We start from the raw sequence: 56,425 nt of genomic DNA, 5'->3' as shown, positions 1-56,425 counted from the left end.
ATCCAGGGCACGAGTTCCAGGGCGTACGTGTCCGCGTCGATGCGGCGGTCCGCGAACTCGGGGCCGGTGGCCGCCATCTGGGCGGCGAGTCGCTGCAGCGGCTTCAGGCCACGCCGCACCAGCAGCACGCCCGTCAGCGACACCAGCATCGCGCCCAGCACGGCCACGCCCAGGAGGGTCAGGCCCAGGCGGCGCAGGAGCGCCTCGTCCTCGCGCACGTCCACGCCCAGCCACAGCGTCGCATCGGCGCCGAGTCCGGGCACGTCCTCGAGGTCGATCGGCGTCCAGCGCCACCGGGTCGACGGGTCCTCCGTCCGGGATGCGTAGAGCGTGCGCGCGCCGTCCCGCAGGACGACGGCGATGTCGTCGTGCGTGCGCAGGAAATCGTCCAGGCGGGGCGCGAGCGCGGGTGGCGCCGGATCGCCGCCGGATCGCGCCAGCAGGCGCACGACGCGCTCGGCATGGCGCTCGGACTCGCCACGCTGCTTGAGCTGGAAGTTCCAGGCCGTGAGGGCGTAGACGACGGCGCAGAGGGCGCTCAGACCGACGAGCGTCTGCAGGGCGAACCAGCGCGAGAGCGACGCCTGGATCGACGGCGGGGCCGACCCCGCCGTCACGGGCCGGGCTCCGCCCGGCGCTCCAGCACGTAGCCCATGCCGCGCACCGTGTGGAGCAGCCGGTCCGGGAACGGGTCGTCGATCTTGGCGCGCAGGCGCCGGATCGCGACCTCGACCACGTTGGTCTCGCTGTCGAAGTTCATCTCCCACACCTGCTCGGCCAGCAGCGTGCGCGACAGGATCTGGCCCTGGCGGCGCAGCAGCAGCATCAGGAGCGCGAACTCCTTGGCCGTCAGGTCCAGGCGCTGCCCGGCGCGCGTGGCCCGGCGGGTCGTCATGTCGAGCGTCAGGTCACCCAGGGCGTAGCGGGTGACCTCGCGCAACTCGCCGCGCCGCAGCAGGGCCTGCAGCCGCGCCAGCAGTTCGGAAAACGCGAAGGGCTTGGAGAGGTAGTCGTCGGCGCCGCTCTGCAGGCCGCGCACCCGGTCGGCCACCTCGTCGCGCGCGGTCAGCATGAGCACCGGCATCGTCCGGGCCTTGCGCACCGCCGCCAGGACGGCGAAGCCGTCGATGCCGGGCAGCATCACGTCCAGCACCAGCGCGTCGTAGGCGCCCTCCAGCGCCATGGTCAGGCCTTCCGTGCCGGTGCGCGCGAGGTCGACGGTGAAGCCGCTCTCGCTCAGGCCCTTGCGCAGGTAGTCGCCCAGCTTGGGCTCGTCCTCGACGACGAGGATCCTCATGGCGCGATGGCGCCGGACGATCGGCAGGAGGCGGAAGGCATGGGGTCGGGCTCGCGCGGTGGGGCTGCGGCGAGCGTACGCGCGTCGCGCGTCCGTGGCCGTCGCCGGGTCATCGCCGCATCGCGCGTGGCGCTCCGTGCCGGGATCGGGCGGGATGCCCGCCCTCGGGCGGGACCGGCGCGACGTCCGCCTCGCGCCGGTGCGCGAAGCGGTAGAGCACCGGCAGCACCAGCAGCGTCAGGGCGGTCGAGGACAGGATGCCGCCGATGACCACGGTGGCCAGCGGGCGCTGGACCTCCGCGCCGGTGCCCGTGGCGATGGCCATCGGCACGAAGCCGAGCGAGGCCACCAGCGCCGTCATGAGCACCGGCCGCAGGCGCGTCAGCGCGCCCTCGCGGATGGCCTGGTCCAGCGTGGCGCCGCCCTCGCGCAGGTGGCGCACGAAGGCGATCATCACCAGGCCGTTGAGGACCGCCACGCCCGACAGGGCGATGAAGCCGACGGCCGCCGTGATCGACAGCGGGATGTCGCGCAGCCACAGCGCCAGGATGCCGCCGGTGAGCGCGAACGGGATGCCGGTGAAGACGATCAGGCCGTCCTTCAGGTTGCCGAACATCGCGAACAGCAGCACGAACACCAGCCCCAGCGACACCGGCACCACGACCTGCAGGCGCTGCGTGGCCGACTGCAGGTTCTGGTACTGGCCGCCCCAGGTGGTCCAGTAGCCGGTGGGCACCTTCACCTGCCGGTCCAGCGCTGCCTGCGCTTCGGTGACGAACGAGCCCAGGTCGCGCCCGCGCACGTTGGCACTCACGACGATGCGCCGCTTGCCTTCTTCGCGGCTGACCTGGTTGGGGCCCGGCGCGAGCGACAGCGTGGCGACCTCGGACAGCGGAATGAAGCGCACCCGGTTGCCGCCACCGCCAGCGCCCTCGGCCGGCGCGACGCCGGCGACGGCGCCCGTGCCCGGGGAGGTGCCCGCGGCCGCGGCCGGCAGCGCGATCGGCAGGCGCTGGATGGCCTCCAGGTCGCCGCGCAGGCGCTCGGGCAGGCGCACCACGATGTCGAAGCGCCGGTCGCCCTCGAACAGCGTGCCCGCTTCCCGCCCGCCGACGGCCGTGGCGATGGTGTTCTGCACGTCGGCCATGTTCAGGCCGTAGCGGGTCGTTTTCTCGCGGTCGATGTTCACGGTCAGCATCGGCAGGCCGGTGGTCTGCTCGACGTTGACCTCGGAGGCACCGTCGATGGACTTCAGCACCCCTTCGATCTCGCGCGCCGTCTCGTGGAGGACGTCCATGTCGTCGCCGAACACCTTCACGGCCACGTCCGCCCGCACGCCGGAGACCAGTTCGTTGAAGCGCAGCTGGATCGGCTGGGAGAACTCGTAGGCGTTGCCCGGGATCCTTCCGACCTCGGCCTGGACGGCTTCCATCAATTCCCGGCGCGTCCGCCGGGGTTCGGGCCATTCGCCTTCGGGGTGGAGCATCACGTAGGCGTCGGAGATGTTCGGCGGCATCGGGTCGGAGGCGATCTCGGCCGTGCCGGTGCGGGCGAAGACGCGCTTGATCTCCGGGAACCTGGCCTTCAGCGTGCGTTCGAGCTGCTGCTGCATGGCCACGGACTGGGTCAGGCTGGTGCCGGGGATGCGCAATGCCTGCACGGCGAAGTCGCCCTCGTTCAGGCTGGGGATGAACTCGCTGCCCAGGCGCATGGCGAGCAGGCCCGAGAGCACGACCGCGATGACGGCGACGGTGGCGACCACGGCCTTGGCGCCCAGGGCGCGTTCGAGCAACGGCTCGTAGCCCTTCTTGGCCCACCGCATCAGCCGGTTCTCTTTTTCTGCCACCTTGTCACCGATGAACAGTGCCACGGCCGCCGGGATGAACGTGATCGACAGGATCATGGCGCCCAGGAGGGCGATCACCACCGTCATCGCCATCGGGTGGAACATCTTTCCCTCCACGCCGGCCAGCGCGAAGATCGGCAGGTAGACGACCATGATGATCAACTGCCCGAACAGCAGCGGGCGGCGCGCTTCCTGCGACGCGGCGAAGACCTCGTCGAAACGCTCCCCGAGCGTCAGCGGCCGACCACGACGGGCCTGCGCGTGCGCGAGCCGCCGCACGCAGTTCTCCACGATCACGACCGCGCCGTCCACGATGATCCCGAAGTCCAGCGCGCCCAGGCTCATCAGGTTCGCGCTCACCTTCTGGTTGACCATGCCGGTGAAGGTGAAGAGCATCGACAGCGGGATCACCAGGGCGGTGACGAATGCCGCACGCAGGTTCCCGAGGAACAGGAACAGCACCACGATCACGAGCACCGCGCCCTCGAGCAGGTTCTTCTTCACCGTGGCGATGGCCTTGTCCACCAGCACCGTGCGGTCGTACACCGTGATGGCCTCCACCCCGGCGGGCAGCGTGCGGTTGATCTCCGCCATCCGCCGGTCCACGGCCTGCGAGACGACGCGGCTGTTCTCCCCGATGAGCATGAACACCGTGCCCAGCACCACCTCGCGGCCGTTGTCGGTGGCCGCGCCGGTGCGCAGTTCCTGCCCGATGCCCACGGTGGCGACGTCGCGCACCCGCACCGGCGTGCCGCCGCTGTTCGACAGGATCACGCCGCGCAGGTCCTCCATGCCGCGGACCTGCCCGGGCGCGCGGATCAGGTACTGCTCGCCGCGCCGCTCGATGTAGCCGGCGCCGACGTTGGCGTTGTTGAGTTCCAGCGCCTTCACGACATCGGCCAGCGAGAGCCCGTAGGCCGAGAGTTTCTCGGGATCGGGCGCCACCAGGTACTGCTTCTCGTACCCACCGATCGAGTTGATCTCGGTCACGCCGGGGACGTTGCGCAGCTGCGGCTTGATGATCCAGTCCTGGATCTCGCGCAGGTCGGTCGAGGTGTACGGGGTTCCATCAGGCTTTTTGGCGCCGTCCTTGGCCTCCACCGTCCACAGGTAGATTTCCCCCAGGCCGGTGGAAATCGGCCCGGCCATGGGCTCGATGCCCGCAGGCAAAGCCGCCTTGGCCGACTGCAGGCGTTCGTTGACCAACTGCCGCGCGAAATAGACGTCCGTGCCGTCTTTAAAAACCACCGTCACCTGTGACAGCCCATAGCGCGAGAGCGAGCGCGTCTGCAGCAGGCCGGGCAGGCCCGACATCGCGGTCTCGATCGGAAACGTAACCCGCTGCTCCGTCTCCAAAGGGGAGTAGCCGGGTGCGCCGGTGTTGATCTGCACCTGCACGTTGGTGATGTCGGGCACGGCGTCGATGGGCAGCTTCTGGTAGCTGTAGATCCCCAAGGCGGCCATGGCGAAGACAGACAGCATGACCAGCCAGCGCTGATCGATGGCAAAGCGAATGATGCGTTCGAACATGCGTGCTTCCGCCTCAGTGGGTGTGCGTCGCGGAGCCCTTGCCCTGCTGCGCCTTGACGACGAAGCTGCCAGCGGCCGCGTAGTTCGCGCCGGGCTTCAGACCGCTCGTGACTTCCACGCGCTTGCCGTCGCTGCGCCCGAGCTGCACGGCCTGCGGCACGAAGCCGCCCTCGACCTTCAGAAAGACGACGGGTTTTTCAGCGAGCGTCTGGATGGCTGATGCAGCCACCGTCACGGGCGCATTCACCTCGTTGGCCACCACCTCGACCGTGACGAACAGGCCCGGGCGCCAGGCGTCCTGCGGGTTGGGCAAGACCACCCGCGCACGCGCCGTACGCGTCTGCTCGCCCAGCAGCGAGCCCACATAGGACACCCTGCCATCGGCCGTCGCGTCCGATGCGCCCGCGCGTACCACCACCCGCTCGCCCACGCGGACCTGGGACAGATCGCGCGCGGGCACGTTGAGCTCGGCCCACACGTTCGACAGGTCGGAGATGGTGAACACGGTCGTGTCCTCCCGCACGGCCTCGCCCAGGGCGACGTGCTTCTCGATGACGATGCCGTCGAAGGGTGCGCGCAGCTCCAGCCGGCCCAGCGAGCTGCCGCCGGTGGACGCACCCAGGGTCAGGAGCTTCTGCGTGGCGTTGGCCACCGAGATCTCGGCTTCACGCAAGGTCTGTTGTGCCTGCAGGACGTCCTGCTCTGGAGAGATCTTCTGCTCCCAGAGTGTCTTCTCGCGCTCGTAGGTGGTCCGCGCCAGGGCCTGGCGCTGCTGCGACCCTCGAAGTTCCGAGCGCAGTTCCGAAACCATGGCGCTGGAGACCACGGCCAGCACCTGGCCGCGCTTGACCTTCTGGCCCAGGTTGGCGCTCACGCTGTCCACCACGCCACCCACACGCGGCACGATGTGGGCCGTGCGGTCCTCGTTGAACCTGATCTCGCCGGGGAACTGCAGCGCGCTGCGGATGCTGGCGGGCCGGCTGGTCTCCAGGCTGATGCTGGCCGCCTGGATCTGGGTCTCGGTCATCTCGACCTTGCCTTCCATCTCGGCGAAGGTGAACAGGTAGGACTCCGTAGGCGTTTGCACGGCCACGGTGGCCTCGAAGACATGCGGCTCAGGCACGCCCTGGTCACTGGTCAGCACGCCGCCCTTGGGCGTGAGGTTGATTTCCTGCGTCTCGCCGTTCGGGCGTGTGAGCGACAAGGTGACCGCATTGCCTTCGAGCGGTGCGGGCTTGTCCTTGTTGTAGACCCAGGCCTTGTAGCGCGGGACGCCGCCCTCCTCGACCAGCAGCAGTTCCAGGCCGAAGTCACCCTCGGTGAAGCGCTGCCCACCGTTGGGACCCTTGGGCACTTCCTCCGCATGGCCGGCACCTTCTTCGCCATGACCGTGGCCATCGTCCTTGCCTTCGGATTTCGCAGTTTCGCTGTGCTCGGCATGCTCTTCGGCGCCCTCACCCGGCCTGGACGCCGCGCCGCCGCGCAGGATGAAGGCACCGGCGACGACGCCGAGCGCGATGAGGCAGGCGATGACGACGAGCTGCTTGCGGCTGGGTCGGCCGGCGGCCGTGGACCGTGGTTGAACCATGATGAGTCCTTCAGGGATTGGAGAGGGAAAGGCCGCTGGACAGGGCCGGATCGCCCAGCAAGCGGTCGATGTCGGTGACGGCGCGGTGCGCTTCGGCCAGTGCGCGCAGGTACTGGGCGCGCGCCAGCAGCAGGGTGCGCTGGGCGTCCAGGACGTCGAGGAAGGCGAACTTGCCCAGTTCGAAGCCGGTGGTCGCCGCGTTGAAGGCGGTCAGGGCGCCGGGCAGGATGTCGCGCTGCAGCGTGTCGACCTCGGCCAGCGCGCTGGCGTAGCGCTGGCGCGCCGTGGCGGCGTCCGAGCGCAGCTGCAGCGCCGTGGCGGCGGCCTGGTCCTCGGCCTGGTAGCGCCGGCTGATTGCAGCAGCGATGTTGCCGCGGTTGGTGTCGAAGATCGGCAGCGGGACCGAGATGCCGACGATGGCCTGGTTGCGCCCGAGCGTCTGGTCGCGCTGGCCACCCGCGGTCACGGTGATGTCGGGGATGCGTCGCGCACGTTCGACATTCGCCAGGGCAGCGAAGCGCTGCACCTGCAGTTGTGCCTCGCGGGTTGCCGGTGCGCCGGGCAAGCGGGCCTCGACGTCCTGGACGCTCGGCAAGCCGGGCATCGTCAACGCGTTGCCGTCGAGCGTCTGGTCCAGGGCCGGGCGGCCGAGCAACGTGCCCAGCTGTTGCCGTTGGGTCTGGAGTTCGCCTTGGGCCTGGACGAGCTCCAGGCGAACGCCGGCTTCGGCCACCCGGGCACGGGTTTCCTCCAGCGGCGAGACCTTGCCCGCGCGCACGCGGTTGCTCGCCGCCAGGCTGCCGCGCGCGGCGAGTTCGAGCGAACTCTGCGCGAGCGCGACGCGGTCCTGCGTGGTCAGGGTGACGAAGAAGGCCGCCGTGACGCTGGCGCGCAAGGCCACTTGCCGTGCTTCGAGCTGGACACGGGCCACATCGAGCGCGCGTTCGGCAGCCACGATGCGGGCAGCACGCTGGCCGCCGAGCTCGAAGGGCTGGCTCAGCAAGACCGTGTTGGTGCGGCTGTCGCGCCGGGGGTCCTCCATCTGCGCCGTCAAGGTCGGATTGGGCAACACACCCGCCTGGATGCGTTCGCCCTGGGCGGCTTCGATCTCGCGGCGCGCGACCTGGATCTCAGGGTTGTTGTCGAGCGCGGTGCGAATCGCACCGGCGAGCGTGAGTGGCGGCAAGGCCACCGACCCGGGCGCCACCGGGGGAGCCAAGGGAGCGGACAGCGGGAGCGAACCACCGGGCGGTGGCGCCATGGGCGCTGTGGTCCCCATGCCTTGGGGTTGGGCCAGCGCGTGGCTGCCCGCGAAGGCCGTCAACGCCAGGGCGAACGGCACGAAAAACCTGCACATCGAATTCTCCAGTCATAGGAACGAGACCAAGGAATCCGACGCGTTGTCTGTCAAACCATCATCTGCAAGGGTGTGGGGGTTGGAAGCAAACGCGTCGGCTCAAGCGGCGCGTGCCCATTTAGGGCGTTCGATGCTGGTGATTCGACTGCCTTCGAGGCGTGCGATGGCGACCGCCAGGACGACATGGCGCGCGGGCAGTTCGAACTGCGGCGCGGCAGGGGACGCGAGCTGGCCCGCCACCCCGTGGCAGTAGTGGCAGTCGCTGTGGTCCGAGGCCAAAGGCGTCTTGGACGCCTCTTTGTCCGGCTCGGACGGCGTGTGCTTGGCCTCGGGCGAAGCACCCTCATGCACATGGGCGTGATGCCCGACGTGAAACGAGATGGGGTTGCTCTCGTGCGCGCAGTACGGCGCGGCCGCCGCCCAGCTGAACTGGGCCGGCAGCAGCATCATCAGGACGATGAGGAACCAGCGGGTCATGAGGGGTCGGCGATCGGGGTCTCGGGCGGTGGCGGTGGCGCGGCGGCGGGACCCGTGGCCCTCGTGCCGGCCCCGGGGATGCTAGGCCCGAAAACACGCGGGATCGCGGACCGCGAGATTACATTTCTGTAATCCGGCGGCCCCCGGCGTCAATGCGCCTCGCCGCCGGTGCCGCTGCCGCCCGCGCGCGGCGAGCGCACCACCAGCAGGAGGGACGTCGCGCAGCACGCCATCGCCGCGAGCTGCAGGAGCCCCAGCGGCTCCGCGTGGACGACGGCACCGGTGGCCATGGCGACCATCGGAACCATCACGGTGGCGAGTCCCGAGACCGAGGCGGGCAGCATCCCGACGATCGAGAACCAGGCGATGTTGCCCAGGACCATGGGCACGATCGTGACGTAGCCGATCACGAGCAGCGTCGTCCAGGACGGCACGAAGGCCGCCCCGGTGCCCGTCGCCGCGGCCACCAGCGCGATGGGCACCCCGGCGATCAGCAGCTGCCACCCCGTGGAGACGATCGGCGAGATGCGCAGGGCGCCGCGCTGGAGGATGAGCGTGCCACCCGCCCATCCGAGTCCCGCGAGCAGGCCCAGCAGGAATCCCAGCGGCGCGGAGGCATAGGAATGGCGCGCCGCCCAGGCCAGGCAGCCCACCCCGCAGGCCGCCAGCGCCAGGCTGCCCAGCAGGCGCGCCGAAGGCCGCTCGCCGAACACCAGCCACGACACGAGGGTGGCCCACAGGGGCATGGTGAAGCCGAGCACGGCCGCCTGGCCCGAGGGGATGAGCACCGCCGCGTAGGTGCTGCCCACGTTCCAGACCACCAGGTAGACGAGGGCGGCCATGACCAGCGCGGGGCGCTGGGCCCGGGGCACGTGCAGCGACAGCCGCAGGCCGCGCGCGATGCCCAGCGACAGCAGGCCGGCGCCCAGGAGGCACGTCGAGCGGAAGGTCCAGACCGACACCTCCCTGACGGCGATCGGCAGCAGCACCCAGTTGGTTCCCCAGACGAGCGTCAGGACCACGACCCAGAGCAGCGCCCGGCGCAGGGGACGCGTGGGAGGATCGGGACGGTTCATGGCCGGCCCGGCCGGGCGGCGAGAAACGCCGCGAGCCGCGCGACGACCCGCTCGGGCTGCTCGCGGTGCGGCACGTGGCCGACGTCGCGCAGGACCTCGAAGCGCGCCGGTCCGCCGACGCCGTGGGCGATCGCCGCCGGGTGGCGGTCGCTGCCGTATTCGTCGCGTTCGCCGTGCAGCGCCAGGACCGGGCACGCCACGCGCGGCAGCACCGGCGCCAGCGACCAGTCGCCGAAGGCCGGGTCGAGCCAGCAACCGGTCCAGGCGTCGACGACCCAGGCCGCCTTCGGTCCGTGGTACCTGGCGAGCCGTTCGACCTCGGCGGGATCGTCGAACCGCGCCTTCGCGGCCTGGATGCCGGCGCGCGTCCGCGCCTCGACGAACGCCTGTGCCGACAGCGTCGCCAGCGCCTCGCAGGCGTGCGGCGCCGCCGCGGCGACGTGGCAGGCCATGCCTCCACCGACGCTGTGGCCCACGACGGCGAAGCGGTCGATGCCCAGGGCCGCGCGCACGACCGGGAAGTACCGGGTCGCTTCCTCGGCGATGAAATCGAGCGATGGCCGGGTGGTGCGCGCATCGGAACGTCCGAAGCCCGGGCGGTCGTAGGCGACGACCTGGCGTCCGGTCGCCGCGCTCAGGGCGGCGGGAAAATCCCGCCACAGGGCGACGCAGCCGAGCGAGTCGTGCAGCAGGACGACCGGGACGCCGGCCGCGGCCTCGCCGGCGGGCGACCATCGCCTGGCGAAGATCCGGCCCTCCGGGCCGTCGATCCAGCAATCCGACGCGGCGGTTTCCAATGTCCGGCTCCAGGCCACGGGGCCGGGCGACGCCCGGTCACGACCCGGACCGCATGGCGCCCTCCGGCCCGGATCGGGCTGGCGGGCGTCACCTGCGCAGTATTGCCGACGTCGCGCCGCGTGGCGCTGTGCGGCGTGGTTTACATCGACGCCAGGGCGGCGCGCAGCTCGGTCGTCAGCACTTCGGCCAGGCCGACGATGCCGACCGGGGTGGTGGGGTGCACGCCGTCGGCGTTGAGCCACGTGTCGCCGTTGCCGACGCCGGTGGGCGCACCCGTGCGGCCCTCGCCGGTCTGCCACGGACCGCGCAGGGACGCCCGCGACGTGCCCTGGCTGGTCTTCCAGTTGCCGCGGATGTTGTCCAGCACCACCCACGGTCCCGGCAGGGACTCGACGATCGTCGAGAGCGCGTTGACGACGGCGATGTCGCTGCCGTTCAGGTTGGTCGTGTCGGATTCGTTCGGCTCCCACGGACCGACCACCACCAGCACGCTGTTCGGGTTCGCGGCACGGGCGCCCTGCAGCACCGTCCTCATCGCCTCGAGCGTGGTGGGACCGGTGCCCGGCCACAGGTCGTTGATGCCCAGCTCCACGATCATGATCGTCGGGCTGGCTTCCGTGAAACGGGCCATGCGCGGCGCCGAGCTGGCGCGCGTCAGGCTGTCGCCGTTGATCTCCATGCGGTATCCGGTGCCCCCGACGTGCGTCGCGGTGGTGGCCATGGCGCCCAGCAGACGGGCCTGCATGTCGACGAAGCTCATGCCCGTCTCCTTGAACGCCGAGTGGCCGAGGTAGCTGTCGCCGGTGAACGAGACCGTCACGGGCTTCTCCACCGTGAAGTCGTAGGGCGCGATCGTGGCCCCGGTCTCGATGACGACCTCGGAGATCCAGGCACCCGAGCAGCCGGTGAGGACCAGGTTGCGTGCCTCGTTGGTGCCCAGGTCCCACACCGCGTATTGGTTGTTGGCGGTGTAGTCGATGCCCGAGGGGATCGTCCGGCCGTCCACGACCAGCGACATGGAGCAGAAGATCTGCGACGGCATGGCGACATAGCGGGAATTGGTCCGGATGCCGATGTAGGCCTGCGAGCCGCCGTAGTCGGCGCCGGTGGTCCAGTAGTCGGCCTTGCTTCCGTCGTTGATGTTGTTGGTGACGCCGGCCGAGCGCTTGGCCCACTTGGCGAAGTTGTAGATGTAGGCGACGGTGTTCAGGCGCGGGTTGTCGGCGGCGTCGCCGTTGCCGTTGTTCCTGCCCTCGCCCGAGATCCAGTAGCGCTGATAGGCCCAGGCCGGCGTTTCGCCGGAGGCCAGCAGCGTCGGCACCGGGCCGGTACGGGTGGGAATCGCCGCGACGGTCGTCGGCGCGGTGGCCGCCGCCGCCTTGGCCAGCGCGAGCGGCGTCGCGGCCGGCACGGTGACCACGGGCGTCGGCGTGGGCGTCGGCGTCACCGTCGGCGCGGTCGTCGGCGTCGTCACCGTGGGCGTCGGGGTGGGGGTGGGCGTGGCGACCTGCGGGGTCTGGGCCGAGGTGTTCGGCACGACCGTGCCGCTGCCCGTGGTGCTGCCGGACCCGCTGTCACCGCCGCCGCCGCCGCAGGCCGCGACCAGCGCGACGCAGGCGAGGCTGGCGAGTGAAGCGGTCAGCCGATTTGTCGTAGCGCTCATAGGTGTACGTAGAAGATGTAATGTGTAGAAATTTGTGTAGTACTTTAGATTTAATCGACCTTTTGGTCAAGGTCCGACCGGCTCAGCGGTACGACACCGTGCCGCCACTCTGTGCGACGGGGCTGACGTGAAGGGCGTGGATCACGCGCTCGCGGACGCACGCGCGCGGTGTTTTTCAGAGGAGAACGTACCGGGCGGCGCAGGGCGCGCGGGGGTCATGCATGGGCCGTGCCGGACCGCGTCGGCAGGTGACGGGCCGTGCCCTGAGAACGCGCCGATGGCTTTCGGCCCCACGTCGAGGTCGGGCGGAATCCACACATTTATTCAAACAATGTGCTGAATTTCTCAAGAATTGGCAACTTTTGTACTCGTTCAATTAACATGTTGTCATGAATTCGTGTGGCTTCAGACCAAGTTCCCCCTCGGCCACGCGCCGAGGCAAGAACCTGCCGCGCGGTTTCTTCCACTCGGTCACTCCCCCATGAGGCGCGGGCCGCGCTAGCGGCCCACTCCGGGACCGATGCGCCGGTGCTCGTCCGGCCCGTTTCGTCCCCTGCTGCTTCAGGAGGCCGCCCGGCCCTTCGCCGGACCGCGCCTCGCGCCACGTCGACCCGCATCCGCGGCCGGCGTGGTCCGGAGACCCGGCGCGCGCGCCCACGTCCTCCGCGGCACTTTCGAGCCCGTCATCGTCCGATCTCGCGACACCCCGGTGTGCACCACTGCGGATGTTCCAGCGTCTCGCCGCCGCCGCCGCTCGATGCATTCCCAGTTTCAGTCCAGGTGGAACGACCGTGACGAACACCCTTTTTCCGTTGACCACGGTGGCCTCGATGGCCGCTTGCTTCCTGCTCGTCGCGCTGACGTGCACGGGCCTTCTCGCGCGCCGATGGCCGGCGCTGGCGGCCGGGGGTCCACCGCCCACCGCCTGGATCGACGGCCTGCGCGGTCTGGCGGCATCGCTGGTGCTGCTGAACCACGTGCCCCTGGTCGTCGCCAACCACCTCCAGCTCGCGCCGACGATCGACCCCGACGCCACCCGCATGGCCAACTACCTCGGCGTGGTCGGCGTGCAGCTGTTCTTCTGCATCACCGGCCACCTGTTCGCCAACAAGATCCTCGGCTCGCGCGACGTCGACTGGACCGACTTCTTCGTGCGCCGCATACGGCGCCTGCTCCCGGCGTACCTCGTCGCCGTGCTCGCCGCGCTGGCCGTGGCCGCCGTGATGGTCGACGCCGGTCCGGACTACCTCGGTTCGGCCCTGGTGGCGCTGCCGCACCTGATGTCCTTCGGCATCTTCGTCCTGCCGGACGTGCAGGGTTTCGACATGGGGCGGCTGCTGGGCGTCAACTGGACGCTGGCCATCGAGTGGCGGTTCTACGCCGTGCTGCCGCTGCTGTTCGCGCTGCGGCGCTTCGGCCACCTCAACGGGCCGCTCTCGCTGCTGGTCTTCACCCTGCTGCTGGTGCCGCTGCTCGGCGCGGGCATCTGGCTGTATTTCATCGTCGGCGCGGCGGCCACGCGCCTGCCGAAGGTCGCCTTCGCCCGCGTCCTGCGCGCGCCCCTCGCCTTCCTGACGGTGGGGTCAGTGGCGTCGATGGCCCTGAACTGGGACGACCTGGCGACCCAGAAGGTCGCCCAGGGGCTGCACATCGCCGTCCTGTTCTTCTCGCTCTGCCTCCTCCGCCCGCGGCTTCTGACCGGCCGCGCCGTGACCGCCCTGGGCCACATGAGCTACAGCCTCTACCTGCTGCACATGACCGTGCTGTTCGTGGTGTTCGGCCTGTGCCATGCGCTGCTGCTGGACGTCACCGCGCTGTCGGCGCCCGGCTTCGCGCTGTTGGGATCGATCGGCGTGGTGGCGTCCGTGCTGCTGGCCGCCCTGGCCCACCAGCACGTCGAACGCCGGTTCATGAGCGCCGCGGCCTCGCCGGACGGCTCGATCCTGGCGATCGGCTTCCGCCCCGCGGTCGATGGCCGCCCCCCGGGCAGGCACTTCGCCCGAGTCCGGTCCTTCGGTCTCGGCGTGCGTCGCGCGCGCGACGAGCGGCGGCTCGACGCGGCGGGCGGTCGCGGCAGCGGGGCCGACGGGATGCGCGCCGGCCCGATCGACGAACCCTCGCCGGGAGCCCGGTGATGTACGGCAAGAAACGGCTCGATGGAAACGCCGACGCCCACGAGGACGAAGACGGAGACGGAAGCGGGTCCGCCGCGGCGCGCGCGGCGGGCCGGGAACGGGTCCACTGGTCGCGCAATCGCCTCGACGTCGTCGACGCGAGGGGCGAGGTGCATGCCGTCCTGGTCGAAAGCACCCGGCACGTGACGCGGACCTGGCGCGGCGCCGTGGTGCAGACGGGGGGCGACCGGTTCTTCTTGGCGGCGACCCGCCAGCCGCTCGTCCTCGATCCCGACACCGCCGTGCTGCGCACGGAGGACGGGTCGCGGGAATTCGCCTTCAGGATCGGCTGAGCCGCCGGTCGCGAGGTCCCCGCTCGTGCGGCATCGCCCGACGCCCGGTCGCTCCAGCGCCGGGCCGCATCCCTCAGGTCGCCAGGTCGATCACGTTCGTGTCCACGGCCTGGGGCAGGCTCGTCGCCCGGGACTTCAGCCGCAGCTGGGACGGGCGGTGGGTGGCCTCGGTGAAGGCCTGGAGCAGCTGGCCCACGCCCTTGCGGAAGATCTTGAAGGGCGTCTTGGTCCGGCAGGCCGTCGCGATCAGGTGGGCGCTGTTGCGCAACTGCGTCTCGACGCTGCCCACGTGGCGGCCGCTCGTGGAGATGCCGCCGTAGACCACCGTGCGCTTGGGGAAGTTCTCGAACAGCGCCGTCACCACCTTGACCTCGTCGAAGGGGTTGACGCCCTGCTTGGCGAAGCTGTCGTACAGGGTGCCGGTGTAGAAGGCGCGCGTGTGCGTCATGGTCACCTCGTCGAGCACGGCCGCCTTGTAGGCCGGCTCGGCCATCAGCAGCGCCCAGATGTGGTCGGCGCCCCAGCCGCAGACGTACTTCTCGATGATCGGCAGCAGCGTCTTCATGTAGGACGTCTTGATGCACGGGGACATGCACTCGAGGTGGTTGGTGTAGCGCAGGCTGAAGCCCGGGCACTGCATGAGCACCGGATAGGACACGAAGCTGTCCATGGACATGGCCGGCTGCGCGATGGTGAGGTCGTGGGCCACGGCCATCTCGAAGATGCGGTTGATGCCGCGCGCGTCCATCAGCAGGTCGTCGTCGGGCAGCATGACGTAGTCGTAGCGCTCCAGGAGCTCGGGGTGGGCGCGGAAGTGGCGCGCGAGGCTGTCCCACTTGGTTCCCTGGTCGACCACGGTGGGCAGGTCCGCATCGGCGATCTGCGCGGCCGTGTCGCCGTAGGCGTTGAGCTGCAGGTCCCACGTCCTCGTGCACGAGGTGTCCTCGGTCCACGCCCGGTGCAGCGACTTGCCGCCCACGCGGCCGATGACGAGGTAGCGTTTGGACGGCTGCGCCGTGGCGGATGGGCGGGTTGCGGTCATTGGGAAGGCTCTCGGTCGGAACAAAAAGTGGAGGGACTCGAACCTCGAACCGCGACGCACGGAAGGCATGACGAACGCGGTGCGGTCCTGGCGACCGGGCGACCCTGGCGAATCGTCGCCTCGTCACCCGGTCGGAGCCGACCACCCGGTTTCCGCTGCCCCCACCCGTCTGAAATTCGTGAGTTCTTAAGTACTCAATGTAACTTCAAATTGCATGAAGTTGCAACTACTTTCATGACGTTTCCGACGCGTCATCCCCCCGTTTTAGGACGCCCACGCACAACGTCGACACGGCAGCCGACGAGGCAAATCCGCGGCTTCACCGACTTAGTTCACGCGGGCGGCGGTTCTTCCATTCCGCGCCCGATCTTTCAGCGTCCCGGCCTCCCAGAATCGCGCCGTCCCGGGCCACCGCGCCACTCCGGCCACGGCGCGCAGCGCCCACGGCCGACCACGGCGCCGTCCCTTTCATCCATTCCGAACGAACGCAACCATGCTGGCTTTCCTGTGGCGACATTCCGCGAGTCTTCTCTACGCTTCCTATGCCATCTGCCTGATGACATTCCTCTGAGCCGCGCGGCCGGCCCGCCGATGGTGGTGGGCCTCAGTTCGGCATCATGGTCGCGCAGTCGATGTCGCGGCGCGCCGTCGCGTCGTTGCGACGCATGTGGGTCGTGCCGATCATGGCGCTCTGCTGGCGGCACTGCTCCCGGGTCGACGCCGACGTGGCGGGGCTGGTGGGGGTGGAATTTCCCCCCGGCATCATCGAGCAGCCCGCGACGAGGCAGGCGGTCGCGGCCAGGAGGGAGGACATCGAAATCAGGCGTTCCATGGTGGGTCTCCTTTTTGTGGTGAATTCAACCTAGAACCAAAGAATCCGGTCCTGTGTAGTCCGATGCCTCGCGCCGCCGCTGCCCATGCGAAGGCGAGCCGCGCGGCGATCCCGGTGGCGTCGGGACATCGGATCGCCCCGTCGCCTCAACCGGTGGCGGTGCGTTGCCAGCGGCGCGGCGTGAAGCCCGTCACCTGCGCGAAGACGCGCACCGTGCGCCTGCTGCTGGTGGGCGCGCCCGACTATTTCGAGCGGCATGGCCACCCCGCCCACCCGCGCGATCTGGCCCGGCACCGGGCGCTGCGCTACACGCACGCGCGCGTGGGCGACGCCTGGCGCTTCCACCATCGCGTCCACGGCGACTTCTCGCAGGTGGTGCCGGCCGCCCTGCAGATCAACAACGCGGAGGCGCTGGTGCCCGCCCTGCGGGCCGGCCTGGGTCTGGCCATGCAGCCGGAATTCCTGGCCTGGGACGACCTGCGCGAGGGTCGCGTGCAATGCACCCTGGCGGACTGGGAGGCTCCGAGCATCGCGCTGCACCTGGTCACGCCGCCCGGACGGGCCAAGCCGGCGCGGGTGCAGGCCCTGATCGCGTTCCTGGCCGACCATTTCGCCCGGGCGCCGTGGGCCGCGGACGCGATACCGGCAACGGCAACGGCAACGGCAACGGCCTGAGCGTCCCGACCCGGGCGCCCGAGGTAGCGCCCATGAAAAAACGGCCCACCCGGGGCCGTTCTTTTCGAGGGGATCGGACGGGCCTACTTGCCGTCGCGGTCCGAATCCCCGGGGACGGCGCGCTCGACCTTGTCGCTCAGCCGGTTCCAGGCATCGCGGCTCGCGTGCTTGGCACGGTCCCAGTCGAGCGAGGACGTGCCCCTGGACTGGTGCCAGTCGCGGCCCAGGTCGGATTCGACGTCGTCGAACTTGCGGTCGGGATGGCGCGAGAAGGCGTTGACGCCATAGCCGTAGGCCGGACCGTAGTCGTCGTAGTTGGACCCGCTTCCGACATAGGACCGGCTCGCGTAGTTGTCCTTCCAGTACGCGTCCTCGGCCACCGGGTCGGCGGCCGCGGACTTGCCCGCGAGCGCCCCCGCGACGACCCCGACGGCCGCCCCGACGAGCGCGCCGACGGGACCCGTCATCCCGCCGATCGCCGCGCCGGCGGCCGCGCCGCCCGCGACGCCGCCCACCGCGCCGCCCAGGGCGGCGCCCACGCCCGTGGCCGTGCCGTCGCCGGTCTTCTTCACGCCATGATCGTTGGTCAAATCGGACATTTGGAGGTCTCCTTGTGGTTGATGGAAATCGCACCTTGTGCCCCTGGACTGCCGAAAGGGCGCGACCTTCTCCGACATCGCGGAGGGCCGGCGGATGGATAAGCCGTAAGGCCTCGCCTACAGCCGGGTGAGTCGGTGGTCACGTCCGCCCGGCCGGGGTTCCGCCCCGGTCGGTCGGCGTCGGCGTCGGCGTCCCGCGCGTCGTGTCGCCGGGCGGCAGGCATGCCGGCCGGATCCGAGGTCCAATCCACCGCCTTTCCACCGAACAACAACACAGCCATCGCGTTGCATGGAAGAACACATGGATCATGCCGATCTGGAGATATCCCAGGAAGTCCGCCTCGTGGCCCTCAGGCAGCTGGTGGCCTATGCCATCGCGGCCGCCCATCCGGGCCTGCCGGAAACCGACGCGACCCTGGACGAGGCGGGCCGCAAGATGATCAGGAACTGCGTGGAAGCCGCGAGCGCGCTGGCCGACGGCCGCACCGCGTCGCGCAACGCCGTCGTCTCCGAGTTCGCCGAGGAGGTGTCGCAGGTGATGAACCTCGCGAACGCCTACCGCAAGGAGATGCGCGCGCGCTGAGGCCGGCGGGCCGGACGCCCGGAATGCGCATTCGGTCACGCGCGCGCCCTCCGCGACCGGGGCGCGGGGGAGCGGAACCACGCGTTTTGCTCGACCCTCGGGGTTCCGCGCGCCGGCCGGCCGATCGACGATGGGCCGGCCCGCATTGCCCCTCACCCCACCGAAGCGCCCCATGCCCGCCAGCGACGACCCGCACCACCGCCACCCCCGCCCTTCCAGCCTTCCCGACGCGCCACCGGACGCGGCGGCCGCCGCCACGGGCGGCACGCGACGCTCGCTGATGCGCGGCGCGGTCCTGTTCGCGATGTTCGCGGGCAGCGGGATGGGCCTGTCGGCCTGCGGCGGCGGCGGCTCGGACGGCGACGGCGAGGCCGGCCGGCCCCCGGAGGGACCGGACACCGCCTTCCGGCACGGCGTGGCCAGCGGCGATCCCCTGGCCGATCGGGTCATCCTGTGGAGCCGCGTGACGTCCGCCGCGCCCGGCAGCCTCAACGTCGCCTGGGAGGTGAGCAGCGACGAGGCCTTCGGCGTCGTCGTCGCGCGCGGCACCACCGTCACGGGCGCGGAGCGCGACCACACCGTGAAGGTCGATGTGTCGGGCCTGCAGCCGGCCAGCGTCTATTTCTACCGCTTCGCCGTGGGCGCCGACCGGTCCCCGACCGGGCGCACCAAGACCCTGCCGGTGGGCGGCGTATCCCAGGCCCGGCTGGCCGTGGTGTCGTGCGCCAACTTCCCGGGCGGCTACTTCAACGTCTACGCGGACATCGCCCGGCGCACCGACCTCGACCTGGTGCTGCACCTGGGCGACTACATCTACGAATTCGGCCCGCTGGGCTATGCGTCGCAGTTGGCGATCGCGCTCGACCGGGTGTCCACGCCCGAGCGCGAGATCCTGACGCTGCAGGACTACCGCCAGCGCCACGCCCAGTACCGCACCGACCGCGACCTGCGCGCGATGCACGCTCGGCTGCCCGTGATCGCGGTCTGGGACGACCACGACCTGGCGGACAACGCCTGGGCCGGTGGCGCCGGCAACCACGACGAGGCGACCGAAGGCAGCTTCGCGGCACGCCGCGCCGCCGCCGTGCAGGCCTACCACGAGTGGCTGCCCACGCGCCTGCCCGATCCCGCCAACCCGCTGCGGATCTATCGCTCCTTCGACATCGGCACGCTGGCGTCGCTGCACATGCTCGACACCCGCCTGATCGGGCGCGACAAGCAGCTCGACCTGGACGCGTACCTCGACGGCGAGGCCGCCTCGCCCGCGCGCCAGCTGCTGGGCGCCGCGCAGGTCGACTGGCTGGCCGCGCGCATGGCGGCGTCGGCGGGCACGTGGCAGGTGCTGGGCCAGCAGGTGCTCATGACGCGCATGGCCGTGCCGCTGAGCCTGGCCAGCGCGATCACCGCCGAGACGCTCGCCGCCTACGTGCTCGCGGTGGCCACGCCCGAGGCCGCGCGCAGCGAGGCCCAGAAGGCCCTCGTCGCCCAGCCCAAGGCGCCCTACAACCTCGACGCCTGGGACGGCTACCCGGCGGCGCGCGAGACCGTGCTGGCCCTGGCGCGCGACCAGGGCAAGAACCTCGTCTCGCTTGCGGGCGACACGCACAACGCCTGGGCCGGCGAACTGACGGACGCCGGCGGGCGGCGCGTGGGCGTCGAGTTCGCCGCGCCGTCGGTGTCCTCGCCCGGCTTCGAGCGCCTGCTGCCCCTGATCTCCAACGACCTGCTGGCCGACGGCTTCCGGCGCATGGTGGACGACCTGCGCTACGCGCAGACCAGCAAGCGCGGCTACCTGGTGCTGACCCTCACCCCGGGCGAGGCGCGCTGCGACTACGTGGAGGTGAGCACCGTGCTCAGCCGCGACCACGACGCCCGGGTCGCGACCACGCTGCGCGTCCTGCCGGGCGCGGGCAACCTGCAGGTGCTCGGGGGCTGAGCGCGGGCCCTGCGGAGCGGCGGCTCGGCGGCTCGGCGGCTCGGCGGCGTCAGTCCACCGTCACGCCGGCGTCCTTGACCAGCCGGCCCAGGCGCTCGGCATCGCGCTGGACCAGGTCGCCGAAGGCCGCCGCCGTGCCGGCCACCACCGGCGTGCCGATGGCCTCCCAGCGCTTGCGGAACTCCGGGTCGCGGAAGACCGCGTTCACGCTGGCGTTGAGCCGGTCCACCACCGGCGCCGGCGTGCCGGCGCGCACGGCGATGCCGTGCCAGGCGGTGATCTCGTAGCCGCCCACGCCGGCCTCGGCCATCGTCGGCACCTGGGGCAGGGTCGGGCTGCGCTGCGGCGAGGTGACGGCCAGCGGCACCAGCTTGCCGCTCTGCAGGTAGGGCAGCGAGCTGCCCAGGATGTCGAACATCACGTTGACCTGGCCGCCCAGCAGGTCGTTGAGGGCCGGCCCCGCGCCCCGGTAGGGGATGTGCTTGATCTGCGTCCGCGCGAGCGTGTTGAAGAGTTCGCCGGCGAGGTGCTGCGGCGTGCCGTTGCCCGCCGAGGCGTAGCTCAGCGTGACCTTGCCCGCCCGGGCCAGGGCCAGGAATTCCTTGACCGAGGTCACGCCCACCGAGGGGTGCACCTCCAGCACCAGGGGAAAGGCCGAGAGCTGGACCACCGGCGTCAGGTCCTTGGCGGGATCGAACGGCATGCTGCGGTAGAGCGACGGGTTGACCGCCATCGGCCCGCTCGCCGCGAGCAGCAGCGTGTGGCCGTCGGCGGGGGCCTGGCGCGCGACCTCGGCGCTGCCCAGGTTGCCGCCGGCTCCGCCCTTGTTGTCGACGATCACGGTCACGCCGAGCTGCTTCTGCAGTTCCGGCGCCAGCATGCGCGCCATCAGGTCGGTCGGCCCGCCCGGCGGATACGGCACGACGAAACGGATAGTCCGGGACGGAAAGGCGGCCGGCTGCGCCGACGCGGCGAGCGGCGCCGCGAACAGGGCCGACGGCAGGGCCGCGGCGGCGAGCCAGCGGTGGAACGTTCTTCTTTTCATGAGGCTTGTCTCCAAAAAAACCGGAAGGGCGCGCGGCGGCGGGTCGGCCTCAGCGGCCGCCGAAACGACGGCGCACCTGGTCGGCGGTCGCCAGCGGACGGCCGAGCGCGGTGGCGGCGTCGGCCACCTGCGCGACCAGCGCTCGGTTGTCCGGCGCCAGGCTGCCGTCCTTGCGCCGCAGGTTGTTCTCGAAGCCCACGCGGGCGTGCCCGCCGAGGGCCGCCGCCGCCGTGACGCAGGCGTTCTCGGTCGCGCCGAAGGCGCAGACCGCCCACGGATGCGCGCCGTCGTGGGCGGCCAGGAAGGGCAGCAGGTCGCGCGGGTCGGAGGTCTGCCCGGTGGTGTAGCGGCCCAGCACGAAGAGCAGGAACCACGGCGCCTCGGGGATCGCTTCCGCCGTGCGCAGGGCCTGCCAGCGGCGCACGTCGGCCACGTCGTAGAGGATCACCTGCGTCATCACGCGCTCGCGCGCGAGCCAGCCGAAGAAGTCCCGCAGGCCGCGCTCGCCGATGTCGGGCTTGTCGATCTCGCGCAGGCCGACCGACACCGCCTCGGGCCGGACGGCGCGCACCATGGCGATCTGCTCGGCCGCCTGGTAGCGGCCCGCCGCCTCGCTGGTGACCTGCAGCACCATCTCGTCGCCGACCGCGCGGCGCACCGTCGCCAGCGCCTGCAGGTAGCCCTCGGCGTCCAGGCTGTGGCGGCCGTCGGCATCGCGGATGTGCATGTGGAGCATGGCGGCGCCGGCGTCCAGGCACGATCGGGCGGTGCGCGCCAGGGCCTCGGCGGTGATGGGCACGCCGGCATGGTCCGAGGGCATCTTGTAGGCGCCGTTGGGCGCGACGGTGACGATCAGGGCGTCGCCGGGCTCGCCGGGGTCGCCGGCGTCGTGGGGGGAAGGCGTCGGATCGGTCATGGGCGGGGTTCCGTGGGAGGTGGCTGGACGGGGTCGGCGGGCGCGTCGTCGCGCTCGATGGGCGGCAGTTCGGGGGCGAGCAGGGCCAGGCCCTGGCGCAGCAGGGCGTCGTAGCGGGCGCGCTCGGCCCGCCGCCGGTCCTCCGGCCAGTCGAAGAAGCCGCGCCCGGTCTTCATGCCCAGGTCGCCCCGCGCCACGCGCTCGCGCAATGCCAGCGCCGGCTCGGGCGTGTTCGAGAGGGTCGGGTACATCGTGGCGGCGGCGGCGCAATGCACCTCGATGCCGGCGTGGTCGCGCTGCAGCACCGGGCCGGCGGCCAGGAAGCGGAACCCGAAGCCGAAGCGCACGGCCGCGTCCACGTCCTCCGGCGACGCGACGCCTTCGTCGATCAGCGCGAAGGCCTCGCGCGCCAGCGCGTGCTGCAGCCGGTTGGCCAGGAAGCCCGGCTTGTCCTTCCTCACCAGCACCGGCACGCTGCCGCAGGCGCGCATGAAAGCCGCCAGCCAGTCCGCGCGGTCCGGGTCGCTGCCGGGACCGCGGACCACCTCCACCAGCGGCACGAGGTGGGCCGGCATGAAAAAGTGCAGGCCCAGCATGCGATCGGCCGACGCCAGCCCGGCCCCGATGGCGCTGATCGGAAAGCTGGAACTGTTGCTGGCCAGCACCGCGTCGGCGGGCGCCAGCTCGACCAGCCGGGCGAACAGGGCCTGCTTGGGGGCGAGCTGCTCGGTGATGCACTCCACCACCAGCGCCACGTCCGGCCAGTCCACCGCCTCCAGCCGGTCCACGGCAGCGATGCGCTCGGCGCGCCGGCCGAGCCCGATGGCGTCGAGCTCGCCGCGCGCGTGCGGCGCGAGGCGCGCGCGCTGCCGCGCCTCGGGCTCGACCACCGTGACCCGGGCGCCGCCGCGCGCCAGCACCACGGCCACGTCGGCCCCCATGGTGCCGCCGCCGACGACGACCGCGTGCGCATCCCGCGCGTTCACCGAACCTTGCATGCTGCGTGTCTCCTGCCGGGTCGACGCGACCCGTGTCGCCGCGCAGTCTATGCAGCGGCGATTGCAAGGTCCAGACGATTCTTTCGATAGACTGATCGGCTGTGAAGATCAATTGGACCGCGCAAGAACTTGACGTCTTCCTGACCGTCGTGGACACCCTGAGCTTCCGGCGCGCGGCGCTGCGGATGCACCTGTCGCAGCCGGCGGTCTCGGGCACCGTGGCGCGCCTGGAGGCCATGGTCGGCGCGCGCCTGTTCGACCGCACCACGCGCTCGGTCCAGGTCACCGCCGCCGGCCTGGTCTTCGCCGAGCAGGCGCGCTTCGTGCGCCACCAGATGCAGGAGGCGCTGCGCCGCGTGCGCGCGGTGGTCGACGCCGAAGTGGGCCGCGTGGCGCTGGCGGCGCTGCCCTCGCTGGCGGCGACGATCGTGCCGCCGGCGTTCGCCCGCTTCGCGGCCGACCACCCCGGGGTGCAGCTCGAACTGGTCGACAGCCTGTCGGTCCCGGCCTTCGAGATGGTGCGCGCCGGGCGCGTCGACTTCGCCCTGACCGCGGCCAATCCGGCCTACGCCGACCTCGACCACCTGCCCCTGGCGGCCGATGCGTTCGTGCTGCTGCTGCCGTCGGACCATGCGCTGGCGCGCGGCCGCACGGCGCTGGCCTGGGCCGACGTCGCGGCGCTGCCGCACGTCTCGATGCCCGCGGGCACCAGCGTGCGGCAATACGTGGACGAGGCGCTGCTCTCGCACAAGCTGCGCTTCACGCCGCGCTACGAGGTCGAGCACCTCGCGACCATCGCCGCCATGGTGGCCGCCGGCCTGGGCGTCAGCGCCCTGCCGGAACTCGCCGCGCGGGTGGCGCAGCGCCCCGGCGTGGTCGTGCGCGGCCTGCACGCGCCGGTGCTGCGGCGGCCCATCGGGCTGGTCAGTCCGCGCCACCGGGGGCTGTCGCCCGCCGCCCAGCGCATCGTCGCCCTGCTGCGCGAGGAGATGGCGCGCGAGCACCCCGCCGGCGCCGGCCGCGCCGCACCGGCCTGAGCGCCGTGGCGCCGATGGCGGCGCCGACGCCGATGCCGGGCTAGGGGATCGCGCAGGAGCCGTCCGGCCGCATGACGATCACGCCGTGGTCCTTCAGGCGCTTCATGACGCGCGTGACCATCTCGCGCGAGGCGCCCACGCTCTTGCCCAGGTCGCTCGAGGAAATGCGCTCGCGGATGACCGGGGTGCCGTCCTCGTCCGGCCGCGCGACCTCCTTCAGGTACTGGACGACGCGCTCCTGGGCGTTGAGCAGCGCCAGGGATTCGATCTTCCGGTCGGCCGCGCGCAGGCGCTGCACCAGGTTCAGCATCAGGCTGTGCGGCAGGGAATGGGGCGCGGGCAGGCAGGCCTCGAAGGCGCTGCGCTCCAGCATCAGGACCTCCGTGGGCACGACCGTCTTCACGCTGGCCGAATGCGGCTCGCTGTCGATCAGGCTCATCTCGCCGAAGTAGTCGCCCTGCTCCAGCACGGCGAAGATCACCTCGCGCCCGCGCTCGTCCTTGGTCACGACGTGGGCGCGCCCGACCAGGATGACGAAGAAGGCGTCGGACTGCCGGCCCTGCTCGAAGATCAGCGCGTTGCCGCCGAACTTCCGCTTGGTGAACGCGCGCTCGAGGATGTCGGTCTGGGCTTCGTCCAGCGACGTGAACAGGGGCACCCTCCGGAGCAGGTCCCGATTGGAAAGCAGGGTCATTTTTCTCTCTGGTCGGTTCTGCCCGGCCGCCGGACGGCGCGATCGTGGTGCCCCAGTATCGGCGCGATCGCTAAATTCTTTATGAATATTGCGTGCGCGGCCGTCGCCGGCCTCAGCCGGCGGTGTCGTCGCGGGCGCGGCGGCCATCGCGCCGCCACTGGGAGACGCGCGCGAAGGAGAACACGCCGCCGATCACGCCGCCGATGGAGGACAGGTGGTTGACCGTGCGCAGCGCCTCCAGCGCCAGCTCCTGCATCACCACGCGCTCGGAGATCTCCGCGCCTTCGCGCACGCGCGACAGCGCGTGCATGACGTACAGGCCCAGCAGGGCCGACAGCGCGAACAGGAACTCCCAGTGCGCGAAGCCGAAGACGACCATGTCCTCGGACCGCACCGGCGACATCCACCGCACGATCAGCGACAGCTCGCTCTGCGCGAGCGCCTGGGCGATCGCCCCGCCGATCAGCGGCGCGGCCCCGCCCGCGAGGGCCGACACCAGCCCGATCACCGCCAGGTAGGCCGTGCCCCGGCCCTGCGGCGCCAGCTTGAGCCCGATGTTGCCGGTGGCCAGCGCGATGCCGCCCGAGGCCCCGCCCATGACCACGTGGAGCAGGCCGAGGAGCGCCAGTTGCACGCGGTCGGACGCGACCGCGGCGGCGAACACCAGCCCCAGCGTGCCGGCGAAGTACGCCGGCAGCGCCACCGCGAGGATGGCCTTGTTGGAGAGCCGGTCCGACAGGCGTCCCCAGAGGTAGAGCGCCACGGCGTTGGCGAACTGGCTGGTCACCCACAGGCCGGTCACGGTCGCCAGCCCGTAGCCCAGCTGGCGCAGCAGGTACACCGTGAGGAACGGCGCGGCGATGTTGCTGGCCAGGTTCCAGGCCGCCAGCAGGACGAGCAGCGGGCGGAATTCCCGGTCGCGCAGCGGTTCGCCGAGCATGACCCGCCACGTGGGCGCCGGACCTTCGGCCGCGGCCATCGCCGGCTCCGGCGTGCGTGCCAGGCACCACGAACTCGCCAGCCCCGCCAGGCCGGCGCCGGCGAACGCCGCGGCATGGGCGAAGCGCGGGTCGCCGAACGGCGCGTGGTCGATCAGGTGGCCGGCCGCCAGCGTGGCGGCGCAGGCCAGCACGCTCGCCACCAGGAGCCGCCGCCCGAAGAAGGCCCCCAGGCTGGCGGCGGGCAGGAACTGGTGGAACCACGAGTTGATCGCGCACGCGGCCATCGACCCCAGCACGGCCACCACGGCCTGCCCCGCCACCAGCAGTCCCACGCGCGGCGCGTCCACCGGCAGGAAGGGCAGGAACCCCAGCGCCAGGATGACCACGCGCGCCAGGGTGAGGGTGCTCACGCCGATGCGCTTGCGCCGGCGCAGCCGCTCGACCAGCAGCGTGGTGGGCAGCTGCGCCGCCTGCGCCATGAACGGGATCGCCGCCAGCAGGCCGATGGTCATCGGATCGGCGCCCAGGCTGAGCGCGAAGGCCACCAGCACCACGCCACCCGACCACGCCCCGGTCACGCTCGCCCAGGCCGCGTCCCAGACCAGCAGGCGCTTGCCGTCCGCGAGCGCCCCGGCGGACACCTCGGGAACGGGCAGGAGGGCGTCACGCACCGGCGCGGCCGGCGTGCCGGCGGCAGCGGGGCGCGGCGCGGCGCGGTCGGCGCGGTCGCTGCGCCATGGCCGTTCAGCCCGCGCCGCGCGGCGTGCGGCCGGCGCCGCCGCCGCCCTTGCGCGCGCTCACCTGGTTCTGGGGACCGGCCCCCAGGGTCTGGCGGTCATGGCGGCTCTCGGGGGTGCGCCGGCCCTGGTTGGTCTGGGTGGGCGCCTGGTCGCCGACCTGGTTGTGGGCGTTGGCGACCTTGCCGCCGTGGGACGCGGCCGGCGTGTCCTGCGTGTCCTGTGGCGTGGCGCGCGCCCCCGCGGCCGGGCTGCCGACCTGGTCGCGTTCCGGATGCCGGTCGCGGGATTGTTCGCTGCGAAGGAAGTCCTGTTTCTTGCTCATGGCTGCTCCGTCGGTGGATGACTGACCCCGTGGCGGGGCAAACGGCATGCCGCGCGAGCGGCGCGGCCACGGCACCCGGTTTGCTCGACCGGCCGGGCCGAACGACCCGGCCCGACCCGCCCCCCACCCCGCCCGCGCCATGACCCGCATCCCTGCCCTCCACCCTGTCCGCACCGCCATGCCGTCGCCAGCGCCGATGCCGCCGCCCGCGCGCGTGGCGCCGTCGGACCACCTGTTCGCCGAACTGCTCGACGCCTGCCGTCCCAGCGGTGGACTGGCCCGCCACGGCGAGGTGGCCGGGCGCGCGGCCCGCCGCAGGCCGGACGGCGCGGCCTGGCTGGACGACTGCCTGCGCCGCCGCGCGCTCATCGCGTTCGACTGGCACGCGGGGCCGTGGCTGCCGCTGTTCCAGTTCGAGCCGTCCGACATGTCCCTGCGCGAGTCGGTGCGTCCGGCGCTGGCCCAGCTCGGCCACGTGATGGACGGCTGGGAACTCGCGGCCTGGTTCGTGCGACCGCAATGCGTGCTGCAACATCGCGCACCGATGGACCTGCTGGACACCCAGCCGGCGCTCGTCATGGACGCCGCCCGGCAGGCGCATTTCGTGCGGGCCGCCTGAGGCCTGCGCGCCGCGCGCGGACCCGGCATCCGATTTGCCACGGCAGGGAGGATTCCAACTCCACCCGGCCCACCCGGCCGACGACCCCACCGTGCCACGTTCCAACCTCGTCATCGCCCGCGCCGGGCGCGGCTCGCTCCATCCGGCCTGGCTCACGCCCGCCCAGCCCCGCAACTGGGACCTCATGCTGTGTCCCTACCAGCCCCTGCCGCCGCAGGACACGGCGGACATCACGGTGGGCGAGGTGCGTCCCGGCCCCAAATGGACCGGCCTGCGCGAACTGCTGAGCGACTGGCAGGGCTGGCGCGACTACGACCAGATCTGGCTGCCCGACGACGACATCTTCGCCAGCCAGGACACCATCAACCGCCTGTTCGACCTGGGCCGGGCGATGTCGTTCGCGCTGTTCGCGCCCGCCCTGCAGGAAGCCTCGTACTACGCCCACTTCGACACCATGCGCAACCAGGCCTGTTTCGCCCGGCGCACCGGCTTTGTGGAGATCATGGTGCCGTGCTTCAGCACGCGCGCGCTGGCGGCCCTGCTGCCCACGCTCGATCTGACCCCGACCGGCTGGGGCTGGGGCCTGGACTCGCTGTGGCCCCACCTGCTGGCCTACCGCGACATCGGCATCATCGACGCCGCGCCGGTGCTGCACACGCGCCCGGTCGGCCAGTTCCGGGACGCCGAACTCGGCCGCCGGGTGCGCGCCGAGTCCGACCACATCATGGCCACCCACGGCTGCGGCCAGGTCCACACCACCTTCGAGCTGATCGGGCCCGACCGGCAACCCGTTCCCCTGGCGTCCGACGCGCTTGCGGCAAGACTTGCCGACGGGTGGCGCTACCTGTTCCCGACCAACCCGGCGGTGCTGCCCTGGCTGCTGGACGCGCAGCGCCCGCGCGGCGGCTGGAGCGACTACCCGATCGCGGGAAGCCCGTCGTGCGCCCGGTAGGCGCCACCGCCCCGGCCGGGCCGGGCGCCGCCACGTGCGCCGACGGGCCCGACGCGCCCGATGCGCCTTGGCGCTCCGCCACCCGCCTGTCGATGGCCGCCCTGGACGGCCTGCCCGCCCGCGTGGCGAGGCCGTCGTTCGACCCCGCGGCGCTGCGCTGCGGCATCCTGCACCTGGGTTGCGGCGCGTTCCACCGCGCGCACCAGGCGTTCCTCACGCAGAAGGCCATCGAGGCCGAGCACGGCGTCTCCCGGATGCTGCGGGGCGCGTGCCTGCCGGCCTGGGGCATCGCGGCCGTCAGCCTGAGGACGCCCGACACCGTGCGCGCGCTGCGCCGCCAGGACGGGCTCTTCAGCGTGCTCGAACGCGGCGCGCGGACCGATCGCGCGACGGTGGTGGGCACGCTGCGGCGGGTCGTCCACGCGCCGGCGCAGCCCGACGCGCCGGCCCGCGCGCTGGCCGACCCGGCGATCCGCGTCGTCACGCTCACCGTGACGCTGGCGGGCTACTGCATGGCGCCGGTCACCGGCCGGCTGGACACCGACGATGCGGCCGTGCGCCAGGACCTGGCGGGGCCGCATCCCCGCAGCGCGATCGGGGTGCTGGTGGAGGGCCTGCGGCGGCGCCGCCTCGCGGGCCTGTCGCCGCCGGTCGTCCTCTCCTGCGACAACGTCCCGGCCAACGGCCGCATGCTGCGCGGGCTGTGCATCGACCACGCCGCGCTGCGCGACGACCGGCTGGCGACCTGGATCGCCCGGCACGTGCAGTTCCCCTGCACCATGGTCGACCGCATCGTGCCGTCGGCTTCGCCCGACGACCGGGTGCGGGCGCGCGCGGCGCTGGGCCTCCTCGACGCCGCGCCGGTGGCGGCCGAGCCGTTCCACCAGTGGGTCATCGAGCGCTTCGACGGTCCGCGCCCCCGCTGGGACGCCGCCGGCGCGGAGTACGTGGAGGACGTTGCACCGTGGGAAGCCTCCAAGCTGCGCCTGCTCAACGGCGGCCACCTGGCCATCGGCTACCTGGGGCTGCTGGGCGGGTGCGCCACCGTCGCCGAGACCATGGAATTGCCGGGCCTGAGCGCGTTCGCCCTGCGCTTCATGCTCGACGAACAGAAGCCCACCCTGCCCCCGAGCGACCACGACATCGACGCCTACGCGCGCCAGCTCCTCGCGCGCTGGAAGAACCATTCCATCGCCCACCGGCTCGCGCGCGTGACGCGCGAGGGCACGGCCAAGCTGCCCGCGCGGCTGATCGCCTCGCTGCGCGAGAACCGCCGGGCGGGCCGCCCCGCCCCGTGCACCGCCCTGGCCGTCGCCGCCTGGATGTGCTGCTGCGCCGACGCGGAGGCGGAGGCGGACGCGGCGTCGCGGGCCGGCGCGGACGGTCGTGCGCTCGCGCTGGAGGACCCGGTCGCGGCGCGCTGGCGCCAGGACGTGCGCGCGGTCGCGCACGACCCGCAGCGTCTGGTCGATCGCCTGCTCGCGCGCGTCGAGGTCTTCGGCACCGACCTGCCGCGCGACGCCGCGTTGCGCGCCGCGCTGGTCTACGCCGTGTGGCTGCTGCGGCAGCGCGCGGTGCGCGGGGCGGTGGCCGCCTGCGTCGGCGGCGAACTCTGGGACCGGGGCCCGTCCCTCGCGGGGCCGGCCGGGTCATGACGCGCCTCCCCGACATCGATGCCGTCGTCTTCGACATGGACGGCCTGCTGCTGGACACGGAATCCCTGGCCCGCGAGGCCCTCCACCGGGCCGGCGACGGGCTGGGCCTCGCGCTGGACGAGGCGTTCTGCGCCTCGCTGATCGGGGTGCCCGTCGACGCGTGCCGCGCGCTGCTGCTGGAACGCCACGGCGCCTCGGTCGCGGCCGACGCGTTCTTCGCCGACGTGGCGCGGCAGCTGGAGGCCCGCGTCGCGGCCGGCGCGCTGCGGCTGAAGGCGGGAGCGCTGGCACTGCTCGCGCACCTGGAGCAGGCCGGCCTGCCCCGGGCCGTGGCGACCTCCTCGTCGCGGGCCAAGGCGCTGCACCACCTGGAGAAGGCCGGCATCGCCGGGCGCTTCGACGCGATCGTCACGCGCGACGACGTCGCGCGCGGCAAACCCTTTCCGGACCTGTTCCTGCTGGCGGCCCGGCGGCTCGGCGTCCCGCCCGCGCGCTGCCTGGCGCTGGAGGATTCCCACAACGGCGTGCGCGCGGCCCATGCCGCGGGCATGCCGGTGGTGATGGTGCCGGACCTGCTGGCGCCGACGGACGAGATGCGGTCGCTGTGCCATTCGATCGCCACCGACCTGCACGGCATCGTCGCGCTGCTGCGCCCCGCCGGGCCGGCGCCCGTCTAGCGCGGTCACACCGGGGCGAACACGCGCGTCGGCGGCGCGAACACGCCCACCGGGCGGGCCGGCACGATCGTGCCGCCGCGCCGCAGGTGGGCCGCCGGCTTGCGCGCCTCCCACGCCGCCACCGCCCGCCGGTTGAGCCGCGCGGGCAGCGGCCACCGGTGGCGATGGCCGTCGTCGAGCGTCGCCATCTCGCCCCAGGGCGCGTAGCGCGCGTGGACGGCGGCGAGCTCCTGCTCGGGGTCGATCCCGCTGCGCCGAAGCATCTCGTAGAACGGGCCGCCGCTCCTTTCCATCGGCTTGGTGTGGGCCATCGCCACGGCGTCCACGACGGCGAGGCGGCCACGGTCGCGCAGCAGCGACGACCAGGCGTAGTCGATGCCCCAGGTGCAGGTCGTCAGCCCGAACGTCTCGGTCATCAGCTCGTCCAGGGCCGCGCGCGAGAAGCACGGGGCCATCACCTCCACGAAGTTGACCCGCCGCACGACGCACATGGGATTCCACAGATTGATCCGGTGGTTCGCATGGCTGCCCCAGGCGATGGCCGGCTGGCTCAGGAACAGCGCGTCGCGCTCGCAGTGGTCGAAGAAGCGGGAGACGTCGCCCGGCCGGAAGCGCAGGTCGTCGTCGAGCAGCAGCACCCGGCGGTACCCGCGCGCCTCGGGATGGCTCGCCGAATAGGCCATGAAGGCCTCGAACTTGTTGATGCCGCCGCCCTCGAAGATCTCGACGCCGGGGTCCGCCAGGTCGGCCGGCGACGGACCCGCCCAGGCGTTGACGCAGCAGTCCCAGTTGCGCGCCGGGTCGGCGTCGATCATTTCGCGGTGCAAGGAGTGCCGGCCGGCCCGGACGAAGACGAGGTGATCGCGCATGACGGATCGCTGGTAGTGGATGGCGCGTCGTCCGGGGCAACCGGCGTGCCGCGACCGGTCGTCGCGTCCCGGCGGAGGCGGCGCTCGCGGTCCGGCGGGGACGCGACGTCCTCGCCCGTGTAGACCACGCCCAGCGCGGTCAGCCGGACGTTCGCGAGCAGCCGGGCCTGCGTCGCCGTCATCCCCCGGCCGTCGACGTCGCGCCGCAGGAGCCGTCGGAAGAATGGGTGCATGGGAAACCTCCTGGGCGACGCGCGGCAAGCCGGATGCCGGCCGGGGGGCACGCCGCTTGCCCCGCACCACGCCATGTCCAGAACCTCGCTCCTGCGCACCGCCGCCGTCCCGCCGCCGTCCGTGGAGACCGTCCCGGAGACGGCGCGCGGCCACCACGACGTGCTCGCGCCGACCGTGGTCGTCGGCGGCGGCGCCGCCGGGCTGGAACTCGTGACCCGGCTGACCCGCCAGGCCCGGCGCGGGGGTGGCGCGCCGGCCCCCGTGGTGCTGGTCGACCGGGTCCTGGACCACGTGTGGAAGCCCCGCCTGCACGAGATCGCCACCGCCATGCAGAGCCGGGCCGCCGCGGCGAGTTCGTTCCTCGGCCACGCGAGCGCGCACGGCTACCGCTACGAGATCGGCGCGCTCGAACAGGTCGATCCGGTGGGCCGCACCGTCACGCTGGGCCCGGTCGTCGGCCCCCAGGGCCAGGACGTGCTGCCGGCGCGGACGATCCCCTACGGCCGGCTGGTGCTGGCGCTGGGCAGCGAGGAGAACGATTTCGGCACGCCCGGCGCGCGCGCCCACTGCCACTTCCTCAACGACCCCGAACAGGCGACGCGGATCCGCGACGCGCTGCTGGTGGGCGCCTTCCGGGTGGCGCGCGGCCAGCAGGCGGGCCTCTCGGTGGTCGTCGTCGGCGGCGGCGCGACCGGGGTCGAGCTGTGCGCCGAGATCCACCATGCGATCGACGCCCTGCGCGTCCACGAGCCGGCGCTGGACGACACGCGCATCCGCCTCGTGGTCGTCGAAGGCGCCGATCGCCTGCTGAGTTCGAACCCGCCCGAGGTCTCCGCCCATGCCGCCCGGGCGCTCGAGCGGCGCAACGTGGAGATCGTCCTGGGCGACCGGGTCGCGAGCATCGACGCGCACGGCGTCCTCCTGCGCAGCGGCCGGCGCATCGATGCGGACCTGCGCATCTGGACGGCGGGGATCCGTGGCCCGCGGGTCTTCGAACGCATCCCGGTCCTGCCGATCACCCGCTCGGGCCGGGTGCGGGTGGACGGCCGGCTGCGGTGCGTGGGACTGCCCGACGTCCACGCCATCGGCGACTGCGCCGAGTGGGTCGATCCCGCCACCGGCCACCCGGCGCCCTACACGGCGCAGGTCGCGTCGGCCCAGGCGCGCTACCTGGCCGAGGCGCTGCGCGCCGGGCCCGGCGGGGCCGACGCGCCGGACTTCCATTTCGAGAGCGCGGGCGCGATCGTCTCGCTGGGCGACCGCGCGGCGGCCGGCAACCTGACGACCCGCTTCGGGCGCCGCAGCCACGACCGCATCGTCCAGGGGCTGAGCGCGAAGCTGGTCTACGCCGCCCTCTACCGCCAGCACGAACTGGCCATCCACGGCTGGCGCGGCGCCCTGCGCCGGCTGCTGGGCGACTGGCTCGGCCGCACCCGCCAGCCGGACCTGAAGCTGCATTGAGGCCGCGCGCGCGGCCCGGCCGCCTCAGCCGATCACGCGCGTCGCCGTGACGTCCAGGCGCGGCGGCGTCTCGAAGGTGTGGAAGGGCGCGGGGGAAGGCACCTCCCATTCGAGTCCCTCGGCGCCCTCCCAGGGCTTGGCGGGCGCGGGCTCGCCCCGCTTGCGCAGCGCCGGCACCACCACGAAGAGCACGAAGTAGGCCTGCGCGAAGCCGAAGAAGAACGCCCCGGCGCTCGCGATGGCGTTGAAATCCGCGAACTGCATCGGATAGTCCACGTAACGCCGGGGCATGCCCGCCAGGCCCAGGAAGTGGAGCGGGAAGAACGCCACGTTGAAGCTCACCAGCGACAGCCAGAAGTGCGTCTGGCCACGGCGCTCGCTGTACATCACCCCGGTCCACTTCGGCACCCAGTAGTAGAACCCCGAGAACATCGCGAACAGCGAACCCGCCACCAGCACGTAGTGGAAATGGGCGATCACGTAGTGGGTGTCGTGGACCTGGATGTCGATCGGCGCCACCGCCAGGATCAGCCCGGTGAAGCCGCCCATGCTGAAGACGAAGATGAAGCCGGCCGCCCACAGCATCGGCGTCTCCATGGAGATCGAGCCCTGCCACATCGTGGCCACCCAGTTGAAGACCTTCACCGCCGTGGGCACCGCCACCAGCATCGTCGTGTACATGAAGAACAGCTGGCCCGTCACCGGCATGCCGGTGGTGAACATGTGGTGCGCCCACACGATGAACGACAGGATCGCGATGGCGCCGAGCGCGTAGACCATGGAGGCGTAGCCGAAGAGCTTCTTGCGCGAGAACGCCGGCACCACCTGGCTCACGATGCCGAAGGCCGGCAGGATCATGATGTAGACCTCCGGGTGGCCGAAGAACCAGAAGATGTGCTGGAACAGCACCGGGTCGCCGCCACCCGAGGGCGCGAAGAAGGTGGTGCCGAAGTGGCGGTCGGTCAGCAGCATCGTGACGGCGCCGGCGAGCACCGGCATGACCGCGATGAGCAGGTAGGCGGTGATCAGCCACGACCAGCAGAACATGGGCATCTTCATCAGCGTCATGCCGGGCGCGCGCATGTTGAGGATGGTGACGATGATGTTGATCGCGCCCATGATCGAACTCGCCCCCATCACGTGGATGGCGAAGATGCCGAAGTCCATGCCCGGGCCCATCTGCAGGCTCAGCGGCGGGTACAGCGTCCAGCCCGCGCCGATCGAGCCGGCGGCCGTGAAGAACGGCGCCACCAGCAGGATCGCCGCCGGCGGCAGCAGCCAGAAGCTGAAGTTGTTCATCCTGGCGAAGGCCATGTCGGAAGCGCCGATCTCCAGCGGCACCATCCAGTTCGCGAAGCCCACGAAGGCCGGCATGATCGCGCCGAACACCATGATCAGGCCGTGCATGGTCACGAACTGGTTGTAGAGCTCGGGGTTGAGGATCTGCAGGCCGGGCCGGAAGAGTTCGGCGCGGATCGCCAGGGCCAGCACGCCGCCGACCATCAGCATGGTCAGGCTGAACAGCAGGTAGAGCGTGCCGATGTCCTTGTGGTTGGTCGCGAGCAGCCAGCGGCGCCAGCCCACCGGGACCGCGTGCGGTTCTTCGTGCGGGGTGGCGTGGGCATCGAGGGTGGAGGTGCTCATGACGGTCCTGACCGAGTGGAGGGCGACCGGAGCCGGGCAAGCCGCATGCCGGCGCGCTCAGGCACCGGGGCGGCCCGCGCGGATGGCGGCCAGCGCCTCGGCGCACTCGGCCACGAACCGGCGGCGCTGCGCGTCGCCGACGTGGCGGCCCACCCGCACGCGCATCCCGCCGCAGCGCAGCGTCGGCGCCGAGCCCTCCCGGTGTTCCAGCCGCACCCAGGCCGGGTGCAGCGCGCAGGCGCGCACCTCGCCGCCGTTCACGGATTCGATCCACAGGGCGTCGCGGTCCAGCCGGATGCGTTCGCCGTCCACGGCGTGCTGCGCGTAGACCCGCACGGCGCCGACGAGGAACAGCACCTCGATCCCGCAGAACACCGCGACCCCTGGATAGCCGAGCCACCAGAAGCCGCCGCCGACCGCGCCGATCACCGAGGCGATCGCCCCGACCTGCAGGCCCAGCCGGCGTGGCGACATCGCGCAGTTGCGCGTGAGCTTCCACTGCCTGGGCTCGGTCGGCCCACTCGGCTCACTCGGTTCGTTCGGCCCATTCGGCTCGTTCGCCTCGCGGCGCTCGACGGCTTCGCTCATGGCGCGGCTCCAGGTCGGGGATGATCGGCGGGGGCCACGGGCATGCCGCGCGTGCCCAGGCGGCGGTGCATCGCCGAGGCGGCGACGGCGGCCCCGCCGGCGGCGACGGCGATCTGGTTGAGTCCCTGGGCGACGTCGCCGATCGCGTAGAGCCCGTCGACGTCGCTCGCGTGGTGCGCGTCCACGGCCACGTAGCCGCCCTCGCGCGTCGTCGCGCCCAGCGCGCGGGCGAGGTGCGCGTGCACGTCCACCCCCAGGGCGCAATAGAGCGCGTCGCGGCGCGTCTCGCGCTCGCCGTGGACCACCGTCACGCGGTCGTTCCAGTGGCGGATGCTGCGCACGGGCTCCTCGGGACACGCGATGCTGGCCCGGGCCAGCCGCTCGCGCTCCGCCGGCGCGAGCGCCCGCGCGCCGCCTTCCATGAACAGCACGACGTCGGCGGAGAAATGCCGCAGGTAGACGGCCTCGGCCACCCCGGCCGGGCCGTCCGCGAACACGCCGACGGCACGGTCGATGACCTCGTAGCCGTCGCACACCGGGCAGTAGCGCAACGCGCCGGTGCGCAGCGCCTCCAGCAGGTGGGGCATGGCCGGGGCGATGTCGGTGACGCCGGTGGCCAGCAGCAGCCGCGCACGCACGTCCCCGCTGCCCCAGCGCACCCGGAAGCCGTCCGCCTCGCGTTCCACGCGCTCCACCGTGGCCATCACCGTGCGCACCGGGTAGGGCGCCAGCTGGCTGCGCAGCGACGCGAGCAGCGTGGCGCCGGCGATGCCTTCGGGGAAGCCCGGGACGTTGTGGGAGCGCGCGATCTTCGCGGCGCGGCTCTGGTTGGCGTCGATCAGCGCCACCGTGCGCCGAAAGCGCGCGAGGTAGAGGGCGGCGGTCAGGCCGCCCGGGCCGCCGCCCACGATCGCGACATCGACGCGCGCGTCGGCCTCGGGGCCACCGGTGTCCAGGATTTGCATGCGCACCGTGGTGGCAACGCCCGTGCCCGGGCCGGCGCCGCGCGCACGGCATCCCGTTTGCTCCTCGGGCACGCCGCGGGACCGGCTTCGCGCCGTCGCCCATTTCCCTTCCTTGCCATCCGTCGCTCCCATGCCGCAACCCTTCACCGTGCAGGACCTCCACCTGCATCACCAGATCACCGACATCCACTGCGCGCCGGGCCTCGACCTGGCCGCCTGCACGGTCCGTTCGGTCGATCGCGCGAACGACCGCTACGTCTCCCGGATCTGGGCCTTCGGCCTGGACGGCTCGCCCCCCCGCCCCATGACGCGGGAACAGGGGCTGGACGACACGCCGCGCTGGTCGCCCAGTGGCGACCGGCTCGCCTTCCTGTCGGGCCGGGACGGCGCCTCGCCCCAGGTCTGGCTGATGCGCCGCGACGGCGGCGAGGCGTGCCAGCTCGGCCGCTTCGACGAATCGGTGACGCAGCTGCGGTGGGCGCCGCACGGCCGCTCGCTGGTGGTGTGCGCGGCGGTCCGGGTGGACCCGGAACTGCGCGGCGCCCCGGCGTCCGGGCCGGTGCCCGAGCGCAAGGTCTCCGCGCCCGAGATCGCCTGGCGGCTGCCCTACAAGGAGGACGGCATCGGCTACCTCCTGCAGCGCCAGATCCATCTGTTCTCGCTCGACGCGCAGTGCGGCGACCACGTCGCGATCACGCGGGGCGCGTTCGACGTCATGGCCTTCGACATCGCCGCCGACGGCGGGCGGATCGCCTATTCACGCTCGCGCGAGGGCCGCTTCGCGCACGCCACCGACCTGTGGGTGTGCGACATCGAGGGCCGCGAACACCGCCGGCTGACGCACGACCACGCCATCGTGATGCAGCCGGTCTGGTCGCCGGACGGGCGCTTCATCGCCTTCACCGGCGCCACCCAGGACGGCGACGCGGAGCCCAAGCTGTGGCTGGTCGACGTCGCCAGCGGCGCGGTGCGGATGATGGGCGACGCGTCGTTCGATGTCGCCGATCCGCTGTCGGTCCAGTGGACGCGCGACGGCGCGGCCATCGTGTGCACGCGCGCCTGGCGGGGCCGCCACCACATCGTGTCGATCGCCGTGCCGAGCGGCGACGTCGAGGTCCTGGTCGCGGGCGACCGGCAGCTCGGCGCCTTCGGGCTGACCGAGCGGCACTTCGTCTACGCCGTCGCGCACCCGTCTCTGCCCAGCGAACTCTGGGCGTCGGCGCGCGAGGGCGGCGGCGAGGTGCAGGTCAGCGACCTGAACCCCTGGTGGCGCGACCGCACGCCGATCGAGGCGGAGGTCCGTTCCTTCGAGGTCCCCGACGGCCAGGGCGCCACCGAGACGATCGAGGGCTGGCTGCTGCGCCAGCGCGGCGCCACCGGCGCGGGCCCCCTGCTCGACGACATGCACGGTGGCCCGGCGAGCTACGCCCTGCTCGACTTCGACACCAACGTGTTCTGGCAGGTCCTGTGCGCGCGCGGCTGGTCGGTGCTGGCGCTCAACGCGGTGGGCTCGTCGAGCTACGGCCGCGCGTTCTGCCAGCGGCTGGCCGGCCACTGGGGCGAGCACGACCTGCCGCAGCACCTCGCCGCCATCGCGCGACTGCAGCGCGACGGCGTCGCGGACGACCGGGTGGCGTGCTCGGGCAAGTCCTACGGCGGCTACCTGAGCGCCTGGGCCACCGGCCACACGGACCGTTTCCGGGCCGCCGTGGTGATGGCGCCGGTGGGCAACATCGAGACCCACTACGGGACGTCGGACGGCGGCTACTACGCCGACCCCTACTACCTCGCCACCGCCCCGCGCTTCGATCGCGGACGCGCCCGGGCGCTGTCGCCGCTGCACCACATCGAGCAATCGCGCACGCCCACCCTGTTCCTGCAGGGCAAGGAGGACGAACGCTGTCCCAAGTGCCAGTCGGAGGAACTGTTCGTAAGCCTCGCGCGGGCGGGCGACACGCCGACCGAACTCATCCTCTATCCCGGGGAGCACCACGGCTTCCTGGGCAGCGGCGCCCCGGCCTGCCGGGAGGATGCGGCCCGACGGATCGTCGACTGGGTCTGCCGCCACGCCGCACCGGCCGGGCCGGGCTGACGGCGGGCGTCGGGCGTCGCGGCCGCGCCCGGTGCGCCGGCTCAGTCGTCGACCTTGGTGGCCTGGAAGTAGGGCTGCGACGACTCCATGAAGGCATGGTGGAGCCGGGCGAGTTCCAGGGCCTGGCGCCGGGCCTCGGTGCGTGCGTCGGCCGCGCCGTCGCGCATCGCGGCGACCGCGGCCTCGAAACGCACCGTCGCCTCCTTCCAGGCGTCGTAGCGCGCCTGGAATTCGCGCCAGTCCAATGCGTCCTCGGCGCGGGGGCCCTCCAGCGGCGTCTCGCCGCGCGCGGCCTGCAGTTCCCAGGGACTGAACTCGACGTTCGGCCCTTCGGTGAAATCCTGCGCGACGCGCGACAGATCGCCCGGCGAAGGCGCGGGCCGTCCGCTGGCACCTCCGCCCCCGTCGCCACCGCCGACCGCGCCACCCATACCACCCACACCACCCACGCCGGCGTCGCCGGTGTCGCCCCTGCCTGCTTCGGAATCCGTGCCAGCCATCGAAAGGTCCTCCATGAGATCGGCGCCGGCGGGTCGCCGGGCGGCGACCCTACCGGGCGGCGACACCCGGGCAAGCCGGATGCCCGCGCGCGGCGCGGCGCGGCGCGGCGTCCGCCGCCGGCATCCTTGCCGCAAATCCTTCCGCAGCCCGTGCCGGACCCGCCCCGCATCCGACAATCACCTCCCACTCGGAACGACCGATCCCTTCGACGACCCCCTGCCACTCCTGCCACTCCTGCCACTCCTGCCACTCCTGCCCCCCGACCCCCTCCCACCCGACACCACCCGATGAACGCCATGACCACCGCCCTCGATCCCGCCCTCGTCCAGGCCTTCGCCCCCACCGGCGTGCTGCGCGCGTCCATCAACCTGGGCAACCCGATCCTCGCCAACACCGACCCGGCCACGGGCGCGCCCGGCGGCGTCTCGGTCGACCTGGCGCGCGCCTTCGCCGAGCGCCTGGGCGTCGGGCTGGACCTGGTGGTGTTCGACGCCGCCGGCAAGTCGGTGGAGGCCGTGGCCGACGAACGCGCCGACATCGGCTTCTTCGCCATCGACCCGGTGCGCGGCGCGCAGATCGCCTTCACCGACGCCTATGTCCACATCGAGGGCGCCTACCTCGTGCGCGACGCCTCGCCGCTGCGCGACAACGACGCGGTCGACCGCCCCGGCACGCGCGTGGTCGTCGGCAAGGGCAGCGCCTACGACCTGTACCTGACGCGCGAGCTGAAGCAGGCTGCCATCGTGCGCGCGCCCACCTCGCCGACGGTGGTCGCGACCTTCCTGGAACAGGACCTCGACGTCGCCGCCGGCGTGAAGCAGCAGCTGGAGGCCGACGCCGCCCGGCACCCCGGCCTGCGCCTGCTGCCCGGGCGCTTCATGGTGATCCGCCAGGCGATGGGGTGCCCGAAGTCGCGCGGCGAGGCCGCCGCCCGGGTGCTGGGCGATTTCGTCGAGGCGATGAAGGCCAGCGGCTTCGTCGGCGACGCATTGCGCCGCCACGGCATCGAGGGCGCCTCGGTCGCGCCGGCCGCCGACGGCCGGCCGGCGGCATAGCGCCATCGTCCGGTCCTCGCGTGCGGGAATCGTCGGCGGGCCGCCGCGTCAGGACACGCGCTCGTCCCCGCGACGGCCGCGCCGCCGCCGGTCGCGGTAGAGCGTCATGATCGGCGTGGCCGAGACGCCGTGCAGCACCACGGAGGCGGCGATCGTGAACAGCACCACCCCCGTCACCTGCTCGGCCAACGGATCCAGGCCGAGATCGTGGGTCAGCACGAAGGCCAGGTAGTACATCGAGCCGACCCCGCGAACGCCCATCCAGGCGCCGATGCGTCGCTGCGAGCGCGTCCAGCCGCTGCGCCAGGTCACCGCGAAGACCGACAGGGGCCGGATCACGAACAGCAGGCTGGCCGCCAGCAGCGCGTTCTGCCAGGTCACCATCTCCAGCGTCAGCAGGCTGCCGATGACCAGCATCGCCGCCATCTCCGCGAACTTCTCCAGATCCTCGATGAAGTCCAGCGCGATGTTGGTGACCTCGGTGGCGGGAAGCCGGGCGGGCGAACGCACGTCCGGGCCCGGATCGGCCTTGGCCGCCGCGCCGACGGCCTCCTGCTCGATGCCCCGCATGCCCAGTCCGGCCACGAACACCGCCAGGAAACCGTAGACCGACGCGTGGATGGACAGCCCGTAGGTGACCGCGATCAGCCCCAGCGCCAGGAAACTCTCCATGCCGATCGCCGAGCCCTTGTGCCGGCGCAGCGCGATGACCGCGCGCGTGAAGCCGGCGCCGCAGAGCCAGCCGATGCCGATGCCGCCGACGACCGCCCACAGCACGTCCACGCCGAACCATCTCGCGCCGTAGGGCCCGAGCTCGTGGTAGCCCATCAGGCCCAGGGCCAGCATGACGAACGGGAACGCGGTGCCGTCGTTGAGCCCGCCTTCGGCCGTCAGTCCGAACCGGAGGGCGTCGCGGTCCTCGCCGTGCGCGACCTGGACCTCGGACGCCAGCACGGGATCGGTCGGCGCGAGCAGCGAGCCCACCAGCAGCGAGAGGGCCAGGGACCCGCCGAGGGCGACGCCGACCGCCGCGGTCAGGCCGATCGTGATCACCATGGCCACCGTGGCCAGCAGGATGGGCACGCGCCAGGGCGCCTGCGACGCGCGCACCGGCAGCTTCAGCCCGACGGCGAACAGCGACACCAGCACCACCACTTCCGTGAGGATCTCCATCAGGTGGGCATCGTCGTGGATGCCCATGCTCAGGTCGAGCAATTGCAGTCCGTAGGGTCCGGCGGCGATCCCGAGGATCATGTAGACGGCCGCGGAACTGAACGGCAATTTCTTGAGCAGGCTGTCGGAGATCGACATGATCAGCAGCAGCAAACCGAGAAAGAGACACCAATTGGCAAAGGTCATGAGAGGGGGGGGTCGCGATCGGCATTCGTGGGGGTCACCGACCATGGACGCCGGCATCGCGGGCCGGCCAATCCAAGGACCTGCTTGCCTGTCGGAGAAGATCGCCCGCTTTACATTGTTTTTCCATCGGGCCGGGAATCGTCACGAATTGCGGCCCATTGCGACGGATCGAAATGAATTGCGATGGCGCCCGGCCCTCGGCCCCGAGGGCGACGGCCCGCCGACGGCGCGGCCGGGCGGGTGGAATTCCGACACGGGGATGGCGTCGTGAACCACTGCACGCCCGCACGTCCGGGACGGCATAAATTTTCAAAGACCGATCGCCGGACGCAGCGCCGGCGAGTCGCCGGACCCCGCGCGTTGCCCGGGGCCCGGGTCCTTCCGAATCCCGAAGACGACCACCACCACGACCTTGCCGAATGCGATGAACCCAGAGCGCCCCCCCATCACGGCCCCGGTGATCGACGAATCGCTGCGCATCGACAAGCGCCAGGTCGACCACGGCGGCTGGCGCATCGTCAGGACGGTCAGCGAGCGCGAGGAGGCGGTGGACGAGCCGCTGGTGGCGCAGACCGTGCACGTCGAGCGCCGGGCCGTCGGACGCCTGCTGCCCTCGCTGGAGACACCGGCCGCCCGGCAGGAGGGCGACACGCTGATCGTCCCCGTCGTCGAGGAGGTGCTGGTCACCGAGAAGCGGCTGATGCTCAGGGAGGAACTCCACATCACGCGGACGGCGTCGACCCGGCGCCACGCGGAGACCTTCGTGCTGCGCCGCGAGGACGTCGCCATCGAACGACTCGATCCGGACGCCCCGCCGGCCGACGAGACACCTTAGTCACCTGGCCTGTCAAGCCAGTCATCCCAAGCCTTCGACAAGGCTGTTTTCCCCTCCCACAGGAAAGGAACCATCATGAACTCCGTATTGGTTGGAATGTTCGACACCCGTGCCGCCGCCGAGGAAGCGCGCACCCGTCTGCTGGCGGCCGGCTTCTCGCCCGGGCACGTCACGGGCAGCGCCCCGTCCACGGAAAGCGGCGCGGGCGGCGAACCGGCCACCGCGCGCGCCGAGGACCAGGGCGGCATCGCCGGCTTCTTCCGCTCCCTCTTCGGCAACGACGACGCGTCGAATCCGCACGCGGGCACCTACCACGAGGCCTTCCGCCGGGGCGGCTTCGGCCTGACGGTCGAGTCCGTCGCGGACGCCGACATGCCGCGTGTCGGCGAGATCATGGAGGACTGCGGCGCCGTCGACGTCGACGAGCGCGAGCAGCAGTGGCGCAGCGACGGCTGGTCCGGTGGCGCGAGCGGCGCCACCGCCGCGCGAGGCGCCGTGGGCACGCTCGGCAGCGACGTCGCCGCGGGCGAGACGCGCACCGTGAACCTGGTGCAGGAAAACCTGGCCGTGGGCAAGCGCGCGGTGGGCAAGGGGGGCGTGCGCGTGTTCAGCCGCGTGGTCGAGGTGCCGGTCCAGGAAACGGTCCATCTGCGCGAGGCGCACGCCGAAGTCGAGCGCCGCGTCGTCGACCGGCCCGCGACGGAGGCGGATTTCGCGGCCTTCCAGGAAGGCACGATCGAAGTGCGCAACGTGGCCGAGGAGGCCGTCGTGAGCAAGTCGGCGCGCGTGGTGGGCGAGGTCGAGATCGCCACGCAGGTCACCGAACGCGACGAGGTGGTCCGCGACACGCTGCGCAAGACCGAGGTCGACGTCCAGCCGCTCGACGACGCCGGCGGGACCGGCATTGCCGGCGGTGCACGCGCCACCTCCCATTCGGGCTCGGCCACGCCCGCGCATCGCGGGAGCGTGGCCGATCGCGACGGTGTCGCGGCGTCCGTGGGCGCCCATCCGGTGGGCACCGGCGTGGGTGCGCTCGCCGGCGGCGCGGCGGCCGGTGCGGCGGTGGGCACGGTGGCCGGTCCGGTCGGAACCGCCATCGGTGCCGCGGTCGGCGCGGTCGGGGGCGGCCTGGCGGGCAAGGAAGTCGCCGAGGAGATCGATCCCGCCGCCGATTCACCGGCCCGCAAGCCGATCTGACGCGCCGGCGAGGGACGGTGTCGCGAGACTTCGTGACATTGTCCCTAGGGGGTTTCAGGGCGACGCGGCACCCTCGCCGGATCGCATTCGGAGCTCCCATGGACCACCCAGACAACAACAACATCGACGCCGACCCCTCCTCCGGCAGGTCCACGTCGCCGGCCGCGCCCCTGGTCATCCACATGCCGGTGGACGTGCGAAGCGCCTCGCTGGCGGTGCTGGCGGTGCTGGCCCTGGTCTACACCCTGCACTGGGCCTCGCCGGTGTTCATCCCGATCGTGATCAGCTGGGTCTGCACCTACGCCCTGTCCCCGGTGGTCGACTTCCTCGAGAAGCGGCTGCGGTTGTCGCGCTGGCTCGCGGCGGGCCTGCTGCTGCTGGTGCTGGGCGGCGCGGTCGGATGGACGGCGCAGCGCCTGTACGGGAGCGCCATCGCACTGGTCGACGGTCTTCCGGCCGCGGCGCTGAAGATCAAGGCGGGGCTGCAGAAGCAGACGCCCGGACCCGGCGGCGCGTCGACGATCGAGTCCCTTCAGAAGACCGCGACGCAGCTGGAGGAGGCGGCCACGCAGGCCGCCGCCCGCGGCGCCACGCGCTCGGGGGCCACCCGCGTGATCGTCGAGCCACCGGCGTTCAACGTGCGCGAGCACCTGTGGCACGGCACCCTGGGACTCGTGCACCTCGCCGGCCAGCTGGTGCTGGTGGCGTTCCTGACCTTCTTCTCGCTGGGCTGCGGCAAGCTGTTCCGGCGCAAGCTCGTGCGCATCGCCGGCAAGAGCCTGGAGAAGAAGAAGATCACCGTCCACGTGCTGGACGACGTGACCTCCTACATCGAGAAGTACCTGATCGCCCAGTGGGCGACCAGCGTCGTCGTCGGGGTGGCGAGCGGACTGGCCTTCGCGGCCATGGGCCTGGAGAACGCGGCGGTGTGGGGCGTCATCGCGGGCGTCACCAACCTCATTCCCTACCTCGGCTCGGTGGCCGTGATGGCGGCGAGCGGCGCCGCGGCGTTCCTCCAGTTCGGCGAAGTGCGCCCGGCCGTGGCGATCATGGCGGCCTCGCTCGTCGTCCACACGCTCGTGGGCAACCTGCTGCTGCCGTGGCTGACCGGGCGCCACACGCGGATGAATCCGGTGGCCGTCTTCGCCGGCATGATCTTCTGGGGCTGGCTGTGGGGCCTGTGGGGCCTGCTGCTGGGCCTGCCCATCCTGATGATGATCAAGGCCCTGTGCGACCACGTCGAGGACCTGCGGCCGATCGGCGAACTGCTCTCCTCCTGAGCCGGACGCGCGCGGTTTCCCGGCCGTCGATCTCAGCCTACGTCATGACAGGCCGCAATCAGACCTCGGCGGCGGTCGGCGGCGGAAGCATTCCCGCCATGACGACCAAGCAAGCAGCGACATGGCCGACCCGGCTGGCACCGGCATGGCCCGTGCTGTGGAAACACGTCCGCCGCTGGGGACCCCTGGTCTTCGGCGTGGTCGTCTTCGGGCTCCTGGTCTCCCAGGCGCACCGGATCGACTGGTCCGGCGCCTGGCAGGCCCTCAAGGGGTACGAGCCCCTGTTCCTGCTGAAGGTCCTCGGCCTGGCGACCGTCAGCCACGCGCTGTACGCCTGCTTCGATCTGGTGGGCCGGCGCCACACCGGCCACCGGCTGCCGCGCCTGCTGACCTGGTGCATCGCGCTGGCGAGCTACGGCTTCACCCTCAACCTGGGTTCGCTCATCGGCGGCGTCGCCACCCGGGCGCGCCTCTACCTGCGCGCCGGCCTGGACGAGGTCACCATCGCGCAGATCGTCGGCGTGAGCGTGGCGACCAACTGGATGGGCTATGCCCTGGTGGCCGGCGGCCTGTTCGCCGCCGGCGCCATCCGCCCGCCCCCGCAGATCCCGCTGAGTCCCGCGGCCTTCCAGGCGATCGGCTTCGCCATGCTGGCCCTGGCCGGCGTCTACGTCGTCGCGTGCGCGCTGGCCCGGGGCCGGGTCTGGCGCGTGCGCCGGCGCGACATCCACCTGCCCTCGCCCGGGCTCGCGCTGGTGCAGCTGGCCGTGTCGGCCGTCAACTGGTCGCTGATGGGCGCGGCGATGTACCTGCTCCTGAACGGGCGGGTGCCGTACGCGACCACCCTGAGCGTGCTGCTGGCGGCCTCGATCATCGGCGTGCTGACGCCGGTTCCCGCCGGCCTGGGCGTGCTGGAGGCCGTCTACCTCGCCCTGCTCTCGGGCAGCGTCCCGCAGGGCACGCTGATGGGCGCCGTGCTGGCCTACCGGGCGCTCTACTACGTGGTGCCGCTGGGCGGCGCCATCGCGCTCTACCTCGGCCTCGAACGCCGCCTGGCGAAGCGGTCCGACCCCGGCGGCCCACGCACCGGCGCCACGGCGCAGACAGGCGACCGGACCGCCTGAGCGTCCGATGGATCGGCCTGGGCGGGCGCCTCGCCGCCCCGCGCGGACGCCGTGGCGGTTCAGGGCCGCAGCTGGCCTTCGATCGAGTCGTCCAGGGTCTTGCCGATGGCCGCGCCGACGACCATCTTGGTGGCGGCCACGAGGTCCCCGTGCTTGTTGTCCCAGTAGTAGCCGCCCGTCGGCGCCACCTTGATCACCGTGATGCGCGGGTCGTCCTTGCCCTCGGTGAACCACGTCTTCATGATCGGGCGCCACAGCTCGTCGATGCGCGCCGGGTCGCGGCTGACGGTGGCGTGCCCCTCCAGGGTCAGGAAGCCGGCGTGCTTGCTTCCCTGAAGGAAGATCCGCACCTTCGGGTCGGCCTCGATCTCGCGGTTCTTGTGGCTGTCCGAGGCGCTCAGGAACCACAGGTTGCCCGCGTCGTCGGCCTTCTCCACGCTCATCGGCCGGATGCCCTGCGTCGCGCCCATCGCGGCACTGGTGCAGAAGAAGCACGACTGCGCGTCCTCGCTCATGGCCTGGATGCGCCGGGCGGCCTCGTCCCCGGCGAGGTCGGCGTGATTGTCTTCGGGCTGATTGCGGTTGATGGAGTCCATGGTCGTTCCCTGGTTGGCGATCGCCGCATTAGGCGCACGCCCTCGACTCCTGCGATGTAGGAGGACGCAGGCGCCGCGCGGTCCACGCCGGAGGATTCCCGGCGTGGCGCGGCCTCGCGCCGGGCTCAGACCTTGACTTCGCGGTTGAAGCGGTCGATGTACTCGGCACGGCGCGGGTTGAGCCGGGCCCAGTCGACGCCGTTCATGGCCTCGATGTCGGCCATGGTCCTGGCATAGGCCTGCAGGCCCGGACTGAACACCGCCTTGGCGCTGACCGGGGCCACGAAATACGGCGCGGCGGCCATCTGCGTCTGCACCTCGGGGCTCAACGCGGCGTTGATGTAGGCCGCCGCGAGGTCGGGCTGCTTCGTGTTCTTCACGATGTGCATCACGCTCTTGATGTGGATCCACCCGGTGTCGGGCCGGGCCAGCGCCACCGGCACGCCCTTGCCCTGCAGGTCGCCCACGTTGTTGTTGTAGTGCACCGAGATGTCGATCTGGCCCTGCTGGAACAGGGTGGCGAGCGAGCCCGGGTTGCTGGCCACCGCGCTCACGTTGGGCAGCAGCTTCTTCACGAACGCGAACGCCGGCTCCAGGTTCTCCTCGCTGCCGCCGTTGAGGCGGGCGATCTCCACCATCCAGGCCGACATCAGCGTCGAACCCATGCCGGCCAGGCCGACGCGGCCCTTGTATTCGGGCTTGAGAAGGTCGTTCCACGAGCGCGGCGGGTTCTTGATCTTCTCGGTGTTGTAGGCGATGCCGATGATCTGGCCGGAGACGAACACCCCCAGGCCGCGCGGGTCGACCAGCTTGCCCGGGACGTCCTTCAGGTTGGGCACCTTGTCGAGCGGGATCTTCTCGAAGATGTCCTGCGACAGGGCCGCGAGGTAGGGCCCCTCGTCCAGGATGATGACGTCGAACGGCGGATTGCCCTTGGACGCCACCACCTTCGACACGGTGTCCACCGCGAGCGAGGACACCAGCGTGGTGGAGGCCCCGGTGGCCTTGGCGAAGGCCGGCAGCAGGATCGAGCGGTGCGCGGATTCCCAGGCGCCCGGGTAGGTGGTGGCCGAGATCGACCGGGCCTGCGCGTGCGACAGGCCGGCGTGCAGCGCCCATGGCGCCGCACCGATGCCGGCGGCACCCTGCAGCAGTTGGCGACGGGACAGTGACGTGCTCATGGAGTTCCTTTGTTGCGACGAGAACCTGCGGACCAGGCGGGCCGGGTGTGCGCAATCTTCATGCCATGGAAACGGCTCGCCGAACGCGGTCCGGCGGCGTGCCACCCCTGCGAAGCCGTGCGTCCGGACGCGCCAAGATGGCACGCACCGCACCACTTGTGTACAAACCGCCCGAGGATTGTGCGCAATCCGAGGCCCGTTTGTGGCCAGCGCGGGGCGCTCGGGCCCGGGGCCGCGTGGCACGCTTCTTGTGTTGCTGGAGCCAGCGCGGCCCATACCGGCGCCGCGCCCCCGAGCCCCACACCATGCCAGCACCCGTCCGCGCCCCCAGCGTCGAGGTCGTCCTCGACCGGATCCATCACCGCTACGCCGGGGCCACGGCCGTCGAGTCGGTCTCGCTGGACGTGCCGGCCGGCGAGCTGGTCGCGCTGCTGGGCCCGAGCGGCTGCGGCAAGACCACCCTGCTGCGCATCGTGGCCGGCCTGCTGCGCCAGACCGGCGGCACCGTGCGCATGGGCGCCGAGGTGGTGGACGCCCTGCCGACCAACGAGCGCGGCGCGGGGATCGTGTTCCAGAACTACGCGCTGTTTCCCCACATGAGCGTCGCGGCCAACGTCGCCTACGGCCTGCGCGCGCGCGGCGTGGCGGCGCAGGAGGCGCGCCGCGCGGCCGCCGAGATGCTGGCCATGGTGCGCATGGAGGCCTTCGGCGCGCGCTATCCGCGCGAACTCTCCGGCGGCCAGCAGCAGCGCGTGGCGCTGGCCCGCACGCTGGCCGTGCGCCCGCGCGTGCTGCTGCTGGACGAGCCCTTCGCCGCGCTCGACAAGAACCTGCGGCTCGACATGCAGATCGAGATCAAGCGCATCCAGCGCGAGCTGGGCATCACCACGCTGCTGGTCACCCACGACCAGGACGAGGCGATGTCGATGGCCGACCGCATCGCGGTGATGAACGCCGGGCGGGTCGAGCAGTTCGACACGCCCGAGACCATCTACGACCGCCCGGCCACGCGCTTCGTCGCCACCTTCATCGGCACCGCCAACCTGCTCGCGGGCCGGCTCGCGCCCGGCGGACCGCGCGGCTTCACGGTCGAGTGCGACGGCGGCGGCTCGCTCGCCCTGGACCGCGCGGCGCCGTGCTCGCGCGCCGGCAGCGTGGTGGTCGCGGCGCGGCCGGAGCACCTGTCGCTCGCGGCGCCCGCCGACGGCGCCCTGCCGGCGACGGTCGGGATGGTGCTGCCGCTGGGCCCCTCCCTGGTGTACGAACTGCTGCTGGGCAACGGCCACACCCTCAAGGTCACGCAGCCCCGCAACGCCGAGGCGCACCGCTACGCCGCGGGCGACCGCGTGGGCGTCAGCCTGCGCCCGGGCTCGCCGGCCGGCGTGTTCGCGGGCTGACGCATGGCCGCCGCCGCATCGCCCTCCCGCACCGCCTCGGCGCTGCCGCTCTCGCTGCCGCTGGGGCTCTTCTTCGTCGCCTTCGTGCTCGCGCCGATGCTGCTGCTGGCCTGGGTGAGCCTGCACGACGACGCCGGAATGACGCGGTTCGGCTTCGGCCAGTACGCGAAATTCCTCACCGACGCCTTCAACCTGGCGGTGCTGGGCAACACGCTGTGGCTGGGCCTCGAGGTCACGGCGCTCACGCTCGTCATCGGCTTCCCGCTGGCCTGGCTCTACACGCAGGCACCGGGTCGCTGGCAGGGTCCGCTGATGCTGCTGATCATCCTGCCGCTGCTCACCAGTTCGGTGGTGCGCACCTTCGCGTGGGTGGTGATCCTCGGCCGCCAGGGCATCGTCAACACCGCCCTGCTGGACCTGGGGTGGATCGCCGAGCCGCTCAAGCTGCTCTACACGCCGGGCGCCGTCGCCGTCGCGCTGGCGCAGATCGAGCTGCCGCTGATGGTGCTGCCGCTCATCACCGCGCTGATGAACGTCGACCCCAACCTGCGCCAGGCGTCGCTCGCGCTCGGCGCCGGCCACTGGCGCACGTTCGCGCGGGTGACGCTGCCGCTGTCGATGCCCGGTCTGCTGGCGGGCGCGCTGCTGGTGTTCGCCTCGAGCGTGAGCGCCTTCGTCACCCAGACGCTGGTGGGCGGCGGCCAGCAGATGTTCATGCCCTACTACATGTACCAGCAGGCCATTCAGGCCAACGACTACCCCTTCGCCGCCGCGATCGCCATGCTGCTGCTGGTGTGCGTGCTGGCGGTGGTGGTCGCGATCAACGCGCTCGGCCGGCGCAGCAGGGGTTTCGTCCATGCCTGAGGAATTCGTCTCCGGCGCGCCGCGCCGCGCCGACACGCGCGCCCGTGCCACCGGGTCGCTGCGCGGCGCCCTCGAACGGCGCTCGTTCTGGACCGTGTTCGGCCTGCTCGGGGCGTTCGCCGGCCTGCTGCTGCTGGCACCCACGGTCGTGGTGATCGTCACGTCGTTCACCAGCGGCTACTCCCTGAAGTTCCCGCCGCCGGGCTACTCGACGCGCTGGTACGAGGCGCTGTGGACCCAGTCCCCGGAACTCGTCGACGCCTTCCTGCTGTCGCTGCGGCTCGCGGCGATCGCCACGGGCATCTCGGTGCTGCTGGCCGTGGCGGCGGCGCTCGCGCTGGCGCGGCGGCGCGAGGCCTGGGCGCGCGTGGCGGAGTCCATGCTGCTGTCGCCGCTGATGCTGCCGGCCCTGGCCATCGGCCTGTCGCTGCTGATGCTGTTCAACCTCGCCGGCCTGGGGCTGTCGTTCGGCACGCTGGTGATCGGCCACGTCGCGATCACCACGCCCTACATCCTGCGCACCACGTCGGCGAGCCTGCTGCAGATGGACCCCAGCCTGCTGGAGAGCGCGCGTTCGCTGGGCGCCCGGCCGCTCCACGTGTTCCGCACCGTCACGCTGCCCCTGATCGCGCGGGGCATCGCGGCGGGGGCCTTCATCGGCTTCATGTATTCCTTCGACAACGTGGCGGTGTCGCTGTTCCTGTCCGACGCGCGCAGCGAGGCGCTGCCGATCCGCATGTGGCACATCATCGAATCGAACCTCGACGTGCGCGCCGCGGCGGTGTCGGGGGTGCTCGTCACCGCGACGCTGATCCTGATGGTCGTGATGGAACGCGTCGCCGGCGTCTCGCGGCACTTCCGCTGAGGGTCCGGCCGATGGCACGCACGGTCTCAGGCGGGGTGGACCCGGTCGCCGCCCCAGCGCCGTCGCAGCGCGAGGCATTCGTCGCCCAGGACGCCCTCGCGCAGCGCCAGCTCGAAGCCGGTCAGGCGGCAGAAGGCCTCGATGCCGTAGTCGCCCAGGTCGCTGCGGCGCAGGCGCGCATGGCGCAGGCCCAGCACCAGGCGGCGCACGCCGCCGAGCGCGAGCGCGCCCGCGCACATGGGGCAGGGCTCCATCGTGCAGTAGAGCGTGGCGCCCCGCGCGGCGTCCGGCCCGTGCGCCGCCAAGGCGTCGCGCAGGGCCTCGGGCTCCGCGTGCGCGGTGACGTCGCCACGCGTGACCTGCCGGTTGGCGCCGCGTCCGAGCAGTCGCCCGTCCCTGACCAGCACGGCGCCGGTCGGCCAGTCGCCCCGGGCGTGCGCGGCATGCGCCTCGTCCAGCGCGAGCCGCATCCAGCGTTCGTCGTCGTCGGCGGCGTCGATCGGCGGCGTCGGGTCGTTCACGGTGATCGTCCATTCAAGCATCAAGGAGTCGCACGATGAGCAAGAAACGCACCCTCCTGCGCAACGCCCGGGCCCTGCTGGGCGATGCGCTGGCCTTCGACGGGCAACCGCGCGACGTGCTGATCGAGGGCGATCGCATCGCCGCCATCGCGGCCGCGGGCACCCTGGGCGACGCCGACGCGGTCGTCGACCTGACGGATCACCTGCTGGTGCCCGGCCTGGTCAACGGCCACCAGCACTCGCACGAGCACTTCCAGCGCGGGCGCACCGAGAACCTTCCGCTGGAACTGTGGATGCACCTGGTGCGCACGCGCACGCCGGTGACGCTGACGCCGCGCCAGGTCTACCTGCGCACGATGATCGGCGCCATCGAGTCGCTGCGCACCGGCTGCACCACGCTGGTGGACGACACCGCGCTCGGCGGCGCGATCGACCGGGAGCGCATCGACGCCGCGCTGCAGGCCTACGAGGACGCCGGCATCCGCGCGCTGGTGGGCTTCGCCATGATGGACAAGCCCATCGTGGACAACTTCCCCTTCGTCGAGAAGCACGTTCCGCCCGCGCTCGCGGCCGAGCTGCGCGCCGCGCCGCGCCCGGCGGCGGCGGACCAGCTGGGCCTGGTGCGCGAGCTCGCGCGCGATCGCCATCCCCACGCGCGGCGCGTCGGCGTACTGGTCTCGGCCTCCGCGCCGCAGCGCTGCACCGAGCCCTTCCTTAGGGCGGTGCGCGGCCTCGCCGACGAGCTGGCGTTGCCGGTCATCACGCACGTCCAGGAGACGCGGCTGCAGGTCGTCACCGGCCAGTGCTTCTTCGGCTGCCCGATGGTCGAGTACCTCGAACGCATCGGCTTCCTGGGGCCGGCCACCAGCCTGATCCACGCGGTGTGGCTCAACCCGCGCGAGATCGACGCGCTGGCGCGCAGCGGCGCCACCGCCCAGCACAACCCCTGGAGCAACCTGCTGCTGGGCTCGGGCGTGCAGCCGGTGCGCGCGTTGCTCGACGCCGGCGTCAACGTGAGCCTGGGCTCGGACGGCTCCTGCTCCACGGTCACGGTCAACATGCTCAACGTGCTGGGCAGCGCGGCGGCGGTGTCCAAGCTGCGCGGCGACGACCACGCGCGCTGGCTGTCGGCGCGCGAGGCGCTGCACGCGGGCACGCTGGCCGGCGGCCGCGCGCTGGGCTTCGGCGACGCCCTGGGCGCGCTGCGCGTCGGCGCCATCGCCGACCTGGTGGCCTACCGCACCGACACCGTGACCTTCACGCCCCTGAACGATCCCGTGCGCCAGCTGGTGTATGCCGAGCGCGGCGCCGGACTCGCCTTCTCGATGGTCGCGGGCGAGGTCGCGATCGACGGCGGGGCCCTCGTGCGCATCGACGAGGCCGCGCTGCTGCGCGAGATCGCGCGCGACTTCGCCGAGCTGGGCCCGCGCTACGCCATGGCCGAGGCCGAGATGGCCCCGGTGCTGACGGCGGTCGAGGCCATCCATCGCGAAGGGCTGGCCACCCCGGTGGCGCCCGACACCTTCGACGCGCGGCTGCGCTGACGCGCGCCGCCCTTGCGCCCTTCCACCCTCGCGTCACCGATCACCCCGCTTCATCGAGGAACCGCCATGACCCCGCCTTCCCGCCGTCCTCCGACGTCCACCGGCCGCGAACGGTGCCGCGCCCCGGCCGCGCCACGGCGCCCGGCGAGGACCCCCGGATGACCGGCAACGCCCGCGACTTCTCCGGCTACCGCTGGAACCCTCCGGCCCTGCGCTGGCCCGGCGACACCGGGCTGGCCGTGTCCTTCGTGCTCAACGTCGAGGAGGGCGCCGAGTTCGCCCTGAGCGCCGGCGACGAACGCAACGAGGGCCGCCACGAGGTCAACCACGAGGTGGTGGGCGCGCCCGACCTGTGCATGGAAAGCCAGTTCGAGTACGGCGCGCGGGTCGGCTACTGGCGCATCACCCGCATGCTGATGGAAGCGGGCGTGCCGCTGACCCTCAACGCCTGCGCCCGCGCGCTGGAGGCCACGCCGTGGGTCGCCACCGACGCGGCGCAGCACGGCTTCGAGGTCTGCTGCCACGGCTGGCGATGGGAGTCGCACGCGGGCATGGCCGAGGCGCAGGAGCGCGCGCTGATCGCCCGCTGCGTGCAGACCATCCGCCGCCTGCACGGGCGCGCGCCGGTCGGCTGGCACACCAAGTCCTCGGCCTCGGTCAACACGCGGCGGCTGCTGGCCGAGCACGGCGGCTTTCTCTACGACAGCGACGCCTACAACGACGACCTGCCCTACTACGTCGACGTCGGCGGCGCCGCCCGGCTGGTCGTGCCCTACGCCTTCGACACCAACGACATGCGCTTCTTCGACAGCTTCGCCTACGTGCGCGGCAGGGACTTCGCCGACTACGCGATCGACGCCTTCGACTGCCTGCTGGCGGAGTCGCGGCAGGCGCCGCGCCTGATGTCGATCGGGCTGCACACCCGCATCATCGGCCGGCCCGGGCGCATCAACGGCCTCGCCACGCTGCTCGCGCACATCGCGCAGCGTGGCGGCGCCTGGTGCGCCACGCGCGAGCACATCGCGCGCCACTGGCTCGCGAACGTGCCCTCACCCCACGGCGCGTGACGCGTCCGGCCCGGGCGCCGCCACCGGCGCGTGGTGCCGGCACAGGGTCTCGACGAAGGCCGATGCGTAGACGGGCAGCTTGTCGCGCTCGCGCATCAGGAGGTGGCGTTCGCGCACGCTCCACGGATCGCTCAGTTCGATCAGCGCGAGCTGCATGGCCTGCTGGTTGCGGCGCACCGCCGACTCGGGCACGACGCCGATGCCCACGCCGCGGCCGATCATCCGGCACATGGCGTCGAAACTGGCGAGCTGGATCCGGAGCTTCTGACGCCGGCCGAGGTGTTCGGTGATCTGCGAGAGGAAGGCGTGCAGGGTGCTGCCCTGCTGCATGCCGATGGCGTCCTCGTCCAGCGTCTCGGCGAAGGCGATGCGCCGGCGGCGTGCGAAGCGGTGGTCGTGGGCGGTGGCCAGCACCAGCCGGTCGGTGCTGAAATGGATCGATTCGAGGCCGAGCGTGTCGACGTCGCCGGCCACGATGCCGAGGTCGGCGCGGCCCTCGAGCACGCCGCGCGGAATCAGAGCGTTCGGTTTCTCCTGGAGGTCCATGTTGATGCGCGGGTGCGCCGCCAGGAAGGCGGGCAGCAGCTCGGGCAGGAAGTCCGTCACCGCCGTGGTGTTGGCGAACACGCGCAGGTGGCCGCGCAGCCCGCCGCCATAGGCCAGCAGCTCGTCGCGCAGGTGGTCGGTCTGGTGCAGCATCAGGCGCGCGTGGTGCAGGACGGCTTCCCCCGGCGGCAGCAGCTTCACGCCCCGCGCCTCGCGCGCGAGCAGCGGCAGGCCGCATTGCGCTTCCAGCGACTTGATCCGCGCGCTCGCCGCGGCGAGCGACAGGTGCTGCTGCTGCGCCGCGCGCGTGAGGTTGCCGAGTTCGGCGGTGGCCACGAACAGGCGCAGGTCGCGGAGGTCGAAATGCATGCGGCATCGTAGACCAGCGTTCGGAATCACCGAAGGCTCGGTCTCGAAATTGCGGATTGCGCGCCGCCGCTCCCGGCCGCACCATGCGGGCACAACAGGAGACGAAACATGCACTTGCGCGCACTCGCGTCGTGGCTGGCCGTCGTGGCCGGATTGGCCGCGGCCGTCCCGGCGGCGGCCCAGACGCCCTACCCCGCACGCCCGGTCACCCTGGTGGTCCCGCAGGCCGCCGGCGGCACCAACGACATCGTGGGCCGGCTGGTGGGCCAGGCGCTCGGCGAGGTCATGAACGCCAGCGTGGTGGTCGACAACCGCCCCGGCGCCGGCGGCAACATCGGCACGCAGCTGGTGGCCCGCTCGCCCAGGGACGGTCACACGCTGCTGATGACCATCAGCAGCAGCCAGGCCATCAACCCCGCGCTCTACCGCAATCCCGGTTTCGATCCGGTCAAGGACTTCCGCCCGGTCGGCCTGATCGGCACGGTGCCCAACGTGCTGCTGGTCAACCCGTCCTTCCCCGCCAACACCCTGGGCGAGTTCCTCGCGCTGGCCCGGCGCCCCGGGACGGACTACCAGTACGCCTCGGCCGGCAACGGCACGCTCAACCACCTGCTCGGCGAGATGCTCAACGACATGGCCGGCATCCGCCTGCAGCACGTGCCCTACAAGGGCGTCGCGCCGGCCATCAACGACGTGCTGGGCGGCCAGCTGCCGATCGTGTTCGCGAGCCTGCCGTCGGCGCTGCCGCACATCCGCGGCGGCAAGCTGCGCGCGTTGGCCGTCAGCGGCGCCAGGCGCTCGCCCACGCTGCCCGACGTGCCGGCCATCGCCGAGTCGGTGCCCGGCTACGACGGCACGCTGTGGATCGGGCTGTTCGCGCCCGCCGGCCTGCCGCCGGACGTGCAGACCACGCTGCAGGACGCCACGACCCGGGCGCTCGCCCGTCCCGACCTGCGCGACAGACTCGAACAGCAGGGCGTGGAGATCGCGCCTCCCACCACGCCGGCCCAGTTCGCCGCGCTGCTGCAGTCCGACCTCGCGAAGTGGGGCCGCATCGTCAAGTCGTCCGGCGCGGGGGTGGACTGATGGCCATGCTCTCACCCGACGACATCGCCGCGCTGCAGGCGTGGCAGGGCCGCAGCGAGACGCTCGCGGACGACATCGGCGCGGCGCCCGTGCGCGCGCTCGCCGCGACGCTCGACCGCGACGACGCGCCGCCCGTGGCCGGCACGCCGGTGCCGCCGCTGTGGCACTGGCTGTACTTCCTGCCGCATCACCGGCAGTCGGAGATCGGCCCGGACGGCCATGCCCGGCGGGGCGGCTTCCTGCCGCCGGTGCCGCTGCCGCGCCGCATGTGGGCCGGCGGCCGCCTGACCTGGGAGACCGGCAACCCGCTGCGCGTGGGGGACCACGCGACGCGCACTTCCACCATCGCCTCGGTCGCGCACAAGGCCGGGCGCACCGGCGAGCTGGTCTTCGTGCAGGTGCGCCACGACGTGCGCAACGCGCGCGGCCCGAGCCTGACCGAGGAACACGACATCGTCTACCGCGCGGCCGCCGCCCCGGGCGAGGCCGGGCCCGCCCCGGTCGCGGCGCCGGGCGACGCCACCTTCGGCCGCGAGCTAGTGGCCGACGACGTGCTGCTGTTCCGCTATTCGGCGCTGACCTTCAACGGCCACCGCATCCACTACGACCGCCGCTACGTGACCGAGGTCGAGGGCTATCCGGGCCTGATCGTCCACGGCCCGCTGATCGCCACGCTGCTGGTCGACCTGCTGCGCCGCGAGCGGCCCGGGGCCGCGTTCGCGCGCTTCGAGTTCCGCGCGGTGCGGCCGACCTTCGACGTCGCGCCGTTCGCCGTGCGCGGCCGCCCCGGACCCGATGACCGCACCTTCCACCTGTGGGCCGA

General features: G+C 72.1%; 53 protein-coding genes (2 of these 53 only partly in view). 24 read left to right on the top strand and 29 right to left on the bottom strand.

Annotated elements, in window-relative coordinates; genetic code table 11:
- The 9 genes from NF681_20445 to NF681_20405 form a co-directional block, all read right to left on the bottom strand.
- Positions 1-617, bottom strand: partial view of a heavy metal sensor histidine kinase gene (locus tag NF681_20445; GenBank protein ID UST56353.1) — the 5' portion only. 703 nt of this gene lie to the left of the window's left edge; only the first 617 of its 1,320 coding nucleotides appear in the window; its start codon is at positions 615-617; its stop codon lies beyond the left edge, outside the window.
- Complete coding sequence (locus tag NF681_20440) at positions 614-1,297, bottom strand: heavy metal response regulator transcription factor (GenBank protein UST56352.1); 684 nt, start codon at positions 1,295-1,297, stop codon at positions 614-616. Before NF681_20440 ends, NF681_20445 begins: the two co-directional genes overlap by 4 nt.
- Before the next feature lie 109 nt (positions 1,298-1,406).
- Positions 1,407-4,673: a CusA/CzcA family heavy metal efflux RND transporter gene (locus NF681_20435; GenBank protein UST56351.1), complete on the bottom strand. Its 3,267-nt coding sequence runs from the start codon at positions 4,671-4,673 to the stop codon at positions 1,407-1,409.
- Positions 4,674-4,686: 13 nt separating this feature from the next.
- Entirely contained in the window at positions 4,687-6,261 is a 1,575-nt protein-coding gene (locus NF681_20430; GenBank protein UST56350.1) for an efflux RND transporter periplasmic adaptor subunit, read from the bottom strand.
- Positions 6,262-6,271: 10 nt separating this feature from the next.
- A complete protein-coding gene (locus NF681_20425) occupies positions 6,272-7,618 on the bottom strand; it encodes a TolC family protein (protein UST56349.1) in 1,347 nt (448 codons plus the stop codon).
- 99 nt (positions 7,619-7,717) lie between these two features.
- Positions 7,718-8,095: a hypothetical protein gene (locus tag NF681_20420; GenBank protein UST56348.1), complete on the bottom strand. Its 378-nt coding sequence runs from the start codon at positions 8,093-8,095 to the stop codon at positions 7,718-7,720.
- A 149-nt stretch (positions 8,096-8,244) separates the two neighbouring features.
- Complete coding sequence (locus NF681_20415) at positions 8,245-9,171, bottom strand: DMT family transporter (GenBank protein UST56347.1); 927 nt, start codon at positions 9,169-9,171, stop codon at positions 8,245-8,247.
- Positions 9,168-9,968, bottom strand: coding sequence for an alpha/beta fold hydrolase (locus NF681_20410; protein ID UST56346.1), 801 nt, complete (start codon positions 9,966-9,968; stop codon positions 9,168-9,170). The genes NF681_20415 and NF681_20410 overlap by 4 nt, the downstream gene beginning before the upstream one ends.
- A gap of 140 nt (positions 9,969-10,108) precedes the next feature.
- Positions 10,109-11,632 carry an SGNH/GDSL hydrolase family protein gene (locus tag NF681_20405; GenBank protein ID UST56345.1) on the bottom strand — a complete coding sequence of 508 codons (1,524 nt, stop codon included), beginning with the start codon at positions 11,630-11,632 and terminating at the stop codon, positions 10,109-10,111.
- 791 nt (positions 11,633-12,423) lie between these two features.
- Here NF681_20405 and NF681_20400 point away from each other — a divergent pair.
- Entirely contained in the window at positions 12,424-13,767 is a 1,344-nt protein-coding gene (locus NF681_20400; GenBank protein ID UST56344.1) for an acyltransferase, read from the top strand.
- Complete coding sequence (locus tag NF681_20395) at positions 13,767-14,099, top strand: hypothetical protein (protein UST56343.1); 333 nt, start codon at positions 13,767-13,769, stop codon at positions 14,097-14,099. Before NF681_20400 ends, NF681_20395 begins: the two co-directional genes overlap by 1 nt.
- A 73-nt stretch (positions 14,100-14,172) precedes the next feature.
- Here NF681_20395 and NF681_20390 read toward each other — a convergent pair whose 3' ends face one another.
- Positions 14,173-15,141 (bottom strand): DUF707 domain-containing protein, encoded by a 969-nt coding sequence (locus tag NF681_20390; protein UST56342.1) that lies wholly within the window; start codon positions 15,139-15,141, stop codon positions 14,173-14,175.
- A 604-nt stretch (positions 15,142-15,745) separates the two neighbouring features.
- Positions 15,746-15,973, bottom strand: coding sequence for a hypothetical protein (locus tag NF681_20385; GenBank protein UST56341.1), 228 nt, complete (start codon positions 15,971-15,973; stop codon positions 15,746-15,748).
- A 180-nt stretch (positions 15,974-16,153) separates the two neighbouring features.
- Here NF681_20385 and NF681_20380 point away from each other — a divergent pair, with 180 nt between their 5' ends.
- Positions 16,154-16,648: a substrate binding domain-containing protein gene (locus NF681_20380; protein UST56340.1), complete on the top strand. Its 495-nt coding sequence runs from the start codon at positions 16,154-16,156 to the stop codon at positions 16,646-16,648.
- An 83-nt stretch (positions 16,649-16,731) separates the two neighbouring features.
- Here NF681_20380 and NF681_20375 read toward each other — a convergent pair whose 3' ends face one another.
- Entirely contained in the window at positions 16,732-17,247 is a 516-nt protein-coding gene (locus NF681_20375) for a hypothetical protein (protein UST56339.1), read from the bottom strand.
- A 301-nt stretch (positions 17,248-17,548) separates the two neighbouring features.
- Between NF681_20375 and NF681_20370 the strand changes: the two genes are divergently transcribed.
- Positions 17,549-17,830, top strand: a complete 282-nt coding sequence (locus NF681_20370) for a hypothetical protein (protein ID UST56338.1) — start codon at positions 17,549-17,551, stop codon at positions 17,828-17,830.
- A 172-nt stretch (positions 17,831-18,002) separates the two neighbouring features.
- Positions 18,003-19,766 (top strand): alkaline phosphatase D family protein, encoded by a 1,764-nt coding sequence (locus NF681_20365; protein UST56337.1) that lies wholly within the window; start codon positions 18,003-18,005, stop codon positions 19,764-19,766.
- 49 nt (positions 19,767-19,815) lie between these two features.
- Here NF681_20365 and NF681_20360 read toward each other — a convergent pair whose 3' ends face one another.
- Genes NF681_20360 through NF681_20350 form a run of 3 tightly spaced genes read right to left on the bottom strand, consistent with a single transcriptional unit; the run spans position 19,816 to position 22,725 of the window.
- Entirely contained in the window at positions 19,816-20,811 is a 996-nt protein-coding gene (locus NF681_20360; protein UST56336.1) for a tripartite tricarboxylate transporter substrate binding protein, read from the bottom strand.
- Between the two features lie 49 nt (positions 20,812-20,860).
- The gene (locus tag NF681_20355) at positions 20,861-21,727 is read right to left on the bottom strand and encodes a 3-keto-5-aminohexanoate cleavage protein (protein UST56335.1); all 867 of its coding nucleotides are present in this window, start codon (positions 21,725-21,727) and stop codon (positions 20,861-20,863) included.
- Positions 21,724-22,725: a 3-hydroxyacyl-CoA dehydrogenase NAD-binding domain-containing protein gene (locus NF681_20350; protein UST56334.1), complete on the bottom strand. Its 1,002-nt coding sequence runs from the start codon at positions 22,723-22,725 to the stop codon at positions 21,724-21,726. The genes NF681_20355 and NF681_20350 overlap by 4 nt, the downstream gene beginning before the upstream one ends.
- A 101-nt stretch (positions 22,726-22,826) precedes the next feature.
- On the opposite strand from NF681_20350, the gene NF681_20345 reads away from it, so the two are divergent.
- The gene (locus tag NF681_20345; GenBank protein UST56333.1) at positions 22,827-23,762 is read left to right on the top strand and encodes a LysR family transcriptional regulator; all 936 of its coding nucleotides are present in this window, start codon (positions 22,827-22,829) and stop codon (positions 23,760-23,762) included.
- Between the two features lie 40 nt (positions 23,763-23,802).
- Here NF681_20345 and NF681_20340 read toward each other — a convergent pair whose 3' ends face one another.
- The 3 genes from NF681_20340 to NF681_20330 all read right to left on the bottom strand — a co-directional run bounded on the left by NF681_20340 (position 23,803) and on the right by NF681_20330 (position 26,459).
- Entirely contained in the window at positions 23,803-24,456 is a 654-nt protein-coding gene (locus NF681_20340; protein UST56332.1) for a Crp/Fnr family transcriptional regulator, read from the bottom strand.
- A gap of 112 nt (positions 24,457-24,568) precedes the next feature.
- Positions 24,569-26,068 carry an MFS transporter gene (locus tag NF681_20335; GenBank protein UST56331.1) on the bottom strand — a complete coding sequence of 500 codons (1,500 nt, stop codon included), beginning with the start codon at positions 26,066-26,068 and terminating at the stop codon, positions 24,569-24,571.
- A gap of 73 nt (positions 26,069-26,141) precedes the next feature.
- The gene (locus NF681_20330; protein UST56330.1) at positions 26,142-26,459 is read right to left on the bottom strand and encodes a hypothetical protein; all 318 of its coding nucleotides are present in this window, start codon (positions 26,457-26,459) and stop codon (positions 26,142-26,144) included.
- Between the two features lie 139 nt (positions 26,460-26,598).
- Between NF681_20330 and NF681_20325 the strand changes: the two genes are divergently transcribed.
- The 4 genes from NF681_20325 (at position 26,599) to NF681_20310 (ending at position 30,362) form a co-directional block, all read left to right on the top strand.
- Positions 26,599-27,078 carry a hypothetical protein gene (locus NF681_20325; GenBank protein UST56329.1) on the top strand — a complete coding sequence of 160 codons (480 nt, stop codon included), beginning with the start codon at positions 26,599-26,601 and terminating at the stop codon, positions 27,076-27,078.
- A gap of 91 nt (positions 27,079-27,169) precedes the next feature.
- A complete protein-coding gene (locus tag NF681_20320) occupies positions 27,170-28,030 on the top strand; it encodes a hypothetical protein (GenBank protein ID UST56328.1) in 861 nt (286 codons plus the stop codon).
- Entirely contained in the window at positions 28,018-29,685 is a 1,668-nt protein-coding gene (locus NF681_20315) for a mannitol dehydrogenase family protein (protein UST56327.1), read from the top strand. The genes NF681_20320 and NF681_20315 overlap by 13 nt, the downstream gene beginning before the upstream one ends.
- Positions 29,682-30,362 carry an HAD family phosphatase gene (locus tag NF681_20310; protein ID UST56326.1) on the top strand — a complete coding sequence of 227 codons (681 nt, stop codon included), beginning with the start codon at positions 29,682-29,684 and terminating at the stop codon, positions 30,360-30,362. Before NF681_20315 ends, NF681_20310 begins: the two co-directional genes overlap by 4 nt.
- A 5-nt stretch (positions 30,363-30,367) precedes the next feature.
- Here the strand turns inward: NF681_20310 and NF681_20305 are convergent, their stop codons facing one another.
- Entirely contained in the window at positions 30,368-31,177 is an 810-nt protein-coding gene (locus NF681_20305) for a hypothetical protein (GenBank protein UST56325.1), read from the bottom strand.
- Complete coding sequence (locus NF681_20300) at positions 31,174-31,464, bottom strand: hypothetical protein (GenBank protein UST56324.1); 291 nt, start codon at positions 31,462-31,464, stop codon at positions 31,174-31,176. The genes NF681_20305 and NF681_20300 overlap by 4 nt, the downstream gene beginning before the upstream one ends.
- A gap of 73 nt (positions 31,465-31,537) precedes the next feature.
- On the opposite strand from NF681_20300, the gene NF681_20295 reads away from it, so the two are divergent.
- Positions 31,538-32,926 (top strand): FAD-dependent oxidoreductase, encoded by a 1,389-nt coding sequence (locus NF681_20295; protein ID UST56323.1) that lies wholly within the window; start codon positions 31,538-31,540, stop codon positions 32,924-32,926.
- A 24-nt stretch (positions 32,927-32,950) separates the two neighbouring features.
- On the opposite strand, the gene ctaD is transcribed toward NF681_20295, so the two are convergent.
- Genes ctaD through NF681_20280 form a run of 3 tightly spaced genes read right to left on the bottom strand, consistent with a single transcriptional unit; the run spans position 32,951 to position 36,123 of the window.
- The gene (gene ctaD, locus NF681_20290) at positions 32,951-34,570 is read right to left on the bottom strand and encodes a cytochrome c oxidase subunit I (protein ID UST56322.1); all 1,620 of its coding nucleotides are present in this window, start codon (positions 34,568-34,570) and stop codon (positions 32,951-32,953) included.
- Positions 34,571-34,627: 57 nt separating this feature from the next.
- Positions 34,628-35,158, bottom strand: coding sequence for a DUF2244 domain-containing protein (locus NF681_20285; GenBank protein ID UST56321.1), 531 nt, complete (start codon positions 35,156-35,158; stop codon positions 34,628-34,630).
- On the bottom strand, positions 35,155-36,123 hold the full coding sequence (locus NF681_20280) for an NAD(P)/FAD-dependent oxidoreductase (GenBank protein ID UST56320.1): 969 nt from the start codon (positions 36,121-36,123) through the stop codon (positions 35,155-35,157). The genes NF681_20285 and NF681_20280 overlap by 4 nt, the downstream gene beginning before the upstream one ends.
- A gap of 130 nt (positions 36,124-36,253) precedes the next feature.
- On the opposite strand from NF681_20280, the gene NF681_20275 reads away from it, so the two are divergent.
- Entirely contained in the window at positions 36,254-38,215 is a 1,962-nt protein-coding gene (locus NF681_20275; GenBank protein UST56319.1) for a S9 family peptidase, read from the top strand.
- Between the two features lie 41 nt (positions 38,216-38,256).
- Here the strand turns inward: NF681_20275 and NF681_20270 are convergent, their stop codons facing one another.
- Entirely contained in the window at positions 38,257-38,715 is a 459-nt protein-coding gene (locus tag NF681_20270) for a hypothetical protein (GenBank protein ID UST56318.1), read from the bottom strand.
- Positions 38,716-39,012: 297 nt separating this feature from the next.
- Between NF681_20270 and NF681_20265 the strand changes: the two genes are divergently transcribed.
- A complete protein-coding gene (locus NF681_20265) occupies positions 39,013-39,771 on the top strand; it encodes an ABC transporter substrate-binding protein (GenBank protein ID UST56317.1) in 759 nt (252 codons plus the stop codon).
- A 48-nt stretch (positions 39,772-39,819) separates the two neighbouring features.
- Here the strand turns inward: NF681_20265 and NF681_20260 are convergent, their stop codons facing one another.
- Positions 39,820-41,130, bottom strand: coding sequence for a cation:proton antiporter (locus NF681_20260; protein UST56316.1), 1,311 nt, complete (start codon positions 41,128-41,130; stop codon positions 39,820-39,822).
- A 424-nt stretch (positions 41,131-41,554) separates the two neighbouring features.
- Between NF681_20260 and NF681_20255 the strand changes: the two genes are divergently transcribed.
- From NF681_20255 to NF681_20240, 4 genes are all read left to right on the top strand, one after another.
- On the top strand, positions 41,555-41,965 hold the full coding sequence (locus NF681_20255; protein ID UST56315.1) for a YsnF/AvaK domain-containing protein: 411 nt from the start codon (positions 41,555-41,557) through the stop codon (positions 41,963-41,965).
- A gap of 75 nt (positions 41,966-42,040) precedes the next feature.
- Positions 42,041-43,162, top strand: a complete 1,122-nt coding sequence (locus tag NF681_20250; GenBank protein UST56314.1) for a YsnF/AvaK domain-containing protein — start codon at positions 42,041-42,043, stop codon at positions 43,160-43,162.
- A gap of 98 nt (positions 43,163-43,260) precedes the next feature.
- Positions 43,261-44,442, top strand: coding sequence for an AI-2E family transporter (locus tag NF681_20245; protein ID UST56313.1), 1,182 nt, complete (start codon positions 43,261-43,263; stop codon positions 44,440-44,442).
- Positions 44,443-44,540: 98 nt separating this feature from the next.
- Entirely contained in the window at positions 44,541-45,566 is a 1,026-nt protein-coding gene (locus NF681_20240) for a lysylphosphatidylglycerol synthase domain-containing protein (GenBank protein ID UST56312.1), read from the top strand.
- Positions 45,567-45,625: 59 nt separating this feature from the next.
- On the opposite strand, the gene NF681_20235 is transcribed toward NF681_20240, so the two are convergent.
- Together NF681_20235 and NF681_20230 are read right to left on the bottom strand one after the other, a co-directional pair.
- Positions 45,626-46,162 (bottom strand): pyridoxamine 5'-phosphate oxidase family protein, encoded by a 537-nt coding sequence (locus NF681_20235; protein UST56311.1) that lies wholly within the window; start codon positions 46,160-46,162, stop codon positions 45,626-45,628.
- Between the two features lie 125 nt (positions 46,163-46,287).
- Positions 46,288-47,343 (bottom strand): ABC transporter substrate-binding protein, encoded by a 1,056-nt coding sequence (locus NF681_20230; GenBank protein UST56310.1) that lies wholly within the window; start codon positions 47,341-47,343, stop codon positions 46,288-46,290.
- A gap of 305 nt (positions 47,344-47,648) precedes the next feature.
- On the opposite strand from NF681_20230, the gene NF681_20225 reads away from it, so the two are divergent.
- Genes NF681_20225 through NF681_20215 form a run of 3 tightly spaced genes read left to right on the top strand, consistent with a single transcriptional unit; the run spans position 47,649 to position 50,469 of the window.
- Entirely contained in the window at positions 47,649-48,740 is a 1,092-nt protein-coding gene (locus NF681_20225) for an ABC transporter ATP-binding protein (protein ID UST56309.1), read from the top strand.
- 3 nt (positions 48,741-48,743) lie between these two features.
- Complete coding sequence (locus NF681_20220; GenBank protein UST56308.1) at positions 48,744-49,604, top strand: ABC transporter permease; 861 nt, start codon at positions 48,744-48,746, stop codon at positions 49,602-49,604.
- On the top strand, positions 49,597-50,469 hold the full coding sequence (locus tag NF681_20215; protein UST56307.1) for an ABC transporter permease: 873 nt from the start codon (positions 49,597-49,599) through the stop codon (positions 50,467-50,469). Before NF681_20220 ends, NF681_20215 begins: the two co-directional genes overlap by 8 nt.
- A gap of 26 nt (positions 50,470-50,495) precedes the next feature.
- Here NF681_20215 and NF681_20210 read toward each other — a convergent pair whose 3' ends face one another.
- Positions 50,496-50,990 carry a nucleoside deaminase gene (locus tag NF681_20210; protein UST56306.1) on the bottom strand — a complete coding sequence of 165 codons (495 nt, stop codon included), beginning with the start codon at positions 50,988-50,990 and terminating at the stop codon, positions 50,496-50,498.
- Between the two features lie 35 nt (positions 50,991-51,025).
- Between NF681_20210 and NF681_20205 the strand changes: the two genes are divergently transcribed.
- Together NF681_20205 and NF681_20200 are read left to right on the top strand one after the other, a co-directional pair.
- The gene (locus NF681_20205; protein ID UST56305.1) at positions 51,026-52,534 is read left to right on the top strand and encodes an amidohydrolase family protein; all 1,509 of its coding nucleotides are present in this window, start codon (positions 51,026-51,028) and stop codon (positions 52,532-52,534) included.
- A gap of 158 nt (positions 52,535-52,692) precedes the next feature.
- Positions 52,693-53,601 (top strand): polysaccharide deacetylase family protein, encoded by a 909-nt coding sequence (locus NF681_20200; GenBank protein ID UST56304.1) that lies wholly within the window; start codon positions 52,693-52,695, stop codon positions 53,599-53,601.
- Here the strand turns inward: NF681_20200 and NF681_20195 are convergent.
- Complete coding sequence (locus tag NF681_20195) at positions 53,584-54,516, bottom strand: LysR substrate-binding domain-containing protein (GenBank protein ID UST56303.1); 933 nt, start codon at positions 54,514-54,516, stop codon at positions 53,584-53,586. The genes NF681_20200 and NF681_20195 overlap by 18 nt on opposite strands.
- Before the next feature lie 108 nt (positions 54,517-54,624).
- On the opposite strand from NF681_20195, the gene NF681_20190 reads away from it, so the two are divergent.
- On the top strand, positions 54,625-55,602 hold the full coding sequence (locus NF681_20190) for a tripartite tricarboxylate transporter substrate binding protein (protein UST56302.1): 978 nt from the start codon (positions 54,625-54,627) through the stop codon (positions 55,600-55,602).
- Positions 55,602-56,425, top strand: partial view of a MaoC family dehydratase N-terminal domain-containing protein gene (locus tag NF681_20185; protein ID UST56301.1) — the 5' portion only. The gene runs 49 nt beyond the window's last position; 824 of the gene's 873 nt are visible here — the first part of the coding sequence; it begins with the start codon at positions 55,602-55,604; the stop codon falls past the right edge of the window. The genes NF681_20190 and NF681_20185 overlap by 1 nt, the downstream gene beginning before the upstream one ends.

It is taken from the genome of Comamonadaceae bacterium OTU4NAUVB1, assembly GCA_024372625.1.
Taxonomy (GTDB): domain Bacteria; phylum Pseudomonadota; class Gammaproteobacteria; order Burkholderiales; family Burkholderiaceae_C; genus Variovorax.
Note: the sequence above shows the minus strand (reverse complement) of the source record. Positions and strands in the feature narration are given on the sequence as shown.

Coding starts and splice junctions, on each gene's coding strand:
- NF681_20440 (UST56352.1), bottom strand. CDS start 1,297: ATGAGGATCCTCGTCGTCGAGGACGAGCCCAAGCTGGGCGACTACCTG.
- NF681_20435 (UST56351.1), bottom strand. CDS start 4,673: ATGTTCGAACGCATCATTCGCTTTGCCATCGATCAGCGCTGGCTGGTC.
- NF681_20430 (UST56350.1), bottom strand. CDS start 6,261: ATGGTTCAACCACGGTCCACGGCCGCCGGCCGACCCAGCCGCAAGCAG.
- NF681_20425 (UST56349.1), bottom strand. CDS start 7,618: ATGTGCAGGTTTTTCGTGCCGTTCGCCCTGGCGTTGACGGCCTTCGCG.
- NF681_20420 (UST56348.1), bottom strand. CDS start 8,095: ATGACCCGCTGGTTCCTCATCGTCCTGATGATGCTGCTGCCGGCCCAG.
- NF681_20415 (UST56347.1), bottom strand. CDS start 9,171: ATGAACCGTCCCGATCCTCCCACGCGTCCCCTGCGCCGGGCGCTGCTC.
- NF681_20405 (UST56345.1), bottom strand. CDS start 11,632: ATGAGCGCTACGACAAATCGGCTGACCGCTTCACTCGCCAGCCTCGCC.
- NF681_20395 (UST56343.1), top strand. CDS start 13,767: ATGTACGGCAAGAAACGGCTCGATGGAAACGCCGACGCCCACGAGGAC.
- NF681_20390 (UST56342.1), bottom strand. CDS start 15,141: ATGACCGCAACCCGCCCATCCGCCACGGCGCAGCCGTCCAAACGCTAC.
- NF681_20385 (UST56341.1), bottom strand. CDS start 15,973: ATGGAACGCCTGATTTCGATGTCCTCCCTCCTGGCCGCGACCGCCTGC.
- NF681_20375 (UST56339.1), bottom strand. CDS start 17,247: ATGTCCGATTTGACCAACGATCATGGCGTGAAGAAGACCGGCGACGGC.
- NF681_20370 (UST56338.1), top strand. CDS start 17,549: ATGGATCATGCCGATCTGGAGATATCCCAGGAAGTCCGCCTCGTGGCC.
- NF681_20365 (UST56337.1), top strand. CDS start 18,003: ATGCCCGCCAGCGACGACCCGCACCACCGCCACCCCCGCCCTTCCAGC.
- NF681_20360 (UST56336.1), bottom strand. CDS start 20,811: ATGAAAAGAAGAACGTTCCACCGCTGGCTCGCCGCCGCGGCCCTGCCG.
- NF681_20355 (UST56335.1), bottom strand. CDS start 21,727: ATGACCGATCCGACGCCTTCCCCCCACGACGCCGGCGACCCCGGCGAG.
- NF681_20350 (UST56334.1), bottom strand. CDS start 22,725: ATGCAAGGTTCGGTGAACGCGCGGGATGCGCACGCGGTCGTCGTCGGC.
- NF681_20340 (UST56332.1), bottom strand. CDS start 24,456: ATGACCCTGCTTTCCAATCGGGACCTGCTCCGGAGGGTGCCCCTGTTC.
- NF681_20330 (UST56330.1), bottom strand. CDS start 26,459: ATGAGCAAGAAACAGGACTTCCTTCGCAGCGAACAATCCCGCGACCGG.
- NF681_20325 (UST56329.1), top strand. CDS start 26,599: ATGACCCGCATCCCTGCCCTCCACCCTGTCCGCACCGCCATGCCGTCG.
- NF681_20310 (UST56326.1), top strand. CDS start 29,682: ATGACGCGCCTCCCCGACATCGATGCCGTCGTCTTCGACATGGACGGC.
- NF681_20305 (UST56325.1), bottom strand. CDS start 31,177: ATGATCGACGCCGACCCGGCGCGCAACTGGGACTGCTGCGTCAACGCC.
- NF681_20300 (UST56324.1), bottom strand. CDS start 31,464: ATGCACCCATTCTTCCGACGGCTCCTGCGGCGCGACGTCGACGGCCGG.
- NF681_20295 (UST56323.1), top strand. CDS start 31,538: ATGTCCAGAACCTCGCTCCTGCGCACCGCCGCCGTCCCGCCGCCGTCC.
- ctaD (UST56322.1), bottom strand. CDS start 34,570: ATGAGCACCTCCACCCTCGATGCCCACGCCACCCCGCACGAAGAACCG.
- NF681_20285 (UST56321.1), bottom strand. CDS start 35,158: ATGAGCGAAGCCGTCGAGCGCCGCGAGGCGAACGAGCCGAATGGGCCG.
- NF681_20280 (UST56320.1), bottom strand. CDS start 36,123: ATGCAAATCCTGGACACCGGTGGCCCCGAGGCCGACGCGCGCGTCGAT.
- NF681_20275 (UST56319.1), top strand. CDS start 36,254: ATGCCGCAACCCTTCACCGTGCAGGACCTCCACCTGCATCACCAGATC.
- NF681_20270 (UST56318.1), bottom strand. CDS start 38,715: ATGGCTGGCACGGATTCCGAAGCAGGCAGGGGCGACACCGGCGACGCC.
- NF681_20265 (UST56317.1), top strand. CDS start 39,013: ATGACCACCGCCCTCGATCCCGCCCTCGTCCAGGCCTTCGCCCCCACC.
- NF681_20260 (UST56316.1), bottom strand. CDS start 41,130: ATGACCTTTGCCAATTGGTGTCTCTTTCTCGGTTTGCTGCTGCTGATC.
- NF681_20255 (UST56315.1), top strand. CDS start 41,555: ATGAACCCAGAGCGCCCCCCCATCACGGCCCCGGTGATCGACGAATCG.
- NF681_20250 (UST56314.1), top strand. CDS start 42,041: ATGAACTCCGTATTGGTTGGAATGTTCGACACCCGTGCCGCCGCCGAG.
- NF681_20245 (UST56313.1), top strand. CDS start 43,261: ATGGACCACCCAGACAACAACAACATCGACGCCGACCCCTCCTCCGGC.
- NF681_20240 (UST56312.1), top strand. CDS start 44,541: ATGACGACCAAGCAAGCAGCGACATGGCCGACCCGGCTGGCACCGGCA.
- NF681_20235 (UST56311.1), bottom strand. CDS start 46,162: ATGGACTCCATCAACCGCAATCAGCCCGAAGACAATCACGCCGACCTC.
- NF681_20230 (UST56310.1), bottom strand. CDS start 47,343: ATGAGCACGTCACTGTCCCGTCGCCAACTGCTGCAGGGTGCCGCCGGC.
- NF681_20225 (UST56309.1), top strand. CDS start 47,649: ATGCCAGCACCCGTCCGCGCCCCCAGCGTCGAGGTCGTCCTCGACCGG.
- NF681_20220 (UST56308.1), top strand. CDS start 48,744: ATGGCCGCCGCCGCATCGCCCTCCCGCACCGCCTCGGCGCTGCCGCTC.
- NF681_20215 (UST56307.1), top strand. CDS start 49,597: ATGCCTGAGGAATTCGTCTCCGGCGCGCCGCGCCGCGCCGACACGCGC.
- NF681_20205 (UST56305.1), top strand. CDS start 51,026: ATGAGCAAGAAACGCACCCTCCTGCGCAACGCCCGGGCCCTGCTGGGC.
- NF681_20200 (UST56304.1), top strand. CDS start 52,693: ATGACCGGCAACGCCCGCGACTTCTCCGGCTACCGCTGGAACCCTCCG.
- NF681_20195 (UST56303.1), bottom strand. CDS start 54,516: ATGCATTTCGACCTCCGCGACCTGCGCCTGTTCGTGGCCACCGCCGAA.
- NF681_20190 (UST56302.1), top strand. CDS start 54,625: ATGCACTTGCGCGCACTCGCGTCGTGGCTGGCCGTCGTGGCCGGATTG.